The 57,671-nt window shown below is 66.4% G+C and carries 45 protein-coding genes (1 of these 45 running past the window's edge); 28 read left to right on the top strand and 17 right to left on the bottom strand.

All coding sequences use genetic code 11. The features are described from left to right. The 4 genes from KF833_06035 to KF833_06020 form a co-directional block, all read right to left on the bottom strand. Positions 1-758: the 5' portion of a sigma-70 family RNA polymerase sigma factor gene (locus KF833_06035; protein ID MBX3744852.1), read on the bottom strand. The gene continues 436 nt to the left of window position 1, outside the view; only the first 758 of its 1,194 coding nucleotides appear in the window; it begins with the start codon at positions 756-758; the stop codon falls past the left edge of the window. 283 nt (positions 759-1,041) lie between these two features. Next, entirely contained in the window at positions 1,042-1,416 is a 375-nt protein-coding gene (locus KF833_06030) for a hypothetical protein (protein ID MBX3744851.1), read from the bottom strand. 563 nt (positions 1,417-1,979) lie between these two features. Then, complete coding sequence (locus KF833_06025) at positions 1,980-2,642, bottom strand: hypothetical protein (protein MBX3744850.1); 663 nt, start codon at positions 2,640-2,642, stop codon at positions 1,980-1,982. Between the two features lie 358 nt (positions 2,643-3,000). Continuing rightward, positions 3,001-3,375 carry a hypothetical protein gene (locus KF833_06020; protein ID MBX3744849.1) on the bottom strand — a complete coding sequence of 125 codons (375 nt, stop codon included), beginning with the start codon at positions 3,373-3,375 and terminating at the stop codon, positions 3,001-3,003. Positions 3,376-3,414: 39 nt separating this feature from the next. Here KF833_06020 and KF833_06015 point away from each other — a divergent pair, with 39 nt between their 5' ends. Next, on the top strand, positions 3,415-4,266 hold the full coding sequence (locus tag KF833_06015) for a transposase (GenBank protein ID MBX3744848.1): 852 nt from the start codon (positions 3,415-3,417) through the stop codon (positions 4,264-4,266). On the opposite strand, the gene KF833_06010 is transcribed toward KF833_06015, so the two are convergent. From KF833_06010 to KF833_05990, 5 genes are all read right to left on the bottom strand, one after another. Then, positions 4,263-5,588, bottom strand: coding sequence for a hypothetical protein (locus KF833_06010; protein ID MBX3744847.1), 1,326 nt, complete (start codon positions 5,586-5,588; stop codon positions 4,263-4,265). The two genes, KF833_06015 and KF833_06010, sit on opposite strands and share 4 nt — an antisense overlap. A 123-nt stretch (positions 5,589-5,711) precedes the next feature. Beyond that, the gene (locus KF833_06005; GenBank protein ID MBX3744846.1) at positions 5,712-8,114 is read right to left on the bottom strand and encodes a HEAT repeat domain-containing protein; all 2,403 of its coding nucleotides are present in this window, start codon (positions 8,112-8,114) and stop codon (positions 5,712-5,714) included. 104 nt (positions 8,115-8,218) lie between these two features. Continuing rightward, positions 8,219-9,082: a hypothetical protein gene (locus tag KF833_06000; GenBank protein ID MBX3744845.1), complete on the bottom strand. Its 864-nt coding sequence runs from the start codon at positions 9,080-9,082 to the stop codon at positions 8,219-8,221. 55 nt (positions 9,083-9,137) lie between these two features. Further along, positions 9,138-11,225: a DPP IV N-terminal domain-containing protein gene (locus KF833_05995; GenBank protein ID MBX3744844.1), complete on the bottom strand. Its 2,088-nt coding sequence runs from the start codon at positions 11,223-11,225 to the stop codon at positions 9,138-9,140. After that, entirely contained in the window at positions 11,218-11,391 is a 174-nt protein-coding gene (locus tag KF833_05990; GenBank protein MBX3744843.1) for a DUF3863 domain-containing protein, read from the bottom strand. Before KF833_05990 ends, KF833_05995 begins: the two co-directional genes overlap by 8 nt. A 188-nt stretch (positions 11,392-11,579) precedes the next feature. Here KF833_05990 and KF833_05985 point away from each other — a divergent pair, with 188 nt between their 5' ends. After that, positions 11,580-12,308 (top strand): AraC family transcriptional regulator, encoded by a 729-nt coding sequence (locus KF833_05985; protein ID MBX3744842.1) that lies wholly within the window; start codon positions 11,580-11,582, stop codon positions 12,306-12,308. 197 nt (positions 12,309-12,505) lie between these two features. On the opposite strand, the gene KF833_05980 is transcribed toward KF833_05985, so the two are convergent. The 3 genes from KF833_05980 to KF833_05970 all read right to left on the bottom strand — a co-directional run bounded on the left by KF833_05980 (position 12,506) and on the right by KF833_05970 (position 15,462). Further along, the gene (locus tag KF833_05980) at positions 12,506-13,246 is read right to left on the bottom strand and encodes a hypothetical protein (GenBank protein ID MBX3744841.1); all 741 of its coding nucleotides are present in this window, start codon (positions 13,244-13,246) and stop codon (positions 12,506-12,508) included. Positions 13,247-13,416: 170 nt separating this feature from the next. After that, positions 13,417-13,983 (bottom strand): HNH endonuclease, encoded by a 567-nt coding sequence (locus KF833_05975; GenBank protein MBX3744840.1) that lies wholly within the window; start codon positions 13,981-13,983, stop codon positions 13,417-13,419. Positions 13,984-14,157: 174 nt separating this feature from the next. Then, the gene (locus KF833_05970) at positions 14,158-15,462 is read right to left on the bottom strand and encodes an AAA family ATPase (protein ID MBX3744839.1); all 1,305 of its coding nucleotides are present in this window, start codon (positions 15,460-15,462) and stop codon (positions 14,158-14,160) included. 559 nt (positions 15,463-16,021) lie between these two features. Here KF833_05970 and KF833_05965 point away from each other — a divergent pair. The 11 genes from KF833_05965 to phnY all read left to right on the top strand — a co-directional run bounded on the left by KF833_05965 (position 16,022) and on the right by phnY (position 29,423). Continuing rightward, positions 16,022-17,512 carry an extracellular solute-binding protein gene (locus KF833_05965; GenBank protein ID MBX3744838.1) on the top strand — a complete coding sequence of 497 codons (1,491 nt, stop codon included), beginning with the start codon at positions 16,022-16,024 and terminating at the stop codon, positions 17,510-17,512. Positions 17,513-17,526: 14 nt separating this feature from the next. Continuing rightward, entirely contained in the window at positions 17,527-18,345 is an 819-nt protein-coding gene (locus tag KF833_05960) for an ABC transporter permease (GenBank protein MBX3744837.1), read from the top strand. Then, positions 18,342-18,986: an ATP-binding cassette domain-containing protein gene (locus KF833_05955; protein MBX3744836.1), complete on the top strand. Its 645-nt coding sequence runs from the start codon at positions 18,342-18,344 to the stop codon at positions 18,984-18,986. The genes KF833_05960 and KF833_05955 overlap by 4 nt, the downstream gene beginning before the upstream one ends. Then, a complete protein-coding gene (locus KF833_05950; GenBank protein MBX3744835.1) occupies positions 18,955-19,761 on the top strand; it encodes a HesA/MoeB/ThiF family protein in 807 nt (268 codons plus the stop codon). Before KF833_05955 ends, KF833_05950 begins: the two co-directional genes overlap by 32 nt. Positions 19,762-19,817: 56 nt before the next feature. After that, positions 19,818-21,143: a hypothetical protein gene (locus tag KF833_05945; GenBank protein MBX3744834.1), complete on the top strand. Its 1,326-nt coding sequence runs from the start codon at positions 19,818-19,820 to the stop codon at positions 21,141-21,143. Positions 21,144-21,247: 104 nt separating this feature from the next. Then, positions 21,248-22,291 (top strand): FtsX-like permease family protein, encoded by a 1,044-nt coding sequence (locus KF833_05940; protein MBX3744833.1) that lies wholly within the window; start codon positions 21,248-21,250, stop codon positions 22,289-22,291. Between the two features lie 162 nt (positions 22,292-22,453). Beyond that, positions 22,454-22,780, top strand: a complete 327-nt coding sequence (locus KF833_05935) for a hypothetical protein (GenBank protein MBX3744832.1) — start codon at positions 22,454-22,456, stop codon at positions 22,778-22,780. A gap of 69 nt (positions 22,781-22,849) precedes the next feature. After that, on the top strand, positions 22,850-23,545 hold the full coding sequence (locus tag KF833_05930) for an ABC transporter ATP-binding protein (protein ID MBX3744831.1): 696 nt from the start codon (positions 22,850-22,852) through the stop codon (positions 23,543-23,545). Between the two features lie 3 nt (positions 23,546-23,548). Further along, a complete protein-coding gene (locus KF833_05925; protein ID MBX3744830.1) occupies positions 23,549-25,027 on the top strand; it encodes a PQQ-binding-like beta-propeller repeat protein in 1,479 nt (492 codons plus the stop codon). After that, positions 25,027-27,984 (top strand): PQQ-binding-like beta-propeller repeat protein, encoded by a 2,958-nt coding sequence (locus tag KF833_05920; protein ID MBX3744829.1) that lies wholly within the window; start codon positions 25,027-25,029, stop codon positions 27,982-27,984. The genes KF833_05925 and KF833_05920 overlap by 1 nt, the downstream gene beginning before the upstream one ends. A 26-nt stretch (positions 27,985-28,010) precedes the next feature. Beyond that, a complete protein-coding gene (phnY, locus tag KF833_05915) occupies positions 28,011-29,423 on the top strand; it encodes a phosphonoacetaldehyde dehydrogenase (GenBank protein MBX3744828.1) in 1,413 nt (470 codons plus the stop codon). 302 nt (positions 29,424-29,725) lie between these two features. On the opposite strand, the gene KF833_05910 is transcribed toward phnY, so the two are convergent. Beyond that, the gene (locus tag KF833_05910) at positions 29,726-30,337 is read right to left on the bottom strand and encodes a nucleotidyl transferase AbiEii/AbiGii toxin family protein (GenBank protein MBX3744827.1); all 612 of its coding nucleotides are present in this window, start codon (positions 30,335-30,337) and stop codon (positions 29,726-29,728) included. A gap of 779 nt (positions 30,338-31,116) precedes the next feature. On the opposite strand from KF833_05910, the gene KF833_05905 reads away from it, so the two are divergent. The 5 genes from KF833_05905 (at position 31,117) to KF833_05885 (ending at position 39,760) form a co-directional block, all read left to right on the top strand. After that, a complete protein-coding gene (locus tag KF833_05905; protein ID MBX3744826.1) occupies positions 31,117-34,380 on the top strand; it encodes a beta-propeller domain-containing protein in 3,264 nt (1,087 codons plus the stop codon). A 392-nt stretch (positions 34,381-34,772) separates the two neighbouring features. Then, on the top strand, positions 34,773-35,735 hold the full coding sequence (locus KF833_05900) for an ATP-binding cassette domain-containing protein (protein ID MBX3744825.1): 963 nt from the start codon (positions 34,773-34,775) through the stop codon (positions 35,733-35,735). Between the two features lie 87 nt (positions 35,736-35,822). Continuing rightward, complete coding sequence (locus tag KF833_05895; GenBank protein MBX3744824.1) at positions 35,823-36,569, top strand: ABC transporter permease subunit; 747 nt, start codon at positions 35,823-35,825, stop codon at positions 36,567-36,569. A 39-nt stretch (positions 36,570-36,608) separates the two neighbouring features. Next, complete coding sequence (locus tag KF833_05890) at positions 36,609-38,501, top strand: Gldg family protein (protein MBX3744823.1); 1,893 nt, start codon at positions 36,609-36,611, stop codon at positions 38,499-38,501. Continuing rightward, entirely contained in the window at positions 38,498-39,760 is a 1,263-nt protein-coding gene (locus KF833_05885; GenBank protein MBX3744822.1) for a DUF4340 domain-containing protein, read from the top strand. Before KF833_05890 ends, KF833_05885 begins: the two co-directional genes overlap by 4 nt. Before the next feature lie 187 nt (positions 39,761-39,947). On the opposite strand, the gene KF833_05880 is transcribed toward KF833_05885, so the two are convergent. Next, on the bottom strand, positions 39,948-40,631 hold the full coding sequence (locus KF833_05880; protein MBX3744821.1) for a class I SAM-dependent methyltransferase: 684 nt from the start codon (positions 40,629-40,631) through the stop codon (positions 39,948-39,950). Positions 40,632-40,879: 248 nt separating this feature from the next. Beyond that, complete coding sequence (locus tag KF833_05875) at positions 40,880-43,552, bottom strand: LamG domain-containing protein (protein MBX3744820.1); 2,673 nt, start codon at positions 43,550-43,552, stop codon at positions 40,880-40,882. Positions 43,553-44,269: 717 nt separating this feature from the next. Here KF833_05875 and KF833_05870 point away from each other — a divergent pair. Both KF833_05870 and KF833_05865 read left to right on the top strand, forming a co-directional pair. Further along, positions 44,270-44,533 (top strand): helix-turn-helix transcriptional regulator, encoded by a 264-nt coding sequence (locus tag KF833_05870; GenBank protein ID MBX3744819.1) that lies wholly within the window; start codon positions 44,270-44,272, stop codon positions 44,531-44,533. 80 nt (positions 44,534-44,613) lie between these two features. Continuing rightward, the gene (locus KF833_05865) at positions 44,614-45,393 is read left to right on the top strand and encodes a DUF4114 domain-containing protein (protein MBX3744818.1); all 780 of its coding nucleotides are present in this window, start codon (positions 44,614-44,616) and stop codon (positions 45,391-45,393) included. 115 nt (positions 45,394-45,508) lie between these two features. Here the strand turns inward: KF833_05865 and KF833_05860 are convergent, their stop codons facing one another. Next, positions 45,509-48,859 carry a VCBS repeat-containing protein gene (locus tag KF833_05860; protein ID MBX3744817.1) on the bottom strand — a complete coding sequence of 1,117 codons (3,351 nt, stop codon included), beginning with the start codon at positions 48,857-48,859 and terminating at the stop codon, positions 45,509-45,511. 126 nt (positions 48,860-48,985) lie between these two features. On the opposite strand from KF833_05860, the gene KF833_05855 reads away from it, so the two are divergent. From KF833_05855 to hpnD, 7 genes are all read left to right on the top strand, one after another. Continuing rightward, positions 48,986-49,867, top strand: a complete 882-nt coding sequence (locus KF833_05855) for a YicC family protein (protein MBX3744816.1) — start codon at positions 48,986-48,988, stop codon at positions 49,865-49,867. Between the two features lie 4 nt (positions 49,868-49,871). Further along, positions 49,872-50,525 (top strand): guanylate kinase, encoded by a 654-nt coding sequence (gene gmk / locus KF833_05850; GenBank protein MBX3744815.1) that lies wholly within the window; start codon positions 49,872-49,874, stop codon positions 50,523-50,525. Next, positions 50,522-51,070, top strand: coding sequence for a phosphopantothenoylcysteine decarboxylase (locus tag KF833_05845; GenBank protein MBX3744814.1), 549 nt, complete (start codon positions 50,522-50,524; stop codon positions 51,068-51,070). Before gmk ends, KF833_05845 begins: the two co-directional genes overlap by 4 nt. A gap of 1,032 nt (positions 51,071-52,102) precedes the next feature. Next, positions 52,103-53,500 (top strand): hypothetical protein, encoded by a 1,398-nt coding sequence (locus tag KF833_05840; GenBank protein ID MBX3744813.1) that lies wholly within the window; start codon positions 52,103-52,105, stop codon positions 53,498-53,500. Then, on the top strand, positions 53,497-54,930 hold the full coding sequence (locus KF833_05835; GenBank protein MBX3744812.1) for a sigma-54-dependent Fis family transcriptional regulator: 1,434 nt from the start codon (positions 53,497-53,499) through the stop codon (positions 54,928-54,930). Before KF833_05840 ends, KF833_05835 begins: the two co-directional genes overlap by 4 nt. A 3-nt stretch (positions 54,931-54,933) precedes the next feature. Next, the gene (locus tag KF833_05830; GenBank protein ID MBX3744811.1) at positions 54,934-55,329 is read left to right on the top strand and encodes a hypothetical protein; all 396 of its coding nucleotides are present in this window, start codon (positions 54,934-54,936) and stop codon (positions 55,327-55,329) included. Between the two features lie 2 nt (positions 55,330-55,331). Next, on the top strand, positions 55,332-56,201 hold the full coding sequence (gene hpnD, locus KF833_05825; GenBank protein ID MBX3744810.1) for a presqualene diphosphate synthase HpnD: 870 nt from the start codon (positions 55,332-55,334) through the stop codon (positions 56,199-56,201). Positions 56,202-56,245: 44 nt separating this feature from the next. Here hpnD and KF833_05820 read toward each other — a convergent pair whose 3' ends face one another. After that, positions 56,246-56,527, bottom strand: a complete 282-nt coding sequence (locus KF833_05820) for a hypothetical protein (GenBank protein ID MBX3744809.1) — start codon at positions 56,525-56,527, stop codon at positions 56,246-56,248. On the opposite strand from KF833_05820, the gene KF833_05815 reads away from it, so the two are divergent. After that, on the top strand, positions 56,517-57,383 hold the full coding sequence (locus tag KF833_05815) for a histone deacetylase (GenBank protein MBX3744808.1): 867 nt from the start codon (positions 56,517-56,519) through the stop codon (positions 57,381-57,383). The genes KF833_05820 and KF833_05815 overlap by 11 nt on opposite strands. Positions 57,384-57,671 lie beyond the last annotated feature (288 nt).

Below are 57,671 nucleotides of genomic sequence, written 5' to 3'. Positions count from 1 at the left end.
CCGCCCACGGACAGCACGGCCGCCGTCAGCCAGGCTTTCCAGGCCCAGCCGTCGAGGGCGCGCCCTGCCGCCGTGGCAAGGGCGGAAATCTGGGGGCCGCCTCCGGAACCGAGCACGGCCGAGAGTGTCGCGCCGGCCACGCCTGCCGGCAGCGCGGCGGGTGCATGGGCCTCGAGGACGGCCGGGAGGGCTTCCGGCTCGATGCGGGCACCCTGGCGAAGCAGCAGGGATTGCAGCCGGGCCAGGGCGCGGGTGATCCGTTTGCGGGCCGCATCTTCGGCAATCCCCAGGGCGCCCCCGACCTCGCGCAGGGAACGGTTCTCGAAGAAGCGAAGCAGCACCGCATGGCGATCGGCCTCCCCGAGCCGGTTCAGGCATTCGTCGAGGTGCGGCGCCATCTCCCGCCAGCGGGTCCAGGTGCCATCCGGGTTCAAGGGTGACTGATCCGCCTCATGCATCTTGCAGGCCTGGGTTTCGCGTTGTCGGCGACGTCGCTCCGCACGGATCAGATCCAGCGTCACCAGTCGGGCGGCGCGGAACAGCCAGCCGGACAGGATGACATTCGGACCCAGGGTGCGCGCCTTCCGGTCGAGGAGGATGAACACCGCCTGGACCGCCTCCTGGGCGAGATCGGGCGACCCTGTGCGCCGCAGGGCGGAGGCATACACCGCACCGCCATGCCGTTCGACCAGCGCGGCAAACGCCGCCTGGTCCCTGGCGGCCACCCACGACCCCAGCAGTTCATGGTCCGTTCTCATCGGTGCCATCCCAGAATGGCCGGCCGGACCCAAACCGGACATGGAACTTTCGGGGCCCCCGGGGTCAGATCTGTGAATTTGACAAATCAGGCTCCGGATAAGGGCGGGCGACAGGAAGGGCCGATTCGGAGAACCATGGCTCCCCGTTTGCTCACAAGGTCTTGGGCCCGACCAAATCCGGGGCTCAGCCATGCGATAAGGGCGAACCCACCGCAAGGGAGACGGGCCGAGGCAAGCCCCAGGCAGGGAGTCACCCCATGCAATGCCAATAGCGAAGCGCTATTCACGATCCTCCGGTCCCTTGGGTCTCATCCTCCTCCCAAGCCCCGGCTTCCTTCATGTGCTTCACCCAGTCGGCAAGACCGGCTTCCAGCAGGGCGTCCAGCTCCTCCTGGGTCTCGATGCGCTTGAAGTCGTAACACGTCTTGCCCCGGATGCGGACCCTCCGATCCAGGTCCAGAACCCAAAGCATCTCACTGGGCTCCTCCTCCTCAACCAGGAACTTGTACGCTCTCCATAGCTTGGCGACGGGGAAAAGCTTGAACGCCCGAAGGGGATGGCTTGGTTGCAGTCTGTCTTCGATGAAGGCAATGGCATCATCCGCGCAGTCCAGGGGAATGCCGGACCACGCATCGTTGAACTTGATCTGGAGACTCATGTACCGGGGCAGATTCCAGGCACGTGCCCGGGGTTGTAAAGACAAGGGCCCCCCCCGGGGTCAGATCTGTGAATTTGACAAATCAGGCTCCGGATGAGGGCAGCGACAGGAAGGGCCGATTCGGAAATCCGGGTGCATCCCGGAGTTGCGGGTGAGGAGGCCGCGAATCGGAGGGACGAGCTCTGCGAGTCCTCAACCCAACGCGCCACACCCTTGCGGCCTCGTGGAACCCGGCCCTCCGAAGCGACGCCTCGCGAAATTCGCACCACTCCCCAGAACTCCGGGATGCACGGGGTTGCGATTCGTCAGCAAGCATTTTCCTATGCGGACTCCACTCAACGGGTAGGATTTCTTCCCATGAGCGCGCCCACCCGGTCCGATGCCGTCGGGTTCAAATCGCCGGCCAAGGAGATCAGAAGCGCCTGGCTCCCATGACGAACGCACCGGCCGGCAACCGACTGACCTGCCTCGACCTTTTCTGCGGTTTCGGCGGCTTCGCTTCGCCGAGGCTTGCGTCGCTTCAACAGGGATGGCTTGGCGCATCCGCCGTCTGTCGCTCGCGCCTACCTGGCTCTCTCTATACCCACCAAGGCCTCTGCAAACGCCTTACCCATCTGGGCGAAGATCTTCGCACTGCCAAAATAGTGGTAACCGCCATTGGATGCGCCTTTCAGGACCTCTCTGTCTTGGAGGGGAAGGACCTCCTCCAAGGCGAGGTCGAGCATTTCCTGGTCTGCCTTGGTGATTCCCTCAATCCATACATCCAAGGCGGCATAATGTTCCGGGGAGGCTGGGGAGTATTGGTCATTGGCATAAACCGCCAATACGTTTCTCCCCTTGCTCAAATGTCTGATTCCTTCCTTTTCGAGGATGATGGACCTGTATTGCGGCTTGTCCTGCCACCAGATATAGGTGTGAATCTTTTGGCCGTTCAAATAGACATGGAATCCTTGTCTCGCCAAAATCGCGATGCGATAGGAATCGTTGTTGATGTCTTCAAGATGGAACGTCGAGCGCATCAGCAGGAACTCGCCCTTTCCCCATGCCGATGGGAACTTGTCCAGGGTGATTCCGCTGTGTTTCCAGACACCTTTGCCGATGGGGGCCCTGCCTTCGGTCCAATGGCTGTCGTCGAATTCGGGCATGTGCCAGTTCTCCATCCCCGCCGGCAACGTGATGTCACGATCGGTGTTACCCACCCGATAAATGATTTGGATCAGGCTCAAGCGGCAACGCATCCTACACCACCGGAGGCATGGCCCTACTTCTCGCCCGTACAGGGGATTGACCCCAGGGGTTCAAGCGCGACCAGGGTGACATTGCGGCCCGACATGCCGCAAGGCAGTGCTCCACGACATACACCAATGCTCCCGAAAAATTTTGAAAATTCTCACGGTCCTTCTTTAGTCCCCGAGCCTTGCGCTCCCACTGGGTCGCCATGCCATCGGAGATGGAAGACAGGCGGATTCCGGCCGGCGGCTCAAAGGACTCGCTACAGGCCCAGTTCGAGCGGATGCCATGTCGCCTAAAGTTCTCACCCTCTCCTTGTGATAGGACGTGCATATAGGTCTCAATACTGTGACACTATTCGCACCGATGAGTACTCTTGTTCGTGATGTGCTTCTGGAGCCCGCACTCAGCATTCTCGCCTCCCTCGAAAACTATAGCGAGGGCCTCCCTTTCTCGGACGAGGAGTTTATCTCCCTCGGGGTTCGTCGCATAAACACACTCCATCCGTCCGGGCGCTCCTTTCTTCAGTCCGCCCGTCAATGCGATGTAACCGAGGTTTCCGTGAAGGCCTATTTCGGTGCCGTCCGCAGCATGCGCCGTCTCGCGTTCATTCACGAACTCAACACCACTCTTTCCCGAACCATCTCCGGGCCCAGGGATCGCTTCGCGTGCTTTCCGGAACTCCTGGGCCGAGACGTTCTGGCCCTGGACGGTCACGACGTTCGACATGCCACTCATGAGCCCGCGGCGCCAACGGCCGCAGGACGCATGGAGGTGCCGGGCACCGTCACCGGCATCTTTCTGCGAGACCTTCGGACCGGGGCCGCACGGGTTCTGGCCCAGACGGAGGGACATCAACACGAATGGGCTGCCGTCAAAGCCCGCCCGTGGAGCGACTTCCTTTGGCGCCCCAACGCCAAGGGCACCATTCTGGTTATCGATCCGGTTGCCGTGGACTTCGCGTTCCTGCGGGGCGCGAAGTTCAAGGGCGGCTTCACGGTGATCACCCGCACCAAATCGAATCTGGTCGTTCGCCAGTCCAAGCCGCTGGAATGGATCAAGAAGGACCCGCGCAACAAAGGCGTGCTCTCCGATGAGCGGGTGTGGTTCGCAGAACCGGGGGAATTTCGACGGGTTCGCTATCAGGATCCGGAAACGGGTGAGGTTCACGAGTTCTTGACCACGGAGTTCCGTCTGCCGCCAGGGGTCATCGCTCAGCTCTACCGGCTGCGCTGGGATATCGAGAAGTTCTTCGATGTGTGTGAGAATCTCCTGGGGGAGAAGCGGGCTTGGGGATTGGGTCCGATACCCGCGCAGGTTCAGAACGAGTTCCTGGTCTTGGTGCACAACCTCCTGCTCCTTTTGAGCGCGCGACTGGAGGCTCAGGAGGGAATCCGGGATGAGAAAGTGGAGATCCGGTATGAAGCGGCGGTAAAGAACCGAGAGGCGACCGCGCAGTCCAAGGGCCGGACGGTGTCTCCATTCGTGCGGATACTACGACTGATCACCCGATGGAGCAGCCAGTTCACGCGTTGGATGCAGGATGCGATTCTCTCCGGTTGGGACTGGCATGCTGGAATTGAGAAGCTGCGCCCGCTGATGCGCGCCTACCTTCGCTAACGGCTCACGGAGCTAACCATGGGGATCTCCAAGACCACTACACGCGAAAAACTTCTCACCTCATCAGACACGCCGCAGTGAAGCTCAAACACCATCCCAGCATTCATCTGCAAATGGAGTGGGTAACACCGATCGATGTCACGGAATCGCCTGTCGGTGTATACCTCCAACGTGTCCTTCCTTTCGCTGGCATCCATCGTAGCGAAGCGCCAGATCCGTTCCTCTGGCAGAGGCGTGCCAACAGGCTTCCAGTAACGATTCCATTTCCGATCCCGATCGATTGTCCCATCCTGCTTCAAGGTGTGCGCCGTTCGGATGATATTGTTGTACTCGTCCTGCCTGGGTTGAGCCGCTTCGATGGCATGATCCCAGAAGGGAGCGGTCTCAACCGCAACGACGTTGCCCTTGAACTCGGGCATGTCGGCCGGTGCGGCCATGGCCTTGCGGAAAATCCTGTTTTCACTCTCACCGCCGACTCCCAGCACGCCGATCACGAATGGCATCCTCGGGGCTGACAGGTCTTTTCGAACATCGCGAATGAATCTGGCCAGCAGGTCCGAATACAGATCGTATTTTCCAGGCTGGTTGGGGCCGGGATAGGTTGTCCCATCGACCAGATCGTTGAATCCCTGAAGCCAGACGAAACCGGCCAGTTCGTACCCCTCCCTGGGATCATAGGCAGGACAGACCCGCCCGGGATCTGCCAGCACCATCTTCACATGGTCGATCATCATTCGGTAAAATACACCTGAGGCGGCATCCTTTTCATCCTGCCATTTCTTCCGATCCTCAAGTCTGGGAATTCCGTGGGCGCCATTCGGGTGTTTGTCCCACTCATCTTGAGTCCGCCTGGGCAGCTTGTAGGGCCCGGCACTGGGCGGACGAAATTCGGTGTTGAGCGACCTGCCACCCCAGGCGGTCTTGATAATCAGAATGGGCTGCTTCAGCTCCTTCTCCATGTAGATTCCGAAGGTGAACTCCGGACCGATCCTGCCGCCATCCTTGGTGGGTGCGTTGCCACGCGCGCCAAAGCCGGCGGTCAACTTCCCCAGGCCCTCGCCGTTGGCACTGCCATCATAAGGTCCGGTCAAATAGGACATCCAGACCCTGTCACAAATGCGTGGGGTTCCATCCAGGTTGCGCATCTCCGCGAGAATGGGTGCCGTCAGCGGGTCTTTGCCGATGTAGTCAAAGGTGCTGATTGCGGCATGTCCCTCCATGTTGGACTGTCCGGCGAGGATGAGCACCTTGAGCGGTCCGGCCAGGGAGCCCGGAGTGAGGGCGCACAGCATGGCTGCGGTGAGGAAGACAGCTGGTTTCATGGTGATTTGCTGGCTGCAAGTATTGTCATCGGGAATGCTCTTCGATGGGTTTGCGATGGAATCCACCAGACTGACGAGCTTCGGCGCGGACCTGGACGCTTCGAAGGCGATGAGGGCCTGGGCCTATTGCAGGTGGACGAGTTCCGGGGTGTCCGTCGAAGCCTCGATTGCAGCAATCGTCTCGCGGACGGACCTGGCCTTCCGGAGCATGAGCTCCTTGGGAAAGTCCTTTTCGTCCTTCTCAAAGTAGTTGCCGATCCTGGTCAGCTCCGGAATGACCGACCTGGCGTGTGTCCCATAGCTGAGCAGGATCTCCATCAGTTCAGGGGTCCGATGCTCGCTGGCCCATGGATTCTGGTCGCGGGTGTATTGGACGCAGGCGCTGATGCCCTCCGCGATCCGATGTTTGGCCAGGACTCGCAGTCCCTCCACGCGGATGGAGTCGGCGAACATTTTTCCGCTCGGAGCCGGCTCCATGATCGCCTGATAGATGGCGGGCAGCAGAGGCTTGATGTCTTCGGCGGACAGATTCCGATAGACCGATCCGATGCTGCCCCGGGCACGACCGTCCTGGTTCTTCAACCCGGCGCGCACAGCGTCGTAAAGCGCCTCGCGATCCACGCCCTCCAGCGAGCGGTTCAGCATCCCGCCCCGATCGAAGAGAGCAAACGACAGATACCGCTGCTGCATGCCGCGCGGATCGCCCTGCAGATCCTCCTGCACCAGCAACCTGAGGAGTTGGGGCACCGCCTGCATGGCGGGGGCGCCGATGGCTGCCAGCGCTTCGGCGGCCTTGATGCGCAACCAGAGATCCTGGTCCGCCAGTGCTTTCCGCAACGGTTCGATGGCTGGCGCCCCACGCCCGCGCAGGGCGGTCAGGGCCTGGCAGGCACCGTAACGGGCATACAGCGTGGTCGACTCCAGCAGGTCGACCAAGGGTGGAATCGCGACCTCCTTGCGCCGGCCCAGTGCCATCGCGGCCCGCTCGCGAACCACCGGCGACCAACTGCCGAGGCGTTCCAACAACTGCTCTTCGGTAAACCTGTCGTAGGTGCTGTAACGGTCCTTGTTGTCCCAGCCACGGCCATCCTGGAGGAGAGCCTGCGCCGCGGCGGAGTCCAACTGCGGAGTGACGGCCGGTCGCTTGCCAGTCAGATAGAGCTTCTTCAGCGGCGTCGCGTAAGCCAGCAGGTAGGCGCCGGTGGCGTCCCAACCCTTGTAGCTGTCGTTGTCCGGCTCGGGCGGCCCTTGATGGGCGAACGTGCCGTCCCAGCGGCGGGCGAAGTCGAAGTACCACGCGCCGAATTCCTGCATCCAAGCTCCGGTGGCCTGGGGGCCGGACTGGGCGATGCCGGGCATCGCCCACAGGAGGTTGAAGAAATTGCCGGTGTGCCCGGTGTCGCGCTCGGGTCCATGGGACGCAAGGCTCATGCGGGAGAAGAACTCCGCCCCATGCTTCTCGCCGAGAAGGTTGAACAGGACCGCAGCCATGCCGCATTTGCCGTTGTCTTCGTGGTTCTCGATCCACGGGTGATGGTCGCCATACGGGATCGCCCCTTTGCCGATGTAGAACCGCAACAAGCGGGCGCTGAGTTCGATGGCGCGGCCCACCTCCGGGTCCTTCACGCCGGCCTCGCGCGCCAGCACCAAGCCGATGGTCAGCGGCACTCCCGGAGAATTCATCATCCCGTAGCCGCCGAGGCGGCCGGTGGGCTTCGCAAATCCGTGGCCCCAGGAACCGACCGCGCTCTGGCCATTGGCCGCCTCGAGTGCGAGACGCCGTAGTCCGGGCAGGACCGACGAGTCACCGGTCGATAGAACATACTCGGCGAGCAGGATCATGACGTAGCCGTAGTGCCAGGTCTGCATGGAGCGCGACGAGAAACCCGCCGCCCAATGGGCTTCCCTTTTCACCAGCGGGAGATACGCGGAATCGCCGCTCGCCAGCAGGGCGAGCGCATTGAGGGAGCGCACAATCGGATCGTCCCGATCCGGGGATCGGGCCACCTTCCCGGCCAGCGCCTTGCACCCCTGTTCGAGAATGCGTTTGGACTTTGGGCAGTCGTAAGGTGCCGTGGCGCCGTAGCTGCCCTGCACGGGGAGTTGGACAACGACGTCCTCCACCTTGCCCGTCCTCCAGCGGGTCACAGCCAGTCTTCCCCCGCCCGCTTCGGATTCGGCGAGGGTGACTGCGCTGCCGAACTCGGTGCGCGGATCGTGCGAAAACGGGTTGCCGCCGACCCCCAGAATGACGTCCCCGACAGCAAGGATTCCGTCGGCAGGAGAACCCTTCTCCACCTGGGTGATGGAAATCTGCCGCGCATCGGTGGTCACCATCCTGTCGCAGAACATCCAGCCGCGCAGCCCCGTGGGACCGAGATTCCAGTCGTGCTTGGCGCCCGCGGGAATGGCATCGCCCCGGGTGAGGTCGGGGATCGTCAGTGGCTGGCTTCTGGCTGCGGCCATGGTGGACGCAGGCGCACCGAGCAGAACCACGAGGAAGAGAGTGAAGAGCCGAGTCGTCATAAATCAGGCCTGTTGAGTTGTCGAAATGCTGTCTTCGCTTCGAGGAGGCTTCTGCGAGCTCTCAACTTGCCCGGTTGCGCCATCCGGCAAGAGAAGTTCGCCCTTCATGGGTGGCCCGTTCCTGCGGGGGATGGATTGGCCTGTGCACCTTTCGCGGCGGGCAGAAGTTGCGGGCGAAGTCGAAGGGTGACGTTGGAACCCACGGCGGGAAGGTTCGTGGCGTTAATCTGCCACATGAGCGCCTCATTGTCCTGGCTGTGTATCGCCGGCAGGCAGAGCAACTCGTCGCCAAAGGTGGAGAGAGAGATCACGTTTCCGCTTTGGTCGCTCAAGTATTGTCGCGGCCCAGGCCCGTCGCCATACAGGATGGAACCCGCAAAGAGAAAGGTGTGCGTCGGAAACCTGGCCTCCTTGTCCGGTGAAGCGGAGCCATCGGACCTCCTGCTGGAAGGGGCGATGAAATCGCTGATGGGGTGCTCGATCATTCTTCCATCCCCGCCCTTGAGCACCAGAGAGACATCCACCGGCCCGCCGCTGGGTGGAACGTCAATCCAGCGCCCGCCTTGGTCCCCTATCAGCTGGCGGGTCGCCGGACTTCCCGGTTTCGCACCCAACAGCAGGAGCGCCGCGTGAATGTGCATCGGCCTGGCCTCGATGGCGACGATGGATTCGTGCTCCTTGGTTCCTTGGGTGCAGGCCACCAACTCCAGCTCACCGCGATGAAGGCAGACCGAACTCTGCACGTCGACGCACCACTCCTGAACGTTGATCGATACCCCGGGAAAATTGAGGTTCTGCAAGGCGGACTGAAGGGTGGCCATCGTGACGTCCCGAACCGATTCCGGCGGTTTGCTGGAAACGGACTCGGAGTTGGGCCCGGCTGCGCACAGCGCCACGCAGGGCATCGTCAGCGCCGCCCACAACGTCAGGAAACCCGCCGGCGTCCTTCTGTGCTCCTGGCTGGTCATTGGCATGTCCCTGCAGGTTGGGATTGCCCGCCAAGGAGGAGGACATTCCGTGGCTTCATTGCGGACCAGGCACCAGGTTCTCGATGAGATATCGCGCCATGAGCATGCGCACATGGACGACCGAGCCTGGGCCCTCGCGGAGCCCATGGTCGCGATTGGGATAGGCCATGTAATCAAACCGCTTTCCCAGCTCAATGAGCCGGTCGACCAAGCCTTCAACAATCTGCAGATGTGTGTTTTTCTCACCTGTGCCGTGAATGATCAGCAGTTTGCCTTTCAGCCCCTCCGCATAATGGATCGGCGCGGCGCGGCGGTAGCCATCCGGATTGGTCTCCGGTGTCTGCATGTAGATCTCTTGAAACCAGGCGTTGTAGAGATGGGGCTGCGGTTTGGGCACGACGGCAATGCCGACCTGGTACACGTCCGGTTTGCGGAACATCGCATTCAGCGTGTTCGAGCCGCCACCGCTCCAACCCCAGATCGCGACCCGCGACACATCCACGTACGGTCGCGCGCGGGCCAGTTCCTTCAACGCCGCGGCCTGTTCCTCCGTGGAGAGGGGGCCGAGGCTGCCGAAGATGGACCGCCGCCACGCGGCTCCCTTGGGCGCCGGCGTGCCCCGGTTGTCAATCGACACCACCAGAAAGCCGAGGTCGGCGATTACGCGATGGTAGTCGGACTGAACTTTTCCCCAGGCGTCCAGCACGGTCTGGGCGTGCGGCTCGCCGTAGACGTAGACCAGCACGGGATATTTCCTGGATGGATCGAATCCAGACGGCTTGATCATCCACGCGTCCACCACCACACCGTCGCCGATGTCGAGTTGGAGGAACTCCGTGGGCTGCGGGATCAACGGCTGCATCTTCCTGCGCAGTGCCTCGTTGTCTTCGAGTACGCGCATCACTTTGTGGTCGGATAGCCGGACCAGTTCCGTGATGGGAGGATCGTCGAACGTCGAGTACGTGTGAATGGCCCACCTGGCATCCGGGGAGAAATCGTACTCATGTGTGCCCGGCTGGTTCCAGGGTGTGACTCGTTCGGGCGTGCCGGCCCCTTCGAGGCCCACGCGGTAGAGGTATTTCTGGGTCGCGTTGTCGGGGGACGCGTGGAAATAAAACCAACCTCCGCTCTCTTCCACCACGGCGCGCTCGATGATGTCAAACTCTCCGGGTGTCAGGCGGGCGAGTTCCTTGCCGTCGCGCGAATAAACATAGGCGTGCCGCCAGCCATCCTTTTCGGAAAGCACGATGAACGCCTGACCGTTGCGAATCCAGGTCCACCCGGCGTTGAGGGAGTAGCTCCCATCCACCCAGGCGGGATCGGTTTCATGAAAAATGCGCCGGAGCGAGCCTGTCCGGGTGTCGGCGAGGAGGAACTCGCGTTCGTTACGGAAGCGGCTCAACTTCTCGATCAAGAGCTCCTCCGAGTTTCCCGCCCAACCGATCTCCCCCAGGTAGAAACCTTCTGCCGGCATGGGGATGGGAAGCCATCGTGTCTCCTTTCCCCGTGCATCCACCACACCCACGCGCAGGGTCGGGATGGTTCCCCCCACCCGGGCAAAGCGCACTTGCCGGACTTCGGGATACGAAGGGTCTCCCGGAACCAACTCCGACCGGAGTTTTACCCCGGATTGGTCCGATTGCACAAAAGCGATCCGCTCTCCGTCGGGACTCCAGACCGCGTGACTGTGCGAAACCGGGCCGTCCGGAGCGCTCATAGTCAGTGGCATCCTGTGATCACCGTTCAGATCACGCACATGGAGATTCCCCTGGTCCGAGAACAGGATGCGCCGGCCGTCCGGGGAGAGGTTCCCGGATCTGGAGGTGTGTTGTTGCGACGAGCCAGCCAGCACCGTGCGTTCGCCGCTGATCGTGTCATAGCGCACGCGCACATTCTCTTTGGCATCGGGCACCGACTCCAGAACGGTGTAACCCGAACCATCAGGCATCCAGTCGACCCGAAGACTCTGCGGGCGGAATTCGTTCCGGTCGTAAATCGCGCGAAATCGCGACTCCGCTTGTTGGAGCAGGACTTCATGGGGCGTCTGACTGCGGACCTCCGGGAGGGTGACGAGAGCGGCGAAAACGGCCGCCATAAGGCATCCGAAACGAGTGCTTCCTTGGGCGTTCATGGGACTATGCATGTTCCTTCAGGTTTCCAATCACCCACGCCCACGCCCACGGGTTGAGCGTGCCCAAGTAGTTCTGATTGGCCGCCGCAAGGAAACCGGCCATCAGACTCCTGGGTCGAACCCCCCCGCCCATCAGATCGCTCACCTTGGCCAGCGCCTCAAGAGTTTCGCGGTTCACTTGTTCGCGCAGGTTATATCGGTGTTCCGCGGTCAACCGCAGGACCGGCGATCGGCAGGACTGCGGGTGGGCTTGGCCCAGTCACAGTTTACCTTTGGTTTGCCTTCTGGCTTGGCTTATTCCAACGCTCGACCGTGAAAGTCGGCACAATCAGTGGCCTGGGTGCCCGGCTGCAGGCCACCAACCTTGTGGTGGCGGCCGGGGTGTTGGCGGAACTCTTCGATCACGCCCCCGACCTCGCCTTCTTCGTGAAGGACCGCGCGGGACGGTATGTGGCGGTGAACGCCTCCCTGATCAAGCGGCACGGTTATCGCCACAAGTCGCAGGTGCTGGGCCGATGCCCCAGCGACATCTGCCCGGGCGATCTTGGCCGTCTGCCCGCCGAGCAGGACGCCCAGGTGTTGCGTACCGGAAAGCCGCTTATCGACCATCTTGAACAGCAATGGTACCTGCCGCGAAAGCCGGTGTGGTGCCTGACCACCAAGTTGCCGCTCCGGGACACGGCCGGAAAGGTCATCGGGCTGGTCGGCATCTCGCGCGACGTGCGGGCGCCGGTGGATCCCCGGAGTATTCCGGTGGAATTGGCGGCAGCGCTGGAAAGTTTTGAGAAGAACCCCGCGGAGTCCGTCACCCCTGCCAGCCTGGCCCGCCGGGCGGGACTGACGCCCCCCAGGCTTGCCCGGCTCATCCATCGGTTCTTCGATCTCACTCCCGGCCAATTTCTCACCCGGACCCGCCTGGCCGCTGCCGCCCGGCTGCTGCGCGAAACCAGCCTGGTGGTCTCGGAGATTGCCCACCAGTGCGGCTTCTACGATCACAGCGCCTTCAGCCGGGCGTTTCATGCAGCCATGGGGGTAACGCCCAGCGCCTACCGGAAGGCCGTACGGAAAGCTCCCTCCGGGCGCGAACCCATGTGATCCCACTCCGGCAGTTCGAACCAGGGAGCCGGATCCGTCCGGTTTGCCAGGCACCGCTCCCGCCTCGCACACTCCAATCGGACAGGGGCGGCTCCACCCACGCGATTCCCATCGAGCCTGCATGGTGCTCCGACGACAGCCACTGAGCATTGGCGGTGCATGGCCCGCACGCCATCCACGGATCAGGCACGGCCGATTCAGGTGAGGCCGATGTCCTTGCCGGGCCTGTACCCCGCCGCCGTGATGGCTTCGACGATCACGTCCACCGCCTCAGCGTTCGACTTCAGATTTGGGGCGAAGCCGCCTTCGTCGCCCACGGAGGTCACCAACCCCCGCTTCTGGAGCAACTTCTTCAGCGTGTGGAATGTTTCCGCGCCGTATCGCAGGGCCTCGGCGAAATCTGGCGCTCCGACCGGGAACAGCATGAACTCCTGGAAGTCCACGTTGTTCGTCGCGTGCGCGCCGCCGTTCAATACGTTCATCATGGGCACCGGCAGCATGTACGGCGCCCGTGCCTTCAGTCCGTGGAGGTGCCGGAGGTGCGCGTAGAGGGGCAGTCCGCCATCCAGGGCGGCCGCGCGGCAGACCGCCATCGAGACGCCAAGGATTGCGTTGGCTCCGAGTCTCGACTTGTTCTCCGTCCCGTCGAGTTCGCACATCAGCCGGTCCAGTTCGCCCTGTGCGTGGGGTGACTTGCCCTTGAGCTTCGGGGCAATGACGGCATTGACGTTGGCGACCGCTTTGAGAACCCCCTTGCCGCCGAAGCGTTCGTCGTCCTTGTCCCGCAGCTCAACGGCTTCGCGGGTCCCGGTGGAGGCGCCGGACGGCACGCAGGCCGAACCGGTCATGCCATTCGCCAGGGCGACGGTGACCATGACGGTCGGGATGCCACGTGAGTCCAGGATTTCGAGTGCGGTGATGTTGCGGATGGTCGTCATGCCATGGGTTCTGGGTTGCAGTGAATCGGGACCGGCGATGGCGTTGACCGTGGGCTTCATATCCATTCTTTTCCGACGCGCGGATGTCCCGGATGCGCGGCTCCAGCCGGGCCGGTTCTCCTTCCCGATCCACGTCAGTTCCAGCTCTTGCCTTTTCGTCATGGTGGCCGTCACGCAAGGGTTTGGAGGCAGTGCTGCCAGACGTCGGGATGGTTCTGGCGAAGACTGGCAAAAGGTTCCTCGTTCTGGCCGGTGCCGGTAAAATGCCAGCCGAGCAATCCGTGGTCGTCCGTATCGCGCAGCGCGTTTGCCAGCGCGCTGGCATCCGGGGCGGGTTCCTGGAGCGCGGCTTCGACACGCGCTTTCAAGCGCCGGTGCGTCTGCTGGTAACCGGCGGCCAGGGCTTCGCGGCTATCCAAGTGGAGCGCCTTGACGGTCTTCGTGCCCTTCGATGTCCAGTCATTGACCGCCGGGTCAAAGCGGGCGACGACATTGCCGGTGGCGGGGTCGAAATCGAGGAATTCCCACGGGTTCTCCGCGGTCGGGTCCACCAGGAGCGGCGTGCCGCCAGCCAACGGGAAATCATCACCCTTGAAGCGCCCGCATTCCGTGCAACACAGGAGGAGATTCAGCCAGCGGAACATGCGATCGGGATGATGCCGCTTGGGCCAGAAGTGTTCGATGTCGGTGCCATGCGAATCGCCGCAATACATGCACCGCTGGCGGTTGCCGGCCATCGTCTGAAGCACGCCGAGGGCGGTCTTGACGGACCTGGTCTGCCGGGCGGATCTCCAAGTGGCCTCAATGTCCAACGAGCCGGCATCGTGTTGGGCGTCGGCGCTGGTCTGTTTTCGATGGAGAGCCTGCTGCGTCGGTGCGGGCAGGTCGAGGCGCTGAATTCTCCGCATGGCTCAAGTCTCCTCCTCGGGAGCGGCGAAGAGTTGAAGTTGATCCGCGCGCTGCTTCTCGTCTGTGGTCAACCTGCCACCGGCGCGCTTCTTGGCTTGCAGCTTCGCGAACTCAGCGCGGCCTTCGACGGCTCGGGGAGACCGCGTGTTCTGCAGACCGAACGCCGGTGAGAGCAGGATGGTGTCGGGGCGCGAGGCAATCACCTTGCGATAATCCTCATCTGACAATGGGTGGGGATGGGCGTCGCTGCCCGGTTCTGGAAGCCTAAACAGCCCGTTGGGATCCGCCGCCTGACAGATCAAAGGACTATGGGTGGTGACGAGAAACTGGATGTTGGGAAAATGCCGTTTGAGCCAGAAGCCGATCTCGCGCTGCCATTCGGGGTGGAGGTGCGCGTCAATTTCATCAATCAACACCACGCCGCTGCGCTTGATGACGGTTTTCCCTTCTTTGGTCTTTTCGGTCAGTCCGTCCAGCCCATAAGTGCCGATCAGATGCCGGACAATATCCGCCAGCAAGGCGGCGGCGGCGCGGTAGCCGTCGCTCATTTCTCCCCAAGCCAGCTGGACGCCATTGCGATCCTTGAGCCAGAGACCGTCGGAATCCACCCGATCCACGGTAATCCGGTTGGGCATCAGATCGTCGCGGAGGAGTTCCAAGACAAGAGCGAGTTGTTCCGCTTCCGCATCCTTGTTTTCCAACTTCTTGTGATCGAGCAACCGCAGCCATTGATCCACCTCGGCCAGCGAGGCAGCTTCCTGAAACATGGTGACAAAACGCCCAGTGGTGGGAGCGACCATTTGCCGTGTCGCTTCAGGCGACGCGCCGAAGACGCGGCGGAATGGGCCATAACCACAAGCAAACCAACCGGTCGCATCAGGCGACCAGATCGTGCGGTCGGGAGTCTGGTAGGTCTTTGGTTTTCCCGGCGGGATGGTGGACTGGATGCTTGTTTCTCTGCCACCATTCTTGAACTCAATCCTGGCGGGAAACGGCCCCGGTGAAGGCTTCTGTCCCGCAACGGTGAGGGCATCGTCGTGGTCCATGCGGACGATCTCAAGCTGGATGAAAGATGCTGCCCCGGCGGAGCCGTCACGAGTCCAGCGGTGAAAACTCGGTTGCAGAGACCGCGAGGTGTCCTTTCCAAGAAGCCCAACGGCGATTGCTTTCAGCAGGGTGCTCTTGCCCGAGCCGTTGTCACCGGTGAACACCGTCCAGCCGGCGTACTTGCCGTCCGGTCGGGCCAGTTCAAAATCGAGGGTCTCGAAACCGCGAATGTTTCGGAGCGAGACTTTGTGGAGATACATGGAAACGTCCTATCAGAGCTCAGTTGAGATTCCAACGAATCGTGAAATGCTGCCGGAGGCCGCTCATCTTCTGGAACTTTTCCGCAATCGGAAGCGCTTTGAGCTCATCCGCTGTCATGCGAGCACCCTAACCGGGCGGCACCGGCCCGGCGACCGGATTTCCATCGAATCCCGAGGTTGTGGGGAGAGGTGCGAATTTCGCGAAGCCTCGTCTCGGAGGGCCGAGTTCCACGAGGCCGCAGTGGAGTGGGGCAATGGATTGAGGACTCGCGGAGCTCGTCCCTCCGATTCGCTGGCTCGGTACCGACAACTTGGGGATGCACCGCCCCGACCCCGATCCCTTGGCCCCTTCCGACAAGTCGCCAATGCGCCCATGGTCAATGCGATCGCACCGTTGCCGGCGCAGCCGATCGGCAAGGGGTTTGCCCCGGAACGGGGTTCGGTTCCGGTGCGCAGGGGAAGGGGGACGCCTTCGCGGATGCCGAATCGTGACGGGGCGCTCCTTGACACCCGCGCTGCAAAACCCTAGTCGCGGGGGGCCGGTCCGGAGCCGTGCCTCATGTCCCAACGCCTCGTCATCCTCGGTTCGATCGCGGTCGGCGCCCTGCTGGTCGCCCTGCTCGCCTGGAATCCGTCGCGCGACCGCACGCGCCACGCCCAGGGCCCGCCGCTCCTGGTTTATTGCGCCGCCGGCCTTCAACCCGCCATCGAGCCCGCCGTCCGCGCCTTCGAGGCCGAGACCGGCGCCCGGGTCCAGATCCAGTACGGCGGCTCGGGCACGCTCCTGGCCAATCTCCGCGTTTCCCGCGTCGGGGACCTCTTCGTGGCCGCCGACCATTTCTTCATCGAGATCGCCCGCTCGAACGCGCTCCTCGCCGAGGTCATCCCGCTGGCCCGCCTCACCCCGACGATCGCCGTCGCCCGGGGCAATCCCAAGGCCATCCGTTCCCTCGACGATCTGCTGCGCGAGGATGTCCACCTGGTCCTCGCCAATCCCGATGCCGCCGCCATCGGTCGCGTGGTCCGGGACACCCTCCTGGCGCGCGGCACATGGGACCGCTTCGAGACCCGCGCCCGCGCCTTCAAGCCCACCGTCAACGACCTCGCCAACGACCTGAAACTCGGCACCGCCGACGCCGCCATCGTCTGGGACGCCACGGTCCGTCAGTATCCCGAACTCGATGCGGTCCCCGACGCCACCTTCGCGGACGCCGCCTCGGAGGTCGCCGTCGGCGTCCTCGAAGCCTGCACCCAGCCCGCCGCCGCCCTCGCCCTGGCGCGATTCCTGGCCGCCCCGGAACGCGGCGGACGGCACATGGCCGAACATGGATTCGCCCCCGTCGCGGGCGACCCCTGGGTTCGGTCGCCGGAACTCATCCTCTTCAGCGGCGGCGTCAACCGCGTCGCCATCGAAGAAACCCTGCGCGCCTTCGAAGCCCGCGAAGGGGTCGGCATCCAGCGGGTGTACAACGGCTGCGGCATCCTCACCGCCCAGATTCGTGCCGGACAGAAGCCCGACGGCTACTTCGCCTGCGACGTCTCGTTCATGCGGACGGTCGGGGACGAGTTCCACGCCGCGGTCGAGCTGGCCGAAACGCGGATGGTGATCGCGACGCCCCCGGGCAATCCCCGGGGCCTCCAGTCCCTTCAAGACCTCGCCCGCCCCGGCTTGAAGGTGGGTCTCGCCAACGAGGAACAAAGTGCTCTCGGCGCCCTTTCCGCCCGGCTCCTCCGAAAGCACGGCTGGTTGGAAGCCGTCATGGCCAACGTCGTCGTGCAGACCCCCACCGCGGATCTTCTGGTCAACCAACTCCGCGCCGGCGGCCTCGATGCGGTCGTCGTGTATGAGGCCAACACCCGCGCCGCCGGCGAGGCCATCGCGGTGATTCCCATTTCCCTCGACGGTGCCACCGCGATCCAACCCCTCGCCGTCGGGCGCCAGACCCGGTACCCGCAACTGATGCGGCGCCTCATGGACACCCTCTGTTCCGAGGAGTCCCGGCGCCGGTTCGAGACGACCGGTTTCCGCTGGAGGGTTCCCTCCCCATGATCCGCCGCACCGGCATGGACGCCGCGCCCCTGTCGGGCCGTGACGTCCGGTTCTACCTCGCCCTCGCCGTCCTCGGCAGTTCGTACCTTGTGCTGCTGGCCGCCATGCTGGTGGCCGACTTGTTCTACACGACCCCGGGTCACCTCTGGGCCGCCCTCCAATCCCCGGAGATCCGCTACGCGATCCGCCTCAGCCTTCTCACCTGCACCCTCACCACCCTTCTGTCGCTCTGGGTGGCCGTGCCCCTCGGTTATCTGCTGGCTCGAACGCGCTTCCCCGGACGGGGCCTCGTGGATCTGGCCATCGACATCCCCATCGTCCTGCCCCCGCTCGTCGTCGGCCTCAGCCTGTTGATCCTCTTCCAGACCCCGCCCGGGCGCCTCATCGAACGATGGATCCCGGTCACCTACGCCATTCCCAGCATCATCCTCGCGCAATTCATGGTTGCCTGCGCCTTCGCGGTCCGCACCATGCGCACCACCTTCGACCAGCTCGATCCCCGACCGGAACAGGTCGCCCTCACCCTTGGCTGCCACCGGTCCCAGGCCTTCTGGCGCGTGGCCTTCCCCGCCGCCCGCCGCGGAATGCTGGCCGCCGCCACCCTCGCCTGGGCGCGATCCCTCGGGGAATTCGGACCGATCCTCGTCTTCTCCGGCGCCACCCGATTCAAGACCGAGGTCCTCTCGACCACCGTCTTCCTCGAACTCAGCATCGGCAATCTCGAGGCGGCCGTGGCGGTGTCCCTCCTCATGGTGGCCACCGCCTTCCTGGCCCTCTTCATCCTCCGCCACGGGGCGCACGAATCCGCCCTCGGGCATCCCCAACGCTCGTGATCGCCGTCGAACATCTCCACGTCTCCGCCGGGCCGTTCTCCCTGCGCGATATCGATTTCACCCTGCCCACCGGCGCCTACGGCATGCTCATGGGGCGCACCGGCTCCGGCAAAACCACCCTCCTCGAAGCCGTTTGCGGACTCCGCCGCGTCCATGCCGGCCGCATCCGGCTCGACGACCAGGACGTCACCCACCTTCCGCCCGCCGAGCGCGGCATCGGTTTCGTTCCCCAGGACGGCGCCCTCTTCGCCCACCTCAAGGTCCGCCGCCAGATCGCCTTCGCCCTCGAACTCCGCCGCTGGGCCCCCGACCGCATCGCCTCCCGCGTCCAGGAAGTCGCCGGCTGGCTCGGTCTGCTGCCCCTCCTCGACCGCCACCCCGCCGGCCTCAGCGGCGGCGAAGCCCAGCGCGTGGCCCTCGGACGTGCCCTCGCCCTCCAGCCCCGCATTCTATGCCTCGATGAACCCCTCAGCGCCCTCGACCAGGACACCCGCGAATCCCTCTGCCAGCTCCTCGCCGAAATCCGCGCCCGCACCCGGGTCACGGTGCTCCACATCACCCACAACCGCGCCGAGGCCGAACGCCTCGCCACCCACGTCTTCCAGCTCCATGACGGATGCCTCGAACCGCGCCCGGCCTGACCGCCCGCCCATTCCCCGCCATGACGGAGAACTCCCGGAACTCACCGACGAGGAACGCGCCATCCACGACTGGCAGTTCGCCATCGACGGCCTCGGGGAACCCGCCCAACGCCGCCTCAAGGCCGCCAGCGTCCTGGTCTCCCGCGTCGGGGGTCTCGGCGGTTCCGTGGCCCTCCAGCTCGCCGCCGCCGGTGTCGGACGCCTCGTCCTCGCCCACGCGGGCAACCTCCGACCCAGCGACCTCAACCGCCAGACCCTCATGTCCCATGCCGCCCTCGGCCGGCCCCGCCTCGAATCCGCCGTCCGCCGCCTCCACGATCTCAATCCGCGGCTCGACATCGTCCCCATTCCCGAGAATCCCTCCCCCGCCAATGCCCTCGACCTCGTCCGCCAGGCGGATGTCGTCGTCGATGCCGCCCCGCTCTTCCCCGAACGCTTCGCCCTCAACCAGGCGGCCGTCACCCTCCGCAAACCCATGGTCGAGGCCGCCGTCTTCGACCTCGATGTCCACGTCACCACCCTCATTCCCGGGCGCACCCCCTGCCTCCGTTGCCTTTATCCCGGGGATCGACCCGACTGGACCCGCAAGTTCCCGGTGCTCGGCGCCGTGTCCGCCACCGCCGGCAGTCTGGCCGCCCTCGAAGTCATCCGCCTCATCGCCGGCCTCGAATCCCCGCTCGCCGGGGTTTTGCTCACGCTCGACCTCCGCACCCTGACCGTGAAAAAGTTCCGGGCGCATCGGCTGCCCGATTGCCCCGTCTGTCGCGATCTCTAAGCTGACCCGCCAAACGTCGTCCTCAACGTCGTCCCAAACGCCGTCCTCTCCGCCGGATGCACTCACCGTTCACCACCGAGCACCCCAGCCCCATCGGCTCCCGCCTCGCCCGCCCCGTCCCCCTCGCGGCCCTCGTCCTGGTTGCCTTTGCCTCCGTCGCTCTCGCCTGCCGCTACTCCGTCCGCGATACCGGCTTCGTCGAACTCGGCGAAGCCCCCTGGCGCCTCGTCCTCTCCGCCCCGGCCACCGGCCCATGGCACGACCTGTACCGTCCCGCCGCCGCCGCCGCCCTGCTCGATGCCAATATCGAGTTCGCCTTCGAACCTTCCCCGGACGCCGGCGAACCCGTCCTCGCCCTTGTCGCCTCCGACGGGCGCCGCCTCGAACTGGCCCGCGCCGGCACCCTTCCCGCCGATCGTCCCGGCGCCATCGATCTCCTCGAACGCATCGCCCTTAGTCCGGTCCGCTCCGAGATCCATCAGGCCACCCTCGACGCCTTCGCCGTCGTGCTGCTCATCGAGGGCACGGACACCGCCGCCAATGCCCGCGCCCGCAACGCCATCGACGCCGCCATCCTCGGCATCGCCCGGCTCATGCCCTCGATGCCCAAACCGGTGGACCACCCGCCGCGCCTTCTGATTCTCCACCCCGGCGACCTCGCCCGCGAAGCCATCACGGTCTGGGGTCTCGGCCTCGAACCGCGGGTCGTCCAGGACCCCCGGGTCGTGCTCCTCTACGGACGCGGCCGCCGCCTCGGCGCTCCCATCGACGGGCCTCTCATCACCCAGACCCTCCTCCAGGAACGGCTGGCCATCATCGGACAGGACTGCGAATGCGAACTCGACCGCTCCTGGATGCAGGGCCCTCTCGTCCCCGCCCGCTGGGACGCCCAACGCCAGGCCCACGCCGCGCGCGTCCTGGGCTTCGACCCGGAGAACCCCCTCGTCCGCACCGAGATCAGCCGCATCGTGCTGCGCGGCCCGACCGATCCCCAACGCCGCCGCCTCCCCGGCACCGCCCTCAACCTCGGCTACTCCGAAGACCTCCTCGAACCGGAGCCGTGGGATGACGATCCCGGGGATGACGCCCCCATCGAACTCGCCCTGACACCCCCGCCCCAGTCCCCGGACGACCCGGGTTCCCAACCCCCCGTCCCCAGCCCGGCCGCGACGGCCACCACCCCGGTCCCGACAACGGCCGCCACGACCCATCCCGCCCCCAACTCTGCCCCCAACTCCGCCCCCAAGCCCGCCCCGCGTTCCGACACCGATCCCCTCGACACCCTTCGCCGTCTGGCGTGGGTACTCCTCGCCGTGGGTTCGGTGGCGGTTCTCGAATTCGGCAGGCGCCGCTGGTTGCGGGCCAGGAAGGAACACGGTTGAACACCCTCGCCCTCATCCTCCGCGAACTGCGGCATCATCGCGTCAACGCCCTGCTCGGCGTCCTCGGCCTCACCATGGCCGTGGCCCTCCTCATCGCCGTCCGCATGACCACCGAGGCGGCCGAACGCGAGACCCGCCGGGTCATGCGCGATCTCGGCTTCAACCTCCGCATCATCCCGCGCGAGACCGACATGGACCACTTCTGGACCCACGGGTTCTCGGATCGCACCATGCCGGCCGACACCGTCCGCCGCCTCGCCGACCAGCACGGCGTCTTTCTCACCTTCAACCACCTCACCCCCGCCCTCGAAGGCCGGTTCCCCCTGGGCGGCCGTGAAGTCCTCCTCACCGGCATCGGCGACACGATCGTCGCGCCCGGCGAGGCGAGGCAACCCATGGGCTTCCGCATCCGTCCGGGCCAGCTCTTCCTCGGCCATCAGATCGCCGCCCGGCTCAACCTCCGCCGCCACGATGCCGTTCCACTCGGCGACCGCGAGTTCACGGTCGAACGCGTCCTCTCCGAAAGCGGCACCGACGAGGACATCCGCATCTACGGCGCCCTCGCGGATGTCCAGGCCCTGCTCGGCCAGCCGGACCGGATCAACGAGATCAAGGCCATCGATTGTCTCTGCCTGACCGAGGACCAGGACCCGCTCACCCAGCTCCGCGACGCCCTCGAAACCGCCCTTCCCGAGGCGCGCGTCCTCCAGTTGCGCACGCTCGCCGATGCCCGGGCCCGCCAACGGCAAATGGCCGAGCGCTACGCCCGGTTCTCCGTCCCCCTCGTCCTCCTCGTCGGCGCCGGCTGGCTCGGCCTCCTGGCCTGGCTCAACGTCCGCGAACGCACCGTGGAAATCGGACTCTGGCGCGCGCTCGGCCACGGCTCGACCCGCATCGCCGTGCTGTTCCTCGGCAAGGCCGCCCTCCTCGGAGCCGTCGCCGCCGTGGCCGGATACGGGCTCGGCACCTGGATCGCCCTGCGTGCCGGACCTGACATCTTCCAGGTCACCGCCCGCGCCCTGCAACCGCAGCCGCAACTCCTCGCCTGGGCGGTCCTTCTCACCCCGCTCTTCGCCGCCGTGGCCAGCCTGCTCCCCACCCTCCACGCCATCACCCGCGACCCCGCCGAATCCCTCCGCGCCGACTGACCCGATGAACCGCTTCCCCATGACCCTGCACCCCTCCCCATCCCTCGGAGGGCCGAGCTCCGCGAGGCCGCCCATCCCTTCCTGCCGCCCAAGGGCGCACCTCAGATCTTCAGCACTCGCCCGAGCCGTCCCCCCTTCGCGCTCGCAAGCGTCCCCGTCCTCGTGCTCGTACTCGTGCTCGTGCTCGTGCTCGTGCTCGTGCTCGTGCTCGTGCTCGTGCTCGTGCTCGTGCTCGTGCTCGTGCTCGTGCTCGTGCTCGTGCTCGTCCTCGTACTCATGCTCATGCTCATGCTCATGCTCATGCTCATGCTCATGCTCATGCTCATGCTCGTCCCCGTCCCCGTCCCCGTCCTCGTACTCAGCCCGAAGGGCGGTCCTTGTCCTCGAAACGGCATCCACCCCATTGGGAGGATCGCCTCATTCCTCGTCCGTCGGGTTCGATCCAACCCGAACCTCCAAGGCCACTGGGGAACTGGGGGAGGGGATTAAGATTAAGAGCAAGATTAAGACGATGAGGGCGGGGACTGCTGCACGAAACCTGAGATGCTCCCGCCGCCCATGATCGTCGCCGAACATCTTCATCGCCGCTTCCGCGCCCCCGCGGGCGACGTCAACGCCCTCGACGACGTCTCGTTCTCCCTCCAACCCGGCGAGTTCGTCGCCGTCAAGGGCCCCTCCGGTTGCGGCAAGAGCACCCTCCTCCTCACCCTCGGCGGCATGCAACGCCCGTCCTCGGGACGCGTCCTCCTCGACGGACACGACCTCTACGCGCTGCCGCCCGCCCAGCGCAACCGTCTCCGCGCCACCCGGATCGGATTTGTGTTCCAGTTGTTCCATCTCATCCCCTACCTCGACGTCCGCCACAACATCCTCGCCGGGCTGCCTCCGGACACCCACCCGCGCACCGCCCGCCAGCGGCTCGACCTGCTCCTGGACCAGCTCGGCCTCGGGTCCCGCGCCCATCATCTCCCCGGCGGCCTCAGTGCCGGCGAACGCCAGCGCGTCGCCCTGGCCCGTGCCCTCGTCAAGCAACCCGACGTCATCCTCGCCGACGAACCCACCGGCAACCTCGATCCCGACAACGCCGCCGAGGTCTTCCGTCAACTCGCCCTCTTCCGCCGCTCGGGCGGAACCGTCATGGTGGTCACCCATGGCCCCGATGCCGCCCCTCATGCCCAACGCATCCTGCAACTGGCCGCCGGCCGCCTTCTCCCCGACCCACCGCCTTCCGTTCCTCCATCTCCCGCCCCTTGAACCATGATTCCCTCCGCCCCGCCTCCTCTCCCCCTCCGATCGCCGCCTCGTCGCCCCCGACGCCTGGCCTCGCTCCTGCCCCTGGTTTGCCTCCCGCTCCTCGCCGGCACCACGGCGGCATTCGGGGACTGGCCCACCTACCGCGCCAACGACGCCCGCGGCGGGGTCTCGCCCGATCCGCTCCCCGATCGCGTCATCGAGGCCTGGACCTGGCGATCCATCCATCCCCCCCAGCCCGCCTGGCAGGGCGAGGCCAAGTGGGACGGCTGGAACAAGGTCTATAACCTCAAACCCCGGCAGATCTTCGATCGCGCCTTCCACACCGTCATCGCCGGGGGTCGCCTCTTCTTCGGCTCCTCCGCCGACGACAAGGTCTATTGCCTCGATGCCGAATCCGGACGCGAACTCTGGTCCTTCTACACCGAAGGCCCCGTCCGCCTCGCCCCCACCGTCGTCGGATCCCGCCTCTACGTCGGCTCCGACGATGGCGTCGTGTACTGCCTCGACGCCGCCACAGGGGATCTCGTCTGGAGCCGGCGCCCGGTCGATTCCGACCGCCGCATCCCCGGCAACGGCCGCATCATCTCCAACTGGCCCGTCCGTTCCTCGGTCCTCGTCCGCGACGGACTCGCCTACACCACCGCCGGGATGTTCCCGTCGGAAGGCGTCCACCTCGTCGCCCTCGACGCCGACACCGGCGCGGTCCGCTGGCGCCAGGTCCAGGACGATCTCCCCGCCCAGGGCTATCTCCTCGCCTCCGCCACCCGTCTCTACGTTCCCTCGGGCCGCAACAACCCCGTCGTCTGCAATCTCGCCGACGGCACCCGCCTTCAGGTGGTCGAGGGCGCCGGCGGCACCTACGCCCTCCTCACCGGCGATCTCCTCGTCTTCGGCCCCGGCAAGACCGGCCAGCTCGGCGCGGTCGAAGAGGGGCAGAAGGACCAGCTCGCCAGCTTCCAGGGCAACCACATGATCGTCACCCCCACCCGGTCCTACCTCCATTCCGACACCGAACTGTCCGCCCTCGATCGCGCCCGTTACCTCGACCTCTCCCGGCAGCGCCGCGAACTCGCCTCCCGCCAGAGCCGCCTCGCCCGTGAACTCCGCGACCTCGCCCGCAAGGAGGAGGACACCACCGCCGCCCAGGAGCGCATCAAGGATCAGCTCACCGGGATCGGACTCCAGCTCGACGCCGCCACCGCCGCCCTCGAGACCTGCGTGCTCTGGCGCTCCCCCTGCGGGCATCCCCTCGAACTCATCCTCGCCGGCGATTCCCTCGTCGCCGGTGGCGACGGCGAGGTGGCCGTCTTCGACACCGAACGCGGTTCCGTCCGCTGGCGCCATCCCGTCGCCGGCAATGCCTACGGCCTCGCCGCCGTCCGCGGCACGCTCTTCGTCAGCACCGACGAAGGCGTCATCCACTGCCTCCGGGCCGCCCCCCGTCAGGCCGCCCTTTCCCACCCCCAACCGGAGATCCGCTGATGCACCCCGCCCCCCGTTCCCGCTTCGCCAGCGTCATCGCCCTGGGCGCCGCCGCGCTCCTCGGGCCGCTTCCCTTTGCCACCCCTTCCGCGTCGGCCGCCGAACCCGGCCTGATCGCCCATTGGGAATTCGCATCCCACCGAACCCAGGGCACTTCCATCAAAGCCGCCCACGGCGGTCCCAACCTCACCCCGTCCGGCGCCTACCGGTTCACCGACGACCCGCCGCCCGCCCGGATCGAACTGTCCGGCCTCGACGAACAAATCCTCGTCGCGCCCTCCCCGGACCGTGTTCCGCTTCCACGCCAGGCCATTACGGTCGAAACCTGGGTCCGACCCGATCCCGATCCGGTGTCGCCCCGCGCCGGACTGTTCGCCATCGCGCACGGAACCGGCCCCGACTGGCGCGGCGTCCTTCTCGCCGTCCACGAGGGCCGCTTCACCTGGACGGTCTCGACCGAGGCCGTTCCCGCGCCCGAACCGCTCATTTCGGATCAACCCCTCCAGCCCGGTCATTGGCACCACGTGGTCGGCACCTGCGACGGCCGGACCCAGCGCCTCTTCGTCAACGGCCGCCCCGTCGCCCAACGTTCCCATCCGCCCGGCCAGATCCTTTACCCCACCGAAGGACCCATCCTCATCGGGTCGCTGGTCGAGGGGACCGCGCGTCACCAGCTTCGCGGAGCCCTGAACGAGGTCCGCGTTTTCCAACGCGCCCTCGCCCCCGACGAAGTCGCCCAACGCCACTCCCGTCGCAGCCCGGAGTTCCCCGCACCCGCCCCGCTCCCGATCCACCTCGCCCCCTCCTACGGTCCCTTCATCGACTGGGTGGATCGCACCACCGTCCTGGTGACCTGGGAGACGGATGAGCCCATGCCGTCCCGCCTCGAATGCACCCCCGCCGCCGGTGGCCCCACCCGCGTCGTCGAACAGCCCGCACCGACCCGGCGCCACGCCGTCACCCTCGATCATCTCCCCCGCAACACGGAGTTCTTCCTCCGCCTCGTCGGTCCCACTCAATCCGGCCGCCCGCTCCTCAGCCGCCGTTACGATTTCGATTCGTCCTTCCACTACGCGCCCGCCGCCGTTCCGCCCCAGGCCGCGACGGTCGCCTCCCCGGATTCGCGCCACGAGGAACTGGCCCGCGATCTCCTCGCCCGGGCCGGTGTCCGCCAGGGCTGGTGCCTCATTCTCGGCGCCCGGGACGGCCACCTCGCCCTCGAGATCGTCCGCCAAAGCGACTTCAAGGTCCTCGTGGTCGAACCCGATCCCGCTCGCGTCCAGGCCTGCCGGCGCCTCCTCGACCAGGCCGGCGTCCACGGCGTCCGCGCCAGTGTCCAGCATCTCCCCGCCGGCGGCGAACTCCCCTACGGCGCCTTTCTCGCCAACCTCGTCCTCTCGGAATCCGCCCTCCACACCGCCACCCCGCCTCCCTGGTCCGCCGCCGAAATCCATCGCCTGCTCCGACCCACCGGAGGGGTCCTCCTCCTCGGTTCCCCGGCCACCGGCTTCGCCTCCGAACGGAACCCGGAACCCTGGTCCGCCTGGCTCTCCGGATCGGACCTCGCCGGCGCCCGGCTGGACACCCGCGACGGCCTCTGGGTCCGGTACCAACGGCAACCCCTCCCGGGCGTCGGTGACTGGAGCCACCAGTACGGCGCCGCCGACAACACCTCCTCCAGCCTCGACGAACACGTCAAAGGCGACCTCCAGGTCTCCTGGTGGGGCGATCCCGGCCCGCGCCCCATGCCCGATCGCGGTCCCCGCAATCCCGCCCCCCTCTCCGTCAATGGCCGCCTCTACATCCAGGGCGACCGCGTCCTCTTCGGCCTCGACGCCTACAACGGGGCCGTTCTCTGGACCGTTGCCGCCCCCGAAGTCCGCCGTGCCAACGTCCCCCGCGACGGTTCCAACATGGCCGCCGACGCCCGGCGCCTCTACATCGCCCACAGCCGCTACTGCCTCGCCTTCGAGGGCCAGACCGGCGTCCGCGTCCAGCGCTACGAACTCCCCTCTGCCCCCGCTGCCCCGCCCGCCGACTGGGGCTTCCTCTCCGTCCAGGACCGGCTCCTCATCGGAAGCCGCGTCAAGCCGGAATCGCGCTACCTCGGCGACGACGGCGAATGGTTCGAGGACGATCACGCCGGCCAGATCAGCCGGGTCACCAGCGAGACGCTCTTCGGACTGAACATCGAGGACGGCACCCCCCGCTGGACCTACCGCGGCGGTGTGATCCTCAATTCAACGATCACCGTCGGCGACGACATGATCTTCTTCATCGAGAGCCGCAACCCCGCGGCCATGGCCGCCCCCACCGGCCGCCTCGCCCCCGAACTCCTCACCGACCAGCACCTCGTCGCCCTCGATCTCCGCTCCGGCCGCACCCTCTGGTCGCAGGAACACGACTTCTCCGACCTCCACTTCATGACCTACCTGGTCTATAGCCGGAACACCCTCGTCGCCACCGGCACCGACCGGAACAAGCACTTCCACACCCACGCCTTTCATGCCCCGTCCCCGGCCGACCCGCCGGGCGACGTGGACCCCCTGGCCGCCGGCGGTCAGAAGCTCTGGTCCAGGAGCCACAAGGAGGACAAGGGCCACCACAGCGGCCATCTCCAGCATCCCGTGGTCGTCGATGGCGTCTTCTACTCCGACCAGCGCTCCTTCGATCTCGCCACCGGCGAAACCCTCCGCACCGATCTCCCCGAACGACGCGGTTGCGGCACCATGTCCGCCGGGCGCCATGCCCTCTTCTTCCGGCACTATTTCCACGGCATGTGGGACCTCGCCTCGGACCGTCGTTCCCAGTTCCAGGGCATCCGCGGCGGCTGCTGGCTCGGGCTCATCCCCGCCGGCGGCATGCTCCTCGCCCCCGAAAGCAGCGCCGGCTGCTCCTGCACCCACGCCATCCAGACGTCCGTCGGCTACCTGCCGCGCGACCTCGCCCGCCGCTGATTTCCGTCACCTCGATTCCCTTAACGATGAACCTGACCTCCTACCTCGCCGGCAAGAAGATCGAAGCCACCCCCACCCTCGAGATCCGCTGCCCCTACGACGGCCGCCTCACCGGCACCGTCACCACCGCCGGACCCGAACACGTCGAAGCCGCCATCCAGGCCGCCCTCGTCCCGGGCGAACCCCTCACCCGGTTCCAGCGCGCCGAGGTCCTCGACAAAACCCGCCGTCTGCTCGAGGAACGACGCGAGGAGTTCGCCCGCCTCATCACCGGCGAATCCGGCCTCTGCCTCCGCGAAACCCGCTACGAGGTCGGCCGCGTCTCCGATGTCCTCCGCCTCTCCGCCGCCGAAGCCCTCCGCGATGACGGACAGATCTTCTCCGGCGACATCTCCCCCCAGGGCAAGGCGCGCAAGATCTTCACCTTCCGCGAACCCCTCTCCCTCGTCGCCGCCATCACCCCCTTCAACCACCCCCTCAACCAGGTCGCCCACAAGGTCGCCCCCGCCATCGCCGCCGGCGCCCCCGTCATCCTCAAACCCGCCAGCAAGGTCCCCCTCTGCGCCGTCCGCTTCGTCGAACTCCTCTACGAAGCCGGCCTCCCCGGACGCCTCCTCTCCGTCCTCGTCGGGTCCCCCGCCAACGTCGCCGATCCCCTGGTCCGCGATCCCCGCGTCGAACTCGTCACCTTCACCGGCGGCGAAACCGTCGGGAAACACATCGCCGCCACCGCCGGCTACAAACGCCTCGTCCTCGAACTCGGCGGCAACGATCCCCTCATCGTCCTCGATGATGCCGACCTCAACCTCGCCGTGTACCTCGCCGCCGAAGGGTCCTTCCGCAATTCCGGCCAGCGCTGCACCGCCGTGAAACGCATCCTCGTCGAGGAGGGCATCGTCGAGCGCTTCACCGAACGCTTCCTTGACAAGGCCAAGGAATATCCCGGCGGCGATCCCTTCGATGACGACACCCGCGTCGGCACCGTCATCGACGAAGCCGCCGCCATCGAACTCGAACAGCGCGTCAAGAAGGCCGTCGCCCAGGGCGCCAAGGTCCTCCTTGGCGGCACCCGGCAGGGCGCCCTCCTTGCCCCCACCGTCATCGGCGACGTCCCCCGCGACGCCGAAGTCGTGGTCAAGGAATCCTTCGGCCCTCTCGCCCCCATCGTCCCGGTCCGCAACCTCGATGACGCCATCGCCTACGCCAATTCCACCGCCTACGGCCTCTCCTCCGGCGTGGTCACCACCGACCTCAACCGGGCCCTCGAATGTGTCCGCCGCCTCCGCACCGGCGCCGTCAACATCAACGAGGTCCCCGGGTACCGCGTCGAAAACAGCCCCTTCGGCGGCATCAAGGACAGCGGCCTCGGCATCAAGGAAGGCGTCATCGAAGCCATCAAATCCATGACCACCGTCAAGACCTTCTCCCTCCCCTGGTAACCCCACGGTGCATCCCGGAGTTGTGGGTGAGGAGGCAGCCCATCGGAGGGACGAGCTCCGCGAGTCCTCGATCCAACGCTCCACACCGTTGCGGCCTCGTGGAACCCGGCCCTTTCCATCGAAATCGAAATCGAAATCGTGATCGTGATCGTGATCGTGATCGTGATCGTGATCGTGATCGTGATCGGAATCGGAATCGGACCTTCAAACTCCCCCATGCCCTTCCAAGACGCATTCCAGGTCGTGTCGCTCGCCCGGTGCACCGAGCGGCAAGGGCGGATGGGATCGGGGAATCCCACCCGTCACCCCCCGGGACTGTCCAGCAGGGCCTGGAGTCGTGACCCCAGTTCCCCGGGCAGGCGCCCCGGCCACTCGGCGGTGATCAACCCCACCTCGATCAGATCGCGGAGGTGGGTGCGATCCTTGTCACGCCATGCCGCGAGCTTCATGCACACCAACCCCTCCAGGGTGACCACCCGGAAGGCGCCGGCGGATTCGGATTCGGTCACGTCCGGCGACGCCGCGACGCTTTCGGATCGCACCTTCTCCCCGGCAAAGACGATGTGCAGCGCATCGCGGACGCTGGCGCCGGGGCCGTCCAGAAAGACGTCGAGTCCGGCGGGTTGACCGGGACTGGCCACCCGCCGGTACACGAACCCGGCGGCTTCAAGGGCCTGTTGCGCCTTCGCCAGGTCCGATCGGCGAAGCAGAATGTCCACATCGCGGGTGTTGCGAACCGCAGCTTCATCGACACGCGAAACCCAGGCCGCCACCGCGTTGCCGCCAGCGACCGCATAGGGGACGCCGCCAGCCTCGAGGGCCCGGGCGGCTCGCAGCAGACGGTCGCGGACCTTTTCCACGGCGCGAAGCATGCGGTCCCACGAAACCGGGGCAAGCGTCGCGGCGGCACGCATGCACGACGTGTACCGTTGCCTCCCCTGCGGGTGCAACTCCGACCACATCCAGCCCCTCCCCTCGGCCGCATCCCCAGGTTGTCGGTGAGGAGGCAGCAGATCGGAGGGACGAGCTCCGCGAGTCCTCATCCCAACGCACCCCATCGTTGCGGCCTCGTGGAACCCGGCCCTCCGAGGCGATGCTTCGCGAAGCTCGCGCCTCTACCCCAACTCCGGGATGCACGGCCGCCCCTCGGCCGCATCCCACCTTCTTTCAAGTGCCCTCGCACCCGTACTCGTACTCGTACTCGTAATCGTACTCGTAATCGCCCTCCCCAGTTCCCACGCGGAATGGCATGGTCCGAACAAGAGCGAACCCATCGTGGGGACGTGGGGGCACCGGGGGTGGTCGATCTTCGTTGGGTGTACACGCTTTAGCGTGTCGGGGTGAAATAGGAGGCTCACGCTGAAGCGTGCACACCCAGCCGTCCTGGCGGGGCGGGGACGGTGGGGGCACAGGAGTGACCGGACTTCGTTGGGTGTACACGCTTTAGCGTGTCGGGGTGGAATAAGAGGCTCACGCTGAAGCGTGCACACCCAGCCGTCCTGGCGGGGCGGGGACGGTGGGGGCACAGGGGTGACCGGACTTCGTTGGGTGTACACGCCTTAGCGTGTCGGGGTGGCTTGGGCAGGTTCCAGGAAGCTTGAGATGCGCCCCCCCCTTGCCCCCGCCCGGTATCCCCCTTGGCTTTCCGCCGGTTCGGTGATTGGATGGAGTCGTGATCGAACCGGGAGGACGTATGAAGCACGCGTTGTTGTTCCACGGTTGGGCCCGTCTGGCGGCCCTTGCCATTGTGATCGTCACGGCCGCTGCGCTCCGCGCCGATGTCGAGGCACCCGAACCCGATGCCCCGCCGCGGATCCTCTCGATCGAGCATCGCGGACCCGACCTGATCCTCCGTGCCTCCGCGCCCGCCGGCGTCGCCCGTCTTCTCCTCGAAAGCTGCACCCGGGAGGATCTGGCGTTCTGGGTGCCCCGCGCGGTGATCCATCCGGAACCCGGCACCACCGAAGTCACCTTCCAGGTCCCGATCCAGCCCGGGCTCGAACTGTTCCGCGTCCGTGCCGACGCCACCACCCCGCTCCCGGCCCAATTCTATGCCGGCCCCAGCGAGTTCGCGGGCGAACCCGCCTCCGAAACGCCGGGCCCCGATGCGTTCCGCGCCGACTCCGCCGCCCCTCCGGCGGCCGAAGACGGCGGCGGGGCGCGTGAGGTGGTCGAGTCCGACATCTGGGTGGTGCGGGGCAACACGCTCTACTTCTTCAACCAGTACCGGGGCTTCCAGCGGATCGACATTTCAGATCCCGATGACCCGAGCATCGAGGGCACGTTCCCCCTGCCCGGGATGGGTGAGCAGATGTACGTGCTCGACAGCGGGCCCGTGATCCTCCTCGCCCACGATCCCTGCCGCCAGTGGGGCTTCGATGCCGAGTCCGCGGTGATCCTCGTCGATGCCCATGCCGCCACTCCGCTCGAACTCGCCCGCCTGCCCCTTCCGGGCCGGGTCGTCGAGAGCCGCCTCGTCGGCACCGCGCTCTACGTCGCCACCGAGACCTGGCGCGAATCCGCCGACGGACGCGGCGCCTGGGAATCCGGCACCTGGATCAGCAGCTTCGATCTGTCCGATCCCGCCCGGCCCGTGGCCCGGTCGCCCCTCTGGTACCCCGGCTCCGGCAATGTCGTCACCGCCACCGACCGGTTCCTCTTCGTCGCCATCACCGACTACTCCCGCCCATGGCCATGGCGTTCGGATCTCCGGGTCGCCGACATCTCCGCTCCGGACGGAACGATGACCGACTTCGCCCGGATCCCGCTGCCCGGTCGGGTGGCCGACAAGTTCAAGATCGACCTCGCCGGCGATGTGCTCCGCGTGGTGACGGAGGCGACCGAATCCTCCACCAACACCCGCTGGGTCACCGTCCTCGAGACCTACCGGCTGGCCGATCCCCGGTCCGTGCCTGCCGTGCCGTACACCCCCCTGGACCGCCTCGAGCTTGCCCGCGGCGAACGCCTGTTCGCCACCCGGTTCGATGGAGACCGCGCCTACATCGTCACCTTCCTCGTCATCGATCCCCTCTGGGTCATCGACCTCTCCGATCCCGCCCACCTGCGCATCACCGGTGAACTCGAAATCCCCGGCTGGTCCACCTACATCCGACCCCTCGGCGACCGCCTGGTCACCCTCGGCATCGACGACACCTCGGGCTGGCGCGTGGCTGTCCAGTTGTTCGATGTCTCCGATCCCGCCAACCCGACCCTCCTCGCCAAGGTGCCCCTCGGCGAAAACGCCTCCTGGAGCGAAGCCAACCACGACGAAAAGGCGTTCGGCATCTTCCCCGACGCCGGTCTCCTCCTGGTGCCGGTCAGCGAATGGACCACGACCGAATCCCGCCACGGGGTGCAACTCATCGACTTCGACCGCGACTCGCTCACCGCCCGCGGACGGCTCGAAGGCGATTCCCTGGTTCCCCGCCGCGCCACCTTCCATCAGGACCGCGTCCTGGCAGTGTCCGGACGCCAGCTCACCTCCGCCGACATCCGCGACCGCGACCAGCCCCGCATCACCGCCACCCTGGAACTGGCGTATCCGGTCGAACGGCTCCTCGTCGCCGAAGCCCATCTGCTGGAGTTCGCCGGCAATTCCCTCCGCATCCGTCCCAACGACACCGACGCTGACACCGACGCGACCTCCGCGGTCGCGATCGAGCTCGACGGACCCCCGGTGATCGGAGCCTTCCTCCGTGGCAGCACCCTCGAACTCCTCCAGGGCCGCCCGGCCCAGGTCTCGTGGAACCAGCAGCCCGGCACCGACCACTGGATCGCCACCACCAACCCCGGCGTCCTCGTTGCCTCCTCCTGGGATGCCTCCCAACTCCCGGCGCTCTCCCGACGCGGCGAGTCCCGGGCCCCGACCGATCAGACCTGGCTGTACGATTTCCGGGCCTTCCCGATCGATGCCCGCACCACCGTGTGGGCCACCTCCGCGTCCGGCCAGTTCTGGGGATGGGGGCGCCCGATGTGGACGGATGCCCTCGTCGCCCCGTTCCCCGACGCGCGCCGTCCCGGCATCTGGTTCCCGTGGTGGTACGGCTCGACCCGCTGGCTGGTGGCGGTCGCCCATGATCCCGATGGCCTCCCCGCCATCGCCTCGCAGACCCAGCTCGGCTCCGACACCGAAAACGCCGGCGAGGTCTTCGCCGTCGGCCCGTTGATCTACAGTTCCCGTCACCGCCATGAATCCGAGGTCGTCGGTACCAACACCTTCGTCGAGACGGTTTGGTTTCCCCCGGAACCCCGCCCGTCCGCGGATGGCGACGACGGATCGGAGCCCAAGCCGGACCAGGGGGAATGGCGTCGCGTCACCAACAGTTATCCGGTCCTTCGCTGGTGGTCCCGCCACGAACTGGACGTGACCGATTTCTCCGGCGATCCCGCGCGCCCGGGACTGCGCCCGCCGGTGAGCCTGCCCGGCGAACTGGCCGGAGTCTCCCATCAGGGCGCCCTGCTCTATACCGTCGCCACCCGCAACCCGGACGAAAAGTCCCCGTCCCGCGTCATCCTCGAGGCCCTGGCCTACGACGGCCTGGCGGCCCATCTCGTGGACGGCCTCGAGATCGCCGATCACGCCCTGGGGCAGATCCATGTGCTGTCCATCCATGCCGAAGCCGGCCTCGCCTACCTGGCCCGGGGCGGATGGCAGGCCGACGCCCGCCAGCGCCTCGAAGTGTGGCGCCTCGACGACGACGGCCGCTGGACTGCCGGTTCCACCCAGCCCCTCCCGGCGGTGCCGGGCGAACTGCGTCGCTTCGGGAACGTCCTTCTGGCACGCAGCGGCGGTGAATTGAGCCTCTTCGACATCTCCGCCCCCGACCTCCCCGCGCCCCTGCCGTCGCAACCGCCCCCGGCCTGCTTCGGCGGAGAACTGAGTCGTGGCGATGGCGACCGCGACCGCGGCATCTGGCTCCCGCTCGGCGAGTACGGTTCCGTCCGCGTCGGGCCGTAGCCCCTCCCGATCCGCGCCTCCGAGTTGTCGGAAGGGGCGACGGAATCGGGGTCGGGGTCGCACTCGGAATCGGTATCGACAGGAGCCAGGAAGCTTCGCACATCCCCGGAGTTCGTTCCGGTTCGATTCCGATGCCGACCCCGACCCCGACGCCGACGGTCCCCGTCCTAACCCTCGACCGATCGAATCTCCGACAACTCGCAGATGCCCCCCCCGCAGGACCCCCTGATTTTTCTTCTGCGCACCCCTTGCGCTTTCCAAGCGGTTTCGACTAATAATGCGCGCGCCCGGTCTGGAGCGGTTTTCCCGCGAAGAACGGGTTTTTCGTCTCGCCATCCCCCGCGCTCGGGGACGCGGCAGACGCAACGCGGCATGCGAGTTCGCACGGAATCATGATCAAGGTCGAAAGTCTGACCCGCACCTTTGGGCCGAAGGTCGCGGTGAACAACGTGTCGTTCACGGTGGAACGTGGGGAGGTCCTCGGCTTCCTCGGCCCCAATGGCGCCGGCAAGTCCACCACCATGCGGATGATCACCGGCTTCTTCCCGCCCAGTTCCGGCAGGGTCGAGGTCGGGAACTACGACGTGGTCGAGCACCCCATCGAGGCCAAACGCCTCGTCGGGTACCTCCCGGAAAACGCCCCGTCCTACACCGACATGACCGTCTGGCAGTTCCTGACCTTCGCGGCGGAACTCCGGGGTCTCCGGGGCACCGCCCGCCGCCAGGCGGTCGAGCGCGTCATCGACACCTGCTTTCTCAACAACGTCGTCCACCAGAGCGTGGACACCCTCTCCAAGGGCTACCGCCACCGCCTCTGCTTCGCCCAGTCCATCGTTCATGATCCCCAGGTGCTGATCATGGACGAGCCCACCGACGGCCTCGACCCCAACCAGAAACACGAGGTCCGCAATCTCATCCGGCGCATGGGCGAAAAGAAGGCCATCATCTTCTCCACCCACATCCTCGAGGAAGTCGAAGCCGTCTGCACCCGGGCCATCATCATCGACCGCGGCACCATCGTCGCCAGCGGCACCCCGGCCGACCTCAAGGCCCGCTCCGAAGGTTCCGGCGTCCTTTCCCTCCGCATCACCGGCCAGTCGGCCGAGACCGTCCGCCCCAAACTCGAAGCCCTCCCCGCCGTCAAGCGCGCCGCCATCGTCTCGTCCGACGACGCCCGCGTCCACCTGCGGATCTATCCGGCCAGCCGCGAACGCAACGGCGAACTCCTCGCCTCCGTCGCCGACCTCGTCTCCCGCGAACACTGGCGGGTCGAGGAACTGCACGCCGAGGAGGGCCGCCTCGACGAAGTCTTCCGCAGCATCACCATGCCGGACACCCGGACCGGACGTGCCTAGGCAACCCCGGGCCGCGTCCCCCGGCGGCGGCATCCGGCCGGGGATCGGGCGGCCCTCCCAGACTCCGACGACCCATCTTCGATCCTCATGAATCCAGCCATCGGTAACATCCGGGCCATCGCCAAGCGCGAACTGGTCTCGTACTTCTCCTCCCCGGTCGCCTACGTCTTCCTGGTCATCTTCCTGCTGATGACCGGGTTCTTCACCTTCATGGCCGGGGGATTCTTCGAGCGCGGCGAGGCTTCCCTGATCTCGTTCTTCATCTGGCACCCGTGGCTCTACCTGTTCCTGGTGCCCGCCGCCGGCATGCGGCTGTGGTCGGAGGAACGCCGCCTCGGGACCATGGAACTTCTGCTCACCATGCCCATTGCCCCCTGGCAGGCCATCGTCGGCAAGTTCCTCGCCAGCTGGCTCTTCCTCGGTCTCGCCCTGCTCCTCACCTTCCCCGTCTGGATCACCGTCAATTACCTCGGCGCCCCCGACAACGGCGTGATCCTCTGCGGCTACCTCGGCAGCTTCCTGATGGCCGGCGCCTACCTCGCCATCACTTCGATGACCTCCGCGATGACCCGCAACCAGGTCATCGCCTTCATCGTGTCCGTGGTGATCTGTCTCTTCCTCATCCTCTCCGGATGGCCGCCCGTCACCCAGCTCCTCGATTCCCTCGAATGGACCTGGCTCCGCGACCTGGTCGCCTCCTTCAGCGTGATGACCCACTTCGACGGGTTCCAGAAGGGCGTCGTCCAGTTCCGGAGCCTCGTGTATTTCGCCTCGGTGATGGCCTTCTGCCTGTTCACCACCGGCGTGATCCTCCGCACTCATCGGGCCGGCTGACCCAAACCACCCGTCCCCCAACCCGAAGCCAACGCGGCGATGAAAAATCAAAAGCAGCTCGAAACCCTCCTCTACTCGTCGGTGGGCGTGGCGATCCTGGTCGTCATCGTCATCGCGCTGAACCTCATCTTCAGCCGGGTGGGCGCCCGCATCGACCTCACCGCCGACCGCGTGTACACGCTCTCCGACGGCACCCGGGCGATCCTCGGCAAGCTCGATACCCCGGTGCAGATCCGGTTCTATTTCAGCCAGAGCGCCCCCAACCTCGATCCCGCCCTGCGCACCTACGCCCAGCGCGTCGAGGATCTCCTCCACGAGTATCGCGCCCACGCCCGGGGCCGGATCGAGATCCGCAAATTCGATCCCAAGCCCGACTCCGATGCCGAGGATTCCGCCGCCCTCGATGGCATCGAGGGCATGCAGACCCAGCTCGGCGGCGACCGCATCTACTTCGGGGTGGCCATCAGTTGCCTCGATGCCAAGGCCTCCATCCCCTTCATCTCGCCACAGCGCGAACGCCTCCTCGAATACGACCTCAGCCGCGCCATCTCCCAGGTGGTCAAACCCACCAAGCCCAACCTCGGCATCATGAGCGGCCTGCCGGTGTTCGGTCAGATGAACCCCATGGCCATGTTCCAGGGCGGTGGCCGACAGCAGCCACCCTGGATTTTCGTCAGCGAACTCCAGTCCGATTTCAACGTCACCGAAATCCCCCTCACCGCCGAGTCCATCGACCCCTCCATCGATGTCCTGCTGGTGGTCTATCCCAAGGGCATCACCGACGCCGCCCAGTTTGCCCTCGACCAGTTCGTTCTGCGGGGCGGCAACCTGGTGGCCTTCCTGGATCCCCTCAGCGTCCTCGATTCGCAGTCCAACCCCTCCAATCCCCTCCAGGCCGCCGCCGGCAGCGGCGCCTCCCTTGACCGTCTCCTCCGCGCCTGGGGCCTCGAGTTCGATATCAACAAGGTCGTTTCCGACAAGCAGTACCTGACCGAACTCCAGGACCCCCGCACCGGCCGCCCCCAGCCCAACCCGTCCTTCATCACCCTCCCGCCCCAGGGCATGAACACCAACGATGTCGTCACCGCCCAGCTCAGTCGCCTGCTGCTCCCGTTCGCCGGGCATTTCACCGGCAATCCCGCCGACGGCCTCGAGATGACGGTTCTCTTCCAGAGCAGCCCCGACTCGCAGCTCACCGACAAGATGATGGCCCAGTTCGGCGCCACCGAGGAGTTCAAGCCCACCGGTACCCGCCATCGCCTCGGTGTCCGCCTCCAGGGCCGCTTCAAAACGGCCTTCCCCGATGGCAGGCCGGGGGCGGAGGACGATGATGACGATGCAGCCGATCCGGCGGCCGGGCCGCTTCGGGAATCGAAGGAACCCGGACTGGTGGTCCTGATGGGCGATTCCGACATGCTCTACGAGCAGTTCTACGCCCGCACCCAGGAGATCTTCGGGCAGCGGATCATGATGCCGTTCGCCCAGAACCTCACCTTCCTCCAGAACCTGATCGAGCAGCTCGGCGGCGATCGCGACCTCATCGGAATCCGCAGCCGCGCCACCCTCAGCCGCCCCTTCACCCGCGTTCGCGAAATGCAGGCCAAGGCCGAACTCGCCTACGAAAGCAAGATCCGCGAACTCGAGAAGGACCTGTCCGACACCCAGCAGAAGCTCGCCGAACTTCAGCGCGCCCAGGGCGAGGTCCAGCAGGCCATCCTCTCCGAAAGCCAGCGCCAGGAGATCCTCCAGTTCCAGCGCAAACGCGCCGAGGTCAACCAGCAGCTCAAGGAACTCCGCCGCAATCTCCGTCGGGATGTCGATTCGCTTCAGAACACCTCGAAGTGGACCAACATCCTCCTCATGCCCCTCGTCGTCTCCCTTGCCGGCATCGTCATCGCCGTCATGAAGAACAAGCGTACGGCCGCCAAATGAACCGAAAGCAACTGTTCGTCCTCGTCGCCGTCGGCCTCGTGCTCGCAGGCCTGGCCCTTTACTTCAACAAGGTCACCCGCGCGGAATACCAGTCCCGCGCCGCCGAAGACCGCGAGGAGCTGCTCGGCGATTTCCCCGCCAACGACGTCACCCACGTCGTCGTCCGGTCGCCCGAGGGCGAGGTCAACCTCGCCAAGGACGACGTCTGGGTCGTCCGGGAACGCCATAATTACCCGGCCTCGTTCTCCTCCGTCGCCGAACTGGTCCGCAAACTCTGGGAACTCAAACCCGCCCAGAGCCAGTCGATCGGCGCCTCCCAGTGGGGCCGGCTCCAGCTCCTTCCCCCCGACGCCCCCGACGCCGGCACCAACGCCGCCACCCTCGTCGAACTCAAGGGCGCCAACGGCCAGGTCCTTCGCTCCCTCCTCCTCGGCCGTCAGCAGATGCGCGACTCCGGCGGCCAGTTCGGCGGTTACCCCGTCGGACGCTGGGTCGCCCTGCCGGACCGCAAGGACACCGTCTATGTCGTCAGCGAGACCTTCAGCGAGGTCGAGGTCAAACCTGAGAACTGGCTCAACAAGGACTTCTTCCGCCTCGAAAAGACCCGCGCCATCTCCCTCGTCTCGACCAACCCCGCCGAATCGTGGAGCCTCTCCCGGGCCACCGAATCCGGCGACTGGGAACTCGCCGACGCCCGCGACGGCGAAGCCCTCGATCGCAGCAAGGCCAGCAGCTTCAACTGGGCCTTCTCCTCACCCTCCTTCAACGACGTCTTCCCGCCGGATGCCGAAGGCATGGACGACGCCTTCGCCAATCCCACCCGGCTCACCTTCGAAACCTTCGAGGGCTTCCGCTATGCCATCGAGGTCGGGACCCAGCCCGACGCCGACAGCTATTACCTCAAGGTCCAGGCGTCGGCCGAACTGCCCCGGGAACGCACCGCACCCGAAGACGAAACCCCGGAGGCCAGGGAGGAGGCCGAGAAGACCTGGCGCGAACAACAGGACAAACTCCGCGAGAAACTCCGCAAGGAACGTGCCCTCGCCAACTGGGTGTACAAGGTCTCCAAGTGGTCCGTGGATTCCGTCCTCAAGGACCGTAGCGGACTCCTGACCGACCCGACCTCGCCCGACTTCCAGGACACGCTCGTCACCCCGGACGGTTTCCCGTCCTTGGAGGAACTGGCGGCTCCCCTCCAACCGCCCTTGCCCGGCGAGATCGATCTCACCCCGCCGCTCGCCCCGCCCGACGACGAGTGATGTCCGGGTTCAGGGGCGACCCGAAATGCCCCTGCATCAATCCGCAGGGGACGGCACCGTACGCCTGCCGGCCTCGTGGAACTCGGCCCTCCGATTTCACAGCCTCGCTTCACCCTTCGGAGGGACGAGCTTCGCGAGTCCGCAGGGGAGCGCACCGCCCACTTGCCGGCCTCGTGGAACCCGGCGATCAGCAATCACGCCTCCGCATCAACACCACATCGGCAGCCGGCGCCGTCCATTCGGCGCCCCACCGCGCCGCCAGCCAGCCGAAGGTCTCGATCCCGAAGAACACCACGTGGGTCGGATCCAGCCGGTAGTGCCACGTCCGAAATGCGGCATCGTCGCGCACCCGCTTGGTCATCACCCCAAGCCATCCGCCCGGTCGCAGGCGATCCCATAACTGGTCGAGTTCCTCCCGCGGCCGATGCAGATGTTCCAACACCTCGCTCGCCGTGATGAAGTCGTACTGCTCCTCGAACACCGTCTCGTCCGGCGCATAGATCGGGTCGTACTCCCGCACCCGGTGACCCGCCTCCTCGAACATCCGCCCCAGCGCAGGTCCCGGTCCGCACCCGAAGTCCAGTCCCCGGCTTCCCGGTGACAACGCCGCGTTCAGAGGCTCAAACAACCGGCTGAGGAAACGCCGGTACCCGGGATCGTCGGGATGGTTCGTGTGCAGATCGTACTGGCCACGTGCCTCCTCGGGCGTGGGCAGGGATTCTTCCCCCACAAAGACCAGCCGGCAGGTGCCGCAGCGATAATACCGGCGCCCGCCGTCCGCGTGGATCCGGACGGCCCCCGGCGTTTCGCACAAAGGACACGTCCGAGTCGCAGTCAAACCGTCTGGCGGGAGTGAAGTTCCGGTCTTCATGAACATACCCTGCGCATCGGCACCGGAGTCAATAAACAAAGAGTCAGGCCTATTGCTTTTGCTTTTGTTTTGTGGGTCAACACCTGGTTTCAGAGCGCGGACAGCCTTGTCCGCCCGTGTGTCAACAGCAAGGTGTCTGACAATCAATCTGCGATTCGCCACCCGCCATGCGCCCCAGCCCACGAAAATGGCGGAACCGCGCCGTCCAGCGCGATTCCGCCCGTGAGGGTCGAGTGGCCTGATCTCCGTTACTGCCGGCTGCGATAGTACCGCTGAGCTCCTTCCGCGGTGGTGCGGTAGGGCGAGGTGGCCGCTCCGGCCACCGGGGTCCAGGGACCGTTGATGGCGGGCGCGGATTCGAGCGTGCCGCCGGTCCAGGCGATGTCGATCTCCGCACCGACGCGCTGCACGGTCAACCCGGCCGGGGTCGAAGGCATGACCGGCTCGGAGTACCCGAACGCCCGCGGCACCGTGGCATTGAAGCCGGACTTGCTCAGGTACACGTCGTCGAAGAGCACCGTGCGCGTGGTGCTGTGCGCCGCCCGGCCCCCGATCACCAGGCTGTCCAGATGCCGCCCGGTGAAGCCGATGTCGGCCTGGCCGATCGGATCCCGGTCGGAGACGTAGTTCTCGAGGATCGTCGTGCGCGCCGGCCCGCCATCCCGCTGCACATGGATGGTGAAGGTGTCGCCCGTGCTGGACTGATCGGCGGGGAAGGGCCCGTTCACGATGTCGATCCACACGTTGTAGGGGGTGAGTTCGTCGAGCACCGGATCGTAGAAGTCCACCGGCGACTGGAACCCGAACACCGCCCCCACCATCGGGCCAATCCCCCACTCGTCGCTGATGATCGCCGCCGGTCCGATGTTGTTGTTCACGTCGCCCCCGAAGCGGAGGCGCCGGTCGGTCACGCCCACCAGGGTGCGAATCGCCTCGCCCACCTGCTCGGTGGTGAACACGCGGAAGAACAACGTCCGCTGCTGCCCCTCAGAAATGGTCAGATCCCGCAGCGGCAGCACCGCCGCGACCTCGGCGCGGTCGGGGGAGAGGAGATGATTGCCGTTGCGCTCGACGACCGAGAGGCCGTTGGCAACCAAGTCGAACCACCCGCCGTTGCCGTTCAAGAGCCCGACCGGGTACCGGTCGAAGTTTTCGATCAGGGTCCAGCCGGACGCGACATTGGCGATGGCCGCCACCTGGAGCGACTGCGACAGGGTTTCCGTCCCGCGGCGCAGTGTCAGGGTGAAGGTGCGGCTGACGTCCAGGGTGACGGTCGTGGAGCCGAGACCGGCAATGGTCATCGCCGTCACATTGCCCACGCCCTGATCGATCTCGACATCGACGTTGCTGGTGACGTCCCAGCGCAGGGTCACCGGGTCGCCGACGGCGACCGCCGGCAGATCGGCGGCAAAGCTGCGGATGGCGAGCGGTTGCGGCTTCGAGAACGGCACCGGGGTGCCCGAGGTGTACACCGTCTGCACCTCCGCCTCGCTCAACGCGCGGCTCCACAGGGCCACGTCGTCCATTGCGCCGGTCAGCCAGTGGGTGGGATTGGCCCGCAGGATGCCGCCGATGGTGGTGGTGTTGAGCAGCCACGCGCCCGGTTCCTTGGCCGGGATTTCCAACGGATCGCGCACCCCGTCGAAATAGAGCGCCCGCGCCCCGTCCTCCTCCTGCACGAACACGATGTGGCGCCACTCGCCATCCAGTGGTTCCCCCTCGCTGCGAAGATGATCGACCGTGGTGAACCCTGTTTGCCGGAAGAACAGATCGAGTTGCCCGTTGGCTCCGCCGCTGTGGGTGCCCAGGTTGAACAGCGGATTGTTGTCCGTGGTGCTGCCTTCGGAAAACAGGCGGAGATCGTTCAACCCCATTCCGTCCACCTTGGCCCAGAACGAGATGGTCAGTGCCGGATGCTGATTGATCGGAAGGAGTTCGCCCGGGCTGTTCACCCGACGCAGGAGCGTCTGGCGCGCGTTGTCGAACTGGAAGGCCTTGCCGATCCTGCCGTCGATCAGGTCCGCCGCGCTCAGGTTCTGCAATTCCATGTCATAGCCGCTGGCAAGGTCCGGGGTCTTGCTGCCAATGACCTCATCCAACGGCCAGTAGGCCACCAGCCCGCGGGTCAAGGGAGGGAAGACGCTGACCAGGCCTTCGGTGGCCACCTGCTGAATTTCGGCCGGCGTCAGGGCCCGGCTCCACAGCACCACGTCGTCCATCACCCCCGTCAGCCAGTGGGTGGGATTGGCCCGCAGGATGCCGCCGATGGTGGTGGTGTTGACCAGCCACTCGCCCGGTTCCTTCGCCAGAATCTCCAGGGGATCCCGTATCCCGTCGAAATACAGGGCGCGCGCCCCATCCTCCTCCTGCACGAAAACGATGTGGTGCCACTCGCCGTCCAGGGGTTCTCCTTCGCTGCGGATGTGATCGACCGTGGTGAACCCTGTCTGCCGGAAGAACAGATCGAGCTGCCCGTTGGCTCCGCCGCTGTGCGTGCCCAGATTGAACAGCGGATTGTTGTCCGTCGTGCTGCCCTCGGAAAACAGGCGGAGATCGTTCAATCCCGTTCCGTTCACCTTGGCCCAGAAGGCGATGGTGAAAGCCGGATGCTGGTTGATCGGCAGCTGTTCCCCGGGGCTGTTCACCCGCCGCAGGAGTGTCTGGCGCGCGTTGTCGAACTGGAAGGCCCGGCCCACCCGTCCTTCCACCAGGTCCGCCGCAGTCAGGTTCTGCAGCTCCATGTCGTACCCGCTGACCAGGTCCGGCGTCTTGGTCCCCACCACGTCATCCAGGGGCCAGTAGGAGACAAGACCGTCCGCCAGCGTGGCGCCGGATGCGTTCGAGGCCGTCAGGGCCGCCGCGGCCATCAGTCCCGCCGCCCAGAACCGGCCGCTCCTTATCTTCAGTGGATCGCTTCTCATCGTGGGAATCGTTTCGTAGGTTCGTTCGGTTGTTGAATGGAACCCCCGCGGTCCGTCGCGTGCCCTCGCCCGCACCCTTCGCCCAAACCGGGCAGGGCGGGACACCATGCGCCAGCCGCCCGCCCGGCAGGCGGCCGTTTCGCGAATCCTCGGGGAACGTGGCGAGCATGCCGGGCCCCGATTCAATGTGGCAATTCCGAACCGCACGATTCTCCCGGCCCCGGCATTTCTGACCCCAATGGCAGGACATGACGTCGGCCGGGGCAGCCACCTGGCGTTCGCCGTGCGGACCCGTGGACCCCGGCGATCCCGGCGACCTTTGGAGCACCCCGGAGGCCGCACCCCGAGGCTGCACCACGAGGCTGCACCACGGACCGACGCGTTCGGGAACCCATCGTGAAGCCGTCGTCAACAGCAAGACGCCTGGCTCATTATTATAAGAATGGTCAACATTAATGTGTCAGACCTACTAACTCCAGTGGTCAACAAGAATATGTCAGACCTATTAACTCGACACGTTCCAGTCTCCCAAGTCCCGACACGCTAAAGCGTGGAAACCGAACCGCCGCTGCCCAAGTCCCAGTCAACAGCAAAAAGTCTGACAAGTTGTAAAGTTGTTGACGCCCCGTTCGGTGTCCCGGCGTCAGCCGGTTCCTACGCTCATTTTACGACATTTTTGCGACGGCAGGGGGCGGACGGGGCTGGCTAACCTGCCGCATGCCCCATCCTCCTTTCGCGCCGCTGCTCCTCACCGCGAACCGACGTCGCCAAGCCGTGGCGCTCTCTCCGGCGGAGGACCAACTGGCCCGCCGCCTGGGCGAGGATGTCACCCTGTCCGAACTCGCCCAACGGCTTGGAAAGCGTCCAGAGACCCTCCGCAGCCAGCTCAAGGCCCTTTATCGCAAGCTTCGCGTGAACAGCCGCCACGCCGCTGTGGACCTCCTCCATCGCATCGGCTGGTTCACCCAAACGGGGGATTGACGGGTAGGGTATATGTCTAGTGATTTTTCCCCATGAAACTCCCCTGTGGTCCATCAACCCAAACCCTGCCCAAATGGCCTATGAAAACCCTCGTAAAGTCTGTCGCAGTCTTCCTCGGCCTGGGTCTTGTGCCCGCACTTGCCAACACCGTCACCCACTTCGGCGATGGCGTCGGCTCCGACGTCCCCAACCTCCTGAATCAGGTCGGGATCGGCGCGGGCAATGCGGCCTCCGAGACCACGGCCAATTCGTTCATCGTTCCGGGTGCGGCGGGGACGGACACGACGTTGACCTTCACATTCATGCGCGACACCGGGGCGTTTCTGTTCGACTTCGGGATGTATCCCATCGGGTCGGTGGTGGCGGATCCGGTCAGCCAGAAGCAACTCTACGCGGAGCAGGCCATCGGAGCCGGGGTGTCGATCTTCAATGACGCCGTGGACAACCCGGGTGCCACGCGGACGGTGGTGGTGCCGGGTGGCACCGAGTTGGGCTTCTTCATTGTGCCCGACAACTCCGTGGGGGCGTTTCTCGCCAACCCAAGCCTGTTTTACCCCTCGCAAACCGTCATCAGCAGCCTGCGCGCACCCCTGTTCTCCGTGTCCGACGCCAATCCGGGGGAACTCGACCAGATGCTCTCCTTCGTCGCGAACGGGGTCACTCTGTTCACCTTCGAAGATCTCACCCGCACCGGGTTGTCGGACGAGGACTTTACGGACATCGCGTTCACCATCGATGCCGAACTGCGACCGGTGATTCCGCCGCCCCCGACCGGCGTTCCCGACGGCGGATCGGTTCTTGCCCTGCTGGCGGCCGGGTTGATGGGCGTGGGGCTCATCCGTCGTTCCCGCGCGTCCTGACCCTGGCTCAGCGGCGATCGATCCGGCCCCTCCGATTTCAGCCCTCTGCTGCTGTCGGAGGGGCGGGATCCGCGAGTCCCCCGCCGGAGATCCATGCGAGTGCCGTCGCCCCGGGTCAGGGCCGCGAGGGTGCGGCCAGCCGGGTGCGGGCCATGGGGCCGACCCACCGGGTGTTGTAGCGCGCATTGAGGACGTCGCCGGGGTGGGGGGGGCGCGTTTCCTGGCCGTACTGCTGGTCGTCCATGCCTTCCCACGGCAACGGCTCGATGCGATCGCCGGCCACCACATGGAAGTCCGCGTCCTTGTCCCAGCCGACCGTCCAGAGAAAGTAGGTTCGCCGGCTTCCCGGGGATGGGGCCGGCAGGCGGTCGGCGGCGAATGAAAGGGTGAGTTCATCCCCGCCGTTGAGGATCACCAGCCCTCCATCGCGCCCGGCCAGCAGTTCGTCCACCGCTCCGTAGCGGGTGCACCAGCCGCTGGGCGTGATCCGCCAGTCCGGCCAGGACCGAACCCGGGCGTAGTCCGGGGTGAGCGGTTGGGTCCACGGGCGATCCTCGAATTCGGAATACCCCCGCCAATGCAGATCGGTGCGATCGGGCGCCAGGCGGGTGAGGGTCCAAGGCATGCCGGGTTCCTCCGAGCGGACCCTTTCGAGGAGGGCGATGCGATCCCAGTGGATCTCGAAGGCGGTGGTCAGGCGCAGCCGGCGGGCGCCGGGCGGCAGAAGTCCATCGAGTTCGACAAGGATGGTCTTGGTCTTGCCGCACGGGGCGCCCACCACGACGTCGACGGGTTCCCAGGCCGTGCCGTGTTCCACCTCGAGCCGGGGGAAGGGGAAGGGGATCTCCGGATCGCGGGAGGCGGCGATGTTGGCCATGCCACCGCCAAACCGCAGCCAGCCGTTGAGAACCAGCGTCAACGGACGGGCGACCTCCAGCGGGCCGAAGTCCAGCACGACACCGTGGGGTTCGGCGTACCCGCGCTGCTGCGGGGGCCGCAATTGCCGGGGCGAAACCATGTGCCCATCCTCGACCACCAGCGCTTCCGTCACGTCCACCCCATCAAGGTCGTGGGCCTGCCGCAGCGGTACGGGGCGGTGGAGCAGGACCGGTTCGGACGGCGGGAACGGGCGCCCGGGAACGAGCTTGTCGCGGGGATGGACCTCGGTGTCCGCGGGATGATCGACCACCCACAACTGCGCGGTATCGAGGTACAGGACTTCGCGCAGTTCCTCGGTGATCTGCAGCACGTACGATCCGTCCAGGGGGCGGAAGTTTGAATCGTCGCCCACCCGGACCAGTTCCTCGGGATTGGCCTCGATCAGGCGTCCCGGGGCGACCGGCAACCCCAGCGGCGCGGCGCCCAGGAGGTCGGTGACAAAGGCGAACCGGGTGCCGTCCCACCGGTACAGATACGGACAGGAACCCGTGGGCCGGATGAGTTCGATAAGGGCGAGCTGTTCGCCGGCGATCACCGGCGTATCCACGTCGGTGCTGAGCGTGTCGAACCAGCGGACATTGAGGGTGTCGATCTTCTCATGGCGCCCGACGCCGATTTCGATCGGCAACTGGTGAACGGTCCGCAGGGCGCGCCAGTTCCCGGAGGTGAGTTCGATGCGGATGCCCAGCCCGCTCGGGTTCGATCGGGTTCCCAGGAGGCGCAGTTTGAGCTGCCGGTTGGCGTTGCCGCCCTGGTTCCGGAGCACCCGCAGGCCACCCCCTTCGAGGGCCAGGACCAGGTCGGTGTCGCCATCGTTGTCGAAATCGGCGGCCACCAGGGCCGCAACGGGCCGGTCAACCCCCCGCGCCAGTCCCAGGGCCGAGGTGGTCTCGCGGAATCCGGCCTGGCCCAGGTTGCGCCAGGCCTTCAGCCCGACGTCGGTCGCCGCCATCACGTCGAGCCATCCGTCGTTGTCGTAATCCACCAGCAGCAGCGACCGGACGCGCGCCCCGCCGAGCGGCAGGATCAACGGGTCGGTGAACCCGTTGAACAGGATGGTGAGGCGGTCGCCCTCGGCCATCACCAGATCGTTGCGGAGATCGTTGTTGAGGTCGCCCACGGCAAGGACCGAGGCCGCAGGCCATTCCGGTGGTTGGGGCGCCGGGGCGAGCGGACCGCCCCGTTGCTGGGCCACCAGCGTCGGGGGCGCCCCGGCGCGGACCAGGAAGTAGTCGTTCATTTCGTCGCCGTTCCAGTCGTCGGCGATCAGCGCGGTGACATCCGTGGCGTCCGTCGGAAACCCGGAGGCTGCCGTGGCGTTGGTGAAGTACATGTTGCCGAGGTTGCGCCAGACCTGGAGGGATCGGGAACCGGGTGTGACCAGCACCAGATCGAGGTTGCCCGTGAAGTCCAGGTCCGTGAGCAGTCCGTCCACCGCCGGCAGATCGCGCAGGTTCGAGAACGCGGTGACGTCAGTCATGGTCCCGTTGGTGGCCAGCCGCAGCGCGTGCAGTCCGCCATCGCCCAGAATGACAATGTCCTCGTAACGGTCCCGGTTGAGATCGCCCACCAGGACCCGCGAGTACCGCGCCCCCGCCGTGACGGTCACCGCGCCGGCCTCGGGTTCGAAACGGGACCCGACATTCCGGAGCAGCCGGAACTGCGCGTCGCCGTCGCGCACGAACAGGTCGTTGGTGCCGCGGTGGTTGATGTCGAGGACGGCCAGCGGGGCGGCGAACCGCGCGGCGTCGTCACCGAGGAATTCCGCGGTGACATCGACGAAGGTGACCGCCACCCCCCGGCCGTCGGGCTGGTCGAGCCGGAACGGGGCGCGGATCTGCGTGTACTCGCACGCCTCGACCGTGGACTGGTCGATGGTGGCGCCGGCGCGCTGGGCAAGGAGGGTGCGGTGGCTATCGAGCGCCCGGGCGGCCTCGTCGGCACGGTCCAGCCGGGTCAGGACCTGGCTGAGATTGTAGTGGGCCGAGGGGTGGTCCGCCTCGAATTGGATCACCTCCTCAAACAACTCCGCCGCCTCCTCGAACTGCCCCAGCTCCTGGTAGGCGCGCCCCAGGAGGTAGCTTACGGCGTTGACGGTGTGGTCGTAATCCTTGGCCGTCTGCAGTTCGGTCAGGGCCGCCTCCGCCAGTCCCTGGCGCAGGAGGGCGGCGCCCAGCAGGTAATGGGCTGCCCCCAGACTCTGGTTGAGGCGGATCAGTTCCCGAGCTTCAGCGGCGGCGGCGGCCGGATCGTTGGCGCGGAGCAGGGCGTTGGCGAGGTTCTGGCGGGCGTCGGGATGGACCGGTTGCAGGGCGGCCGCCTGCCGGAACACCTCGACCGCCCGGTCCGGTTCGCCGGATTCGTAGAACGCCTGTCCCTGCCGCGACAAGCGCTGGAACTCATCCTCGATGGACCGTTGGGAACGGCCGCAGCCGGTCAGCAACAGCCCGGCGAGGCAGACACACGCCACGGTCGCGCGGGCGATTCGAACCGCCACGGGTGGCGCGGCAACCAGCGGGAAGATCATTCGCCGAGGCTACGAATGGAGGGGGCGAGCGCAAGAATCTCCGCTCCCCGCCGCCATTCCCCCGACGCCCCCGGCAAAAGAAGGATCGCCTCGCCCCCCGGTTCCCCGCTATCTCCCGGTCCGCAGATGAGGTCGATGACCGGATACGGCTGTGGACAGAGCGCCCACGATGGGTGCCAGGTGACCGTCGAGCTGAGCTCGGTGAACCGGAAGCAGGGGGAGATTGCCATCAACCTGCCCAGGGATCTGGACGTGCTCGAAGCCCGTATGCGCGACGAAATCCACCGGCACCTCTCCCGCGGCCGCGTCAGCGTGCGGGTGACGCTTCACGCGGGGGATGCCCGTCGGGCCGATCGGGTGCGGATCAACCGGACGCTGGCCGGCGCCTACGCCCGCGAGTTCTCGGATCTGGCCCGCGAACTCGGAATCCAGGATCGCCCCTCCCTGGAAGTCATCCTCCGCGCCCCCGGGGTCATGGAACCCGACGAGGAGCCTGAAGACGCCGAGGCGTTCTGGCCCTCGGTGTCCGCCGCGCTGGCCGCCGCCCTGGAACAGTTCGTCCGCCTGCGAGATCAGGAGGGCGCCCACCTTGCCGGCGATCTGGCCCAGCGGCTGACGATCCTCAAAACCGCCGTCCAAGCCATCCGCCAGCGGGCCCCGCAGGTCGCCCAGCATTACCGCAGCCAGTTGCACGAGCGGATCGCCGCAGCCGGCCTGCCCCTTGGCCCGGAAGACCAGGAACGCCTCCTCAAGGAGGTCGCCCTGTTCGCCGATCGCTCCGACATCACCGAGGAGCTCACCCGCCTCGAAAGCCATTTCGTGCAGTTCGCCGCCGCCCTTTCCCAGGCCGAACCGGTCGGACGCCTGCTCGATTTCCTCGTCCAGGAAATGAATCGCGAGGTCAACACCATCGGCGCCAAGGCCAACGACGCCCCCATCGCCCACGAGGTGGTCCGCCTCAAGACCGAACTCGAACGCATCCGCGAACAGGCCCAGAACATCGAATAACCCCATGCCCGAACGGACTGTCGCCCCGCTCCTCCTCCTCCTCTCCGCCCCCTCCGGCGCCGGAAAAACCACCGTGGGCCAGCGCCTCCTCGAAACCCAGCCCAACCTCGATCGCGCCGTCACCTGCACCACCCGGCCCGCACGCCCCGGAGAACGCGATGGCGTCGATTATTATTTCCTCGACCGGCCCGCCTTCGACCAGCGCCTCGCCGAAGACGCCTTCCTCGAACATGCCGAGGTCTATGGCAACCGCTACGGCACCCTCCGCTCGGAAGTCGTCCGCCGCCTCGAGGCCGGCCGCGATGTCCTCCTGACCGTCGATGTCCAGGGCGCCGAAGCCGTCCGCCGCGTCGCCGCCAGCGGCGATCCCGTCCTCGGCCCCGCCCTCGTCTCGGCCTTCCTCATGCCGCCTTCCTGGGACGAACTCCAACGACGCCTCACCGGACGCAATCAGGACGCGCCCGGCGTCATCGAACGTCGCCTCGCCGCGGCCCGCGACGAAGTGGACCGCTGGCCGACTTTTGACTACGTCATCGTCAGCGCCGGCAAGGACGAGGATCTCGCCGCCATGGAGCACATCCTCGCAGCGGAGCGGCTCCGTGCCCGACGGACCCGGCGCCTGGTCATCGATGGAAGCCTCACAACCCTCCGCCCGTGAATCGCCCCGCCAACATCGTCCTTGGGGTGACCGGATCCATCGCCGCCCACAAGGCCGTGGACCTGGCCAGCCAGCTCACCCGCAACGGCCACGCCGTCCATGTCGTCATGACCGCCGAGGCGCAACGCTTCGTGACGCCCGTCCCCTTCCGAACCCTGTCGCGTCACCCGGTCGTGACCGGCCTCTACGACGAGGACGAAGGCTGGCGCCCGCGCCACATCGCGCTGGCCGACGAGGCGGACCTGCTCCTGGTCGCCCCGGCCACGGCGCACACGCTGGCCCGGCTGGCGCTGGGCCTGGCCGATGACGCCCTGAGCAGCCTTGCGCTGGCCCTCGACCCCGCGGTGCCGGTCCTGGTGGCGCCGGCCATGAACGGCAAGATGTGGCAGCACCCGGCGACCCAGGGACACGTCGCCACGCTGGCCGCGCGTGGCGTCGAGTTCCTGGGTCCGGCCGAAGGCCTTCTCTCCTGCGGATACGAGGGCGTGGGACGCATGATCGACGTCGATCGAATCGTGGCCCGGGTGGCCGCGATTCTGGCGTGAGGGGCGAGGAAGGGGTGCCATGGATTGAGAACTCGCGGAGTGAAGTGAGGGTGGTGAAATCGGAGCGTCCGTTGGGTGTACACGCTTCAGCGTAAGCCTCCCAAATCCGCCCCGACACGCTAAAGCGTGCACACCCAACAGAGTCCGACCCAGCCTCTGCCCCCCCCCACGTCCCCGCCCTGCCAGCGCACCTCAGTCTTTCGCAGCAGGCCTCGTAATCTTAATCTTAATCTTAATCTTAATCGTGATTCCCCTACCCAGTTCCCACGCTGAATTGGAGCTTCGAGAATGATCAAGCCCATCGCACCCGCCACAAGGCGACGCTCGAAAAGGGTGTGCCTGCGGGTCCGAGGACGAGTGCGAGTACCGCCCTTCGGGCTGAGTACGAATTCCCGGGGAGGGGGGAAAGGGTGTGGAGCATTGGGTTGAGGACTCGCGGAGCTCGTCCCTCCGAAAGGTGAAGCAGGGTGGTGAAATCGGAGGGCCGAGTTCCACGAGGCCGCAGGGGAGGGGAGCGATGGAATGCGGATTCGCGGAGCTCGTCCGTCCGGAGTGAAGCGAGGGTGATGAACTCGGAGCGTCCGTTGGGTGTACACGCTTCAGCGTGAGCCTCCCAAATCCGCCCCGACACGCTAAAGCGCGCTAAAGCGCGCACACCCAACAGGGTCCGACCCAGGCTCCGGCCCCCACGTCCCCGCCCTGCCAGCGCACCTCAGTCTTTCGCAGCAGGCCTCGTACTCGTCCCGTACTCGTAATCGTACCCGTAATCGTACTCGTAATCGTAATCGTAATCGTCCTGCCCGGTTCGCATGCGGAACGGGAGGTCCGAACACGATCGAACCCATCGCACCCGCCACAAGGCGACGCTCGAAAAGGGTGTGCCTGCGGGTCCGAGGACGAGTACGAGTACCGCCCTTCGGGCTGAGTACGAGTTCCCGGGGAGGGGGGAAAGGGTGTGGAGCATTGGGTTGAGGACTCGCGGAGCTCGTCCCTCCGATGGCCCGGCTCCTGGCATGCCGATTGCCCCCGGCCATGGCGGATGCAAGGCTTGTGCTCCGGATGAAGGCGTTGCTGCAACGATGGCGGCCGGTCTGGCGGCTGCTGGCGACGCCGGAACCCGACCTGACGCGGGCGGCGGGCCGGATCCGGCTGGTGGAGCGGGACATCGGATTGCCGGTGAAGGGCGGGGTGCTCCTGGCGGTGGGATGGTTTCTTTACTTCTCCCTCAACATCGAGGCCTTGTCCCACACCAGTGAAGTGGCGCTCGAGGCGGTCGGGGCGCTCCAGGGGTTCTTTGTCGTCTATGGTCTGATCAACGCCTTCCTCGCCCTGCCGATCTGGGCTTTTGACCGGATGCCGCTCAAGGCGATGCAATGGATCGTCTTCGTCGCCGCGCTGCTCGACGCCGCCTTCCTGTCGTCCCTGACGCTGGTGACGGATGGCTTCGACAGCGTGCTGTTCTGGGTGTTTCCGCTGCTGGTGGTCCGCCATGCGCTGAGCATGCCGGTGGCGACGCTTCAGCTTTCCCTGAATCTGTGCACTGCCGCCGCCTACGTGGCCGCGGGGGTCCTCGACCTCTGGATCCTGCAGATGGATGAGTCGGACGAGGCGACGCGGGCGACCGAGACGTTCCTGCTGCGGACCTGCCTGCTGGTCCTCCTGGGGTTCATTGCCTTCAATCTCCGGGTCCTGCTCGACCGCGAACGCCGGCGCCAGGCGGAGGCCGCCGAGTTCGAGTTGCGCCAGGAACAGTGGCGCACCGCCGGCCGCCTGGCCGCCGAGATCGCGCACCAGATCAAGAACCCGCTGGGCATCATCAACAACGCCGCCTTCGCCCTCCAGCGATCCCTTTCCAGGACCGGGGACCCCGAGGCACGCCAGTTGCAGATCATCCGCGAGGAGGTGGAACGTTCCGACCGGATCATCACCGAACTCGTCGGCTTTGCCCAACTTGCCGAGGCCCACGTCGAGCGTCTCGATGTCGCAGCGGAGATCGAGGCCGCCCTGGTCAGGGTCTTCCCCCCGGGATCGACCTTCGGCATCTGCGTCGAGCGTGACTACCGCCCGCCGCTCCCGGTTCTTCTCTTCAGCCGCCGCGCCTTCGGCGAGATCCTCGACAACCTCCTCAAGAACGCCCGCGACGTCCTCGGCGGCGAGGGCGTCGTCCGCGTGGGCACCCGGTACATCGAGGGGCTGGCCATCGAGGTGACGGTCGAAGACAACGGCCCCGGCATTCCCGAGGAGGCGCGCGATCGGATCTTCGAGGCCTACTTCACCACCAAGTCCGGCGGCACCGGACTCGGTCTCGCCATCGTGAAGCAGAACGTCGAGATGTTCGGCGGGCGCGTACAAGTGGAGTCCGAGGCTGGCATGGGCGCGCGCTTCCGGATACGCTTCCCCGGTCGCGCCCCGCTGGCCGGGGGTGCCTGATGCCCTCGCTGCCTCCCATCCTGGTCGTGGACGACGAGCCCAATATGCGGGCGTCGTTGGAGGAGGTGTTGCGCCCGGAGGGGTATGCCGTGGTCTGCGTGGATTCGGCGGAACGGGCCCTTGCCGAGCTGGCGGAACGCGAGCTGCTCCTGATGATCACCGACGCCCGCCTCGGCGGCATGAGCGGGTACGATCTGCTCCGGGAGGCGCGATCCCGCTGGCCCGAGGTGCCGGTGGTCGTGATCACCGCCTACGCCACCCCCCGTCTCGCGGTCGAGGCGATCCGCTCCGGCGCCTTCGATTACCTGGCCAAACCGTTCGCCCCGGAGGAACTTCTCAACCTCGTCGCCCGCTGCGCCGAACGTCACCGGCTGGTCCGGGAGAACACCGCCCTGCGGCAGCGGGACCCGCACGGGTTCTCCCTCGACCAGTTGATCGGCCGGTCCCCGGGCATGCAGGAGCTTCGCCAGCTCATCCGCACCGTGGCCCCCACCCGCGCCACCGTGCTCATCCTCGGCGAAAGCGGTACCGGCAAGGAACTCATCGCCGGCTGCCTCCACCGCCTGAGCGACCGCGCCCAGGCCCCCTACGTCCGCATCAACTGCGCGGCCATCCCCGAATCCCTCCTCGAGAGCGAACTCTTCGGGCATGAACGCGGCGCCTTCACCGGCGCCGTCCGCCAGAAACGCGGCCGCGTCGAGGAGGCCGACGGAGGCACGGTGTTCCTCGACGAAATCGGCGACATGAGCCGCTCGCTCCAGGCCAAGCTCCTCCGCTTCCTCGAGGACGGCTCGTTCACCCGGGTCGGCGGCAACGAGGAACTTCGCGTCGATGTCCGCGTGCTCGCCGCCACCAACCGCGACATCGTCGCCCTCATCCGGGAAGGCGCCTTCCGCGAAGACCTCTTTCACCGCCTCAACGTGGTCCAGTTCCGCCCTCCGCCCCTCCGTGAACGGGGCGAGGATGTCCTCCAGCTCGCCGGCCATTTCGTGGACCTCTACAGCGCGGCCCTCAATAAATCCGTCCGCACCCTGTCCCCTTCGGCGCAACAAGCGTTGCTCCGCCATCGATGGCCCGGTAACGTGCGCGAATTGCGTAACGCCATCGAGAGGGCCGTGATCCTGGAATCCAAAACCGAGGTGCAGCCCGCCAGCCTTCCGGATTTCGCCGTCGAAAACCGCCTGGTGCCCGCCACCCCGGCTGTCCCGGTCGATCCCCCCGTCGATCGACCCCTCGAAGAGGCTCTCGCCGACTTCGAACGCCACCTCGTCACCCGCGCCCTCGACCGCCATCGGACCCTCGGCCGCGCCGCCGAGGCCCTCGGCATCAGCCGGCACGCGCTGCGCTATCGCATGCAGCGCCTTGGTCTCCAGTCCGATGGCGCCGCCGACGAAGAGGCGGCCCCGTCGGGTGGACGTGGCACGAATTGAGTCATGGACAGCATAGGAGGTAACGCCGCAACAAAAACGGGCGCCCTGGTGGCGGGGGATGTTCTCATCGTCCTCGGGGTCATTTTGGCCCTCGTCATCGTCCTCGGCATCGGAATCGCCCTCGGCATCCGATCCCGGCAACGACGCCGGCACCGTCATTCCCACGCTTCCCAGGCCGCTTCCCAGGCCGCTTCCGGCGGCGATGCCCGTTCCGGGGATGACGAGGGCGCGGAGGAGGAATCGCCCCGGAAGCGGCGCAGCCGACGCAAGCGACGACGCGATCATCGCCCGCGCAATCCCACCCTCGCCGAAGCCGGCGGGCTGCCTCCCAAGCGCGCGGCCGACTCTGCGCCGGGTTCCACCGTCCCACCGCCCCCGGCGGAAGGACCTTCCATCTGAGCATGGAGACCAGCGCCGCCATCACCCGCGCGAGCGGTTCGAACCTGGCGCTCGCCTTCATCCTCCTCCCCAAGGCCCGTCGCCGCGGCATGGCGGGCCTCTATGCCTTCTGCCGGGAGGTGGACGACGTGGCCGATGAGGATGCCCGCCCCGTGGACGAACGCGCCCGGGCGCTCCAGGCCTGGCGTGAGGACGTCCGAACCGCCTGCCAGGGCGGCGAACCCCGTTTCCCCGTCAACCGCGAACTCCAGCCCGTCATCCGTCAATATGCGCTGCCCTTCGCCCTGTTCGATGAACTGATCCGCGGCTGTGAAATGGACCTCACCCGCCACCGGTATCCGACTCACGCGGAACTCGACGACTACTGCTATCGGGTCGCCTCCGTCGTGGGGCTCCTCAGCATCGAGATCTTCGGGTACACCGACCCCCGCTGCCGCGAGTATGCCATCAGCCTCGGTCGCGCCCTCCAGCTCACCAACATCCTCCGCGATGTCCCCACCGACGCCCGTCGCGGACGCATCTACCTCCCCGCCGAGGAATTGCAGCGCCACCGCGTGGACGAATCGGAAATCCTCGAAGGCCGCTATTCGGACCGTTACGCCCGTGTCGCCGAAGCTGTCGCCGTCCGCGCCCGGCATTTTTACTCCCTCGCCCGCGAAACCCTCCCGGCCGCCGATCGCCGATCGATGGTCGCCGCCGAATTGATGGGTTCGGTGTACTGGCGGCTGCTCCGCAAACTGGAATCCGCCCGCTTCAACGTTTTCGGCGCCTCCCCGACCCGCCTCAGCCGCTGGCAAAAGGCCCGCCTCATCCTCCGTACCTGGCTCCGCATCCGCGCCGGTGTCATGGCCCCCAACTACGGAACCCCCTGACCGTCCCCTCCGGAGGGACGAGCTCCGCGAGTCCTCGAATTCCTTCACCCCCTTCCCGGGGCCCATCCCAGTCCTTTGCAGCCTACCCCGTCCTCGTTCCCGTCCTCGTTCCCGTCCTCGTAATCGTAATCGTAATCGTAATCGTAATCGTAATCGTAATCGTAATCGTAATCGTAATCGTAATCGTAATCGTAATCGTAATCGTAATCGTAATCGTCCTCGTAATCGTAATCGTGATCGTAATCGTGATCGTGATCGTCCTGGACCGTCCCCTCCGGAGTTGGCGCGCCCCCGGCCTTCTGCTGCAATTCCGCCGTGCTGGTCATCACCGACGAACGCTGCACGGAGTATCATTCCCGGGGCCACCCCGAGCGGCCCGAGCGCATTTCCCGGACCCTCGCCGCCCTGCGCTCCCAGGATTCGCTCAAACTCTCCTGGGCCGCCCCGGATCCGGTGACCAGCGAACCTCTCCTCCGCGCTCACACCGCCGAGCACCTTCGGCTGCTGGCTGAAGCGAAATCCGCCTTCGACGGCGATACCCCGGCCCATCCGGGGATCCTCGACCACGCCCTGCGCGGCGTCGGCGGAGCCCTGCGTGGCCTTCGGGCCGCCCGCGAGGGTGTTGCCTCGTTCAGTCTGCTCCGCCCGCCCGGTCACCATGCCACCCGTTCCCGGGCCATGGGCTTCTGCTACCTCAGCTCGATCGCCATCGCCGCCCTCGATGCCCGCGCCACCGGCACCGCCCGCGTGGCCGTCTTCGACTTCGATGTCCACCACGGCAACGGCACCGAGGCCATCCTCGCCGGTCAGAAGGGCCTCGCCTTCGCCTCCGTCCATCAACACCCCTGTTATCCCGGAACCGGCACTGCCGATGTCGCCGACAATGGCTTCAACGATCCAGTCCCCCCGGGTTTTCCCCGCGGGGAGTACCGGAAGGTCCTGAGCCGTTCCCTCGAACGTCTCGTCGCCACACGCCCGGACCTGCTCGCCGTCTCGGCCGGCTTCGATGCCTACGCCCGTGACCCCATCGCCCACGAGACGCTCGAGACGGAGGATTTTCACTGGCTCGGAGACCGGATCCGGCGCCTCGGTCTCCCCACCTTCAGCATTCTCGAGGGCGGCTACAGCGACGATCTGCCGGATCTCATCCGCGCCTACCTGGCCGGCCTCATGGGCCAATAAGAATCGCCCCCGGCGTCCGCGTCTCCACCTGTGTCAAGCGTGGATTGGCGGCCCGGACTTTTTCTGCGCGCCGCCTTTACACGAACGTCACGATTCCTACGATGCCTCCCACGCAGCGAGCGGCACCCTGAACCCTCCAGCATCGTCTCGCCCTTCCGGGCGTTTCGGGAGTTCCGGACCTCGATCGCCGCGTGACGGAGGCGACCCTTTCTACAGTCCGCACAGACCCACAGCCCGATTCAACTCCCCATGAGCACCCCCAAGCAGGTCCTGGAACTGGCCAAGAAG

This window comes from Verrucomicrobiia bacterium (assembly GCA_019634625.1).
Lineage (GTDB): Bacteria > Verrucomicrobiota > Verrucomicrobiia > Limisphaerales > CAIMTB01 > CAIMTB01.
This window is presented reverse-complemented; position numbering and strand designations above follow the sequence as displayed.

Coding starts and splice junctions, on each gene's coding strand:
- KF833_06030 (MBX3744851.1), bottom strand. CDS start 1,416: ATGAGTCTCCAGATCAAGTTCAACGATGCGTGGTCCGGCATTCCCCTG.
- KF833_06020 (MBX3744849.1), bottom strand. CDS start 3,375: ATGTCGAACGTCGTGACCGTCCAGGGCCAGAACGTCTCGGCCCAGGAG.
- KF833_06015 (MBX3744848.1), top strand. CDS start 3,415: ATGGAGGTGCCGGGCACCGTCACCGGCATCTTTCTGCGAGACCTTCGG.
- KF833_06010 (MBX3744847.1), bottom strand. CDS start 5,588: ATGAAACCAGCTGTCTTCCTCACCGCAGCCATGCTGTGCGCCCTCACT.
- KF833_06005 (MBX3744846.1), bottom strand. CDS start 8,114: ATGACGACTCGGCTCTTCACTCTCTTCCTCGTGGTTCTGCTCGGTGCG.
- KF833_06000 (MBX3744845.1), bottom strand. CDS start 9,082: ATGACCAGCCAGGAGCACAGAAGGACGCCGGCGGGTTTCCTGACGTTG.
- KF833_05995 (MBX3744844.1), bottom strand. CDS start 11,225: ATGCATAGTCCCATGAACGCCCAAGGAAGCACTCGTTTCGGATGCCTT.
- KF833_05980 (MBX3744841.1), bottom strand. CDS start 13,246: ATGACGACCATCCGCAACATCACCGCACTCGAAATCCTGGACTCACGT.
- KF833_05975 (MBX3744840.1), bottom strand. CDS start 13,983: ATGGCCGGCAACCGCCAGCGGTGCATGTATTGCGGCGATTCGCATGGC.
- KF833_05970 (MBX3744839.1), bottom strand. CDS start 15,462: ATGTATCTCCACAAAGTCTCGCTCCGAAACATTCGCGGTTTCGAGACC.
- KF833_05965 (MBX3744838.1), top strand. CDS start 16,022: ATGTCCCAACGCCTCGTCATCCTCGGTTCGATCGCGGTCGGCGCCCTG.
- KF833_05960 (MBX3744837.1), top strand. CDS start 17,527: ATGGACGCCGCGCCCCTGTCGGGCCGTGACGTCCGGTTCTACCTCGCC.
- KF833_05950 (MBX3744835.1), top strand. CDS start 18,955: ATGACGGATGCCTCGAACCGCGCCCGGCCTGACCGCCCGCCCATTCCC.
- KF833_05945 (MBX3744834.1), top strand. CDS start 19,818: ATGCACTCACCGTTCACCACCGAGCACCCCAGCCCCATCGGCTCCCGC.
- KF833_05940 (MBX3744833.1), top strand. CDS start 21,248: ATGACCACCGAGGCGGCCGAACGCGAGACCCGCCGGGTCATGCGCGAT.
- KF833_05930 (MBX3744831.1), top strand. CDS start 22,850: ATGATCGTCGCCGAACATCTTCATCGCCGCTTCCGCGCCCCCGCGGGC.
- KF833_05925 (MBX3744830.1), top strand. CDS start 23,549: ATGATTCCCTCCGCCCCGCCTCCTCTCCCCCTCCGATCGCCGCCTCGT.
- KF833_05920 (MBX3744829.1), top strand. CDS start 25,027: ATGCACCCCGCCCCCCGTTCCCGCTTCGCCAGCGTCATCGCCCTGGGC.
- phnY (MBX3744828.1), top strand. CDS start 28,011: ATGAACCTGACCTCCTACCTCGCCGGCAAGAAGATCGAAGCCACCCCC.
- KF833_05910 (MBX3744827.1), bottom strand. CDS start 30,337: ATGCGTGCCGCCGCGACGCTTGCCCCGGTTTCGTGGGACCGCATGCTT.
- KF833_05905 (MBX3744826.1), top strand. CDS start 31,117: ATGAAGCACGCGTTGTTGTTCCACGGTTGGGCCCGTCTGGCGGCCCTT.
- KF833_05900 (MBX3744825.1), top strand. CDS start 34,773: ATGATCAAGGTCGAAAGTCTGACCCGCACCTTTGGGCCGAAGGTCGCG.
- KF833_05895 (MBX3744824.1), top strand. CDS start 35,823: ATGAATCCAGCCATCGGTAACATCCGGGCCATCGCCAAGCGCGAACTG.
- KF833_05890 (MBX3744823.1), top strand. CDS start 36,609: ATGAAAAATCAAAAGCAGCTCGAAACCCTCCTCTACTCGTCGGTGGGC.
- KF833_05885 (MBX3744822.1), top strand. CDS start 38,498: ATGAACCGAAAGCAACTGTTCGTCCTCGTCGCCGTCGGCCTCGTGCTC.
- KF833_05880 (MBX3744821.1), bottom strand. CDS start 40,631: ATGAAGACCGGAACTTCACTCCCGCCAGACGGTTTGACTGCGACTCGG.
- KF833_05875 (MBX3744820.1), bottom strand. CDS start 43,552: ATGAGAAGCGATCCACTGAAGATAAGGAGCGGCCGGTTCTGGGCGGCG.
- KF833_05870 (MBX3744819.1), top strand. CDS start 44,270: ATGCCCCATCCTCCTTTCGCGCCGCTGCTCCTCACCGCGAACCGACGT.
- KF833_05865 (MBX3744818.1), top strand. CDS start 44,614: ATGAAAACCCTCGTAAAGTCTGTCGCAGTCTTCCTCGGCCTGGGTCTT.
- KF833_05860 (MBX3744817.1), bottom strand. CDS start 48,859: ATGATCTTCCCGCTGGTTGCCGCGCCACCCGTGGCGGTTCGAATCGCC.
- KF833_05855 (MBX3744816.1), top strand. CDS start 48,986: ATGAGGTCGATGACCGGATACGGCTGTGGACAGAGCGCCCACGATGGG.
- gmk (MBX3744815.1), top strand. CDS start 49,872: ATGCCCGAACGGACTGTCGCCCCGCTCCTCCTCCTCCTCTCCGCCCCC.
- KF833_05840 (MBX3744813.1), top strand. CDS start 52,103: ATGGCGGATGCAAGGCTTGTGCTCCGGATGAAGGCGTTGCTGCAACGA.
- KF833_05830 (MBX3744811.1), top strand. CDS start 54,934: ATGGACAGCATAGGAGGTAACGCCGCAACAAAAACGGGCGCCCTGGTG.
- hpnD (MBX3744810.1), top strand. CDS start 55,332: ATGGAGACCAGCGCCGCCATCACCCGCGCGAGCGGTTCGAACCTGGCG.
- KF833_05820 (MBX3744809.1), bottom strand. CDS start 56,527: ATGACCAGCACGGCGGAATTGCAGCAGAAGGCCGGGGGCGCGCCAACT.